The sequence below is a fragment of the Variovorax sp. GW821-FHT09D04 genome, assembly GCF_059416405.1.
This window is the reverse complement of record NZ_JBWKPA010000003.1, coordinates 515,572-570,166: the sequence shown is the minus strand read 5'-3', so window position 1 is coordinate 570,166 and position 54,595 is coordinate 515,572. Positions and strand designations below refer to the sequence as shown.

Annotated in this window: 56 protein-coding genes and 1 tRNA gene (2 of these 57 running past the window's edge); 21 read left to right on the top strand and 36 right to left on the bottom strand. The window is 68.7% G+C overall.

Features of this window, described 5'->3' with window-relative positions:
• The 9 genes from AC07O4_RS12955 to AC07O4_RS12915 all read right to left on the bottom strand — a co-directional run.
• Window positions 1-592, bottom strand: partial view of an alpha/beta fold hydrolase gene (locus AC07O4_RS12955; RefSeq protein WP_495304900.1) — the 5' portion only. 281 nt of this gene lie to the left of the window's left edge; the window shows 592 of its 873 coding nt (coding positions 1-592); the start codon lies at window positions 590-592; its stop codon lies beyond the left edge, outside the window.
• 23 nt (window positions 593-615) lie between these two features.
• Window positions 616-1,683, bottom strand: coding sequence for a branched-chain amino acid ABC transporter permease (locus AC07O4_RS12950; RefSeq protein ID WP_062475876.1), 1,068 nt, complete (start codon window positions 1,681-1,683; stop codon window positions 616-618).
• Window positions 1,684-1,696: 13 nt separating this feature from the next.
• The gene (locus AC07O4_RS12945; protein WP_070060451.1) at window positions 1,697-2,677 is read right to left on the bottom strand and encodes a branched-chain amino acid ABC transporter permease; all 981 of its coding nucleotides are present in this window, start codon (window positions 2,675-2,677) and stop codon (window positions 1,697-1,699) included.
• The gene (locus AC07O4_RS12940; RefSeq protein ID WP_159277159.1) at window positions 2,674-3,402 is read right to left on the bottom strand and encodes an ABC transporter ATP-binding protein; all 729 of its coding nucleotides are present in this window, start codon (window positions 3,400-3,402) and stop codon (window positions 2,674-2,676) included. The genes AC07O4_RS12945 and AC07O4_RS12940 overlap by 4 nt, the downstream gene beginning before the upstream one ends.
• Window positions 3,399-4,163, bottom strand: coding sequence for an ABC transporter ATP-binding protein (locus AC07O4_RS12935; protein ID WP_062475886.1), 765 nt, complete (start codon window positions 4,161-4,163; stop codon window positions 3,399-3,401). The genes AC07O4_RS12940 and AC07O4_RS12935 overlap by 4 nt, the downstream gene beginning before the upstream one ends.
• Window positions 4,164-4,211: 48 nt before the next feature.
• Window positions 4,212-5,669, bottom strand: a complete 1,458-nt coding sequence (locus AC07O4_RS12930; RefSeq protein WP_495304737.1) for an extracellular catalytic domain type 2 short-chain-length polyhydroxyalkanoate depolymerase — start codon at window positions 5,667-5,669, stop codon at window positions 4,212-4,214.
• Window positions 5,670-5,844: 175 nt separating this feature from the next.
• Window positions 5,845-7,032, bottom strand: a complete 1,188-nt coding sequence (locus AC07O4_RS12925) for a substrate-binding domain-containing protein (protein WP_070060448.1) — start codon at window positions 7,030-7,032, stop codon at window positions 5,845-5,847.
• Between the two features lie 156 nt (window positions 7,033-7,188).
• The gene (locus AC07O4_RS12920) at window positions 7,189-7,455 is read right to left on the bottom strand and encodes a hypothetical protein (RefSeq protein WP_095745066.1); all 267 of its coding nucleotides are present in this window, start codon (window positions 7,453-7,455) and stop codon (window positions 7,189-7,191) included.
• Window positions 7,452-8,993, bottom strand: coding sequence for a sigma-54 interaction domain-containing protein (locus AC07O4_RS12915; RefSeq protein ID WP_062475896.1), 1,542 nt, complete (start codon window positions 8,991-8,993; stop codon window positions 7,452-7,454). Before AC07O4_RS12915 ends, AC07O4_RS12920 begins: the two co-directional genes overlap by 4 nt.
• A 128-nt stretch (window positions 8,994-9,121) precedes the next feature.
• Between AC07O4_RS12915 and AC07O4_RS12910 the strand changes: the two genes are divergently transcribed.
• The 4 genes from AC07O4_RS12910 to AC07O4_RS12895 are packed head-to-tail and all read left to right on the top strand — an operon-like array spanning window position 9,122 to window position 15,658.
• Complete coding sequence (locus AC07O4_RS12910; protein WP_495304736.1) at window positions 9,122-9,856, top strand: TetR/AcrR family transcriptional regulator; 735 nt, start codon at window positions 9,122-9,124, stop codon at window positions 9,854-9,856.
• On the top strand, window positions 9,853-11,346 hold the full coding sequence (locus AC07O4_RS12905) for an efflux transporter outer membrane subunit (RefSeq protein ID WP_495304735.1): 1,494 nt from the start codon (window positions 9,853-9,855) through the stop codon (window positions 11,344-11,346). Before AC07O4_RS12910 ends, AC07O4_RS12905 begins: the two co-directional genes overlap by 4 nt.
• Window positions 11,343-12,527: an efflux RND transporter periplasmic adaptor subunit gene (locus AC07O4_RS12900; RefSeq protein ID WP_495304734.1), complete on the top strand. Its 1,185-nt coding sequence runs from the start codon at window positions 11,343-11,345 to the stop codon at window positions 12,525-12,527. Before AC07O4_RS12905 ends, AC07O4_RS12900 begins: the two co-directional genes overlap by 4 nt.
• 20 nt (window positions 12,528-12,547) lie before the next feature.
• Window positions 12,548-15,658, top strand: coding sequence for an efflux RND transporter permease subunit (locus AC07O4_RS12895; protein WP_495304733.1), 3,111 nt, complete (start codon window positions 12,548-12,550; stop codon window positions 15,656-15,658).
• 30 nt (window positions 15,659-15,688) lie between these two features.
• Here AC07O4_RS12895 and AC07O4_RS12890 read toward each other — a convergent pair whose 3' ends face one another.
• The 4 genes from AC07O4_RS12890 to AC07O4_RS12875 form a co-directional block, all read right to left on the bottom strand.
• Window positions 15,689-16,024, bottom strand: coding sequence for a DMT family transporter (locus AC07O4_RS12890; protein WP_095745062.1), 336 nt, complete (start codon window positions 16,022-16,024; stop codon window positions 15,689-15,691).
• Between the two features lie 208 nt (window positions 16,025-16,232).
• Window positions 16,233-17,756 (bottom strand): tripartite tricarboxylate transporter permease, encoded by a 1,524-nt coding sequence (locus tag AC07O4_RS12885; protein ID WP_354343496.1) that lies wholly within the window; start codon window positions 17,754-17,756, stop codon window positions 16,233-16,235.
• Window positions 17,757-17,771: 15 nt separating this feature from the next.
• Window positions 17,772-18,323 carry a tripartite tricarboxylate transporter TctB family protein gene (locus AC07O4_RS12880; protein WP_495304732.1) on the bottom strand — a complete coding sequence of 184 codons (552 nt, stop codon included), beginning with the start codon at window positions 18,321-18,323 and terminating at the stop codon, window positions 17,772-17,774.
• A gap of 142 nt (window positions 18,324-18,465) precedes the next feature.
• Window positions 18,466-19,425: a Bug family tripartite tricarboxylate transporter substrate binding protein gene (locus AC07O4_RS12875; RefSeq protein WP_070060440.1), complete on the bottom strand. Its 960-nt coding sequence runs from the start codon at window positions 19,423-19,425 to the stop codon at window positions 18,466-18,468.
• A gap of 132 nt (window positions 19,426-19,557) precedes the next feature.
• On the opposite strand from AC07O4_RS12875, the gene AC07O4_RS12870 reads away from it, so the two are divergent.
• Genes AC07O4_RS12870 through AC07O4_RS12855 form a run of 4 tightly spaced genes read left to right on the top strand, consistent with a single transcriptional unit; the run spans window position 19,558 to window position 23,019 of the window.
• Complete coding sequence (locus AC07O4_RS12870) at window positions 19,558-20,238, top strand: response regulator transcription factor (protein WP_487847105.1); 681 nt, start codon at window positions 19,558-19,560, stop codon at window positions 20,236-20,238.
• A 20-nt stretch (window positions 20,239-20,258) separates the two neighbouring features.
• Window positions 20,259-21,677 (top strand): sensor histidine kinase, encoded by a 1,419-nt coding sequence (locus AC07O4_RS12865; RefSeq protein ID WP_495304731.1) that lies wholly within the window; start codon window positions 20,259-20,261, stop codon window positions 21,675-21,677.
• A 19-nt stretch (window positions 21,678-21,696) separates the two neighbouring features.
• A complete protein-coding gene (locus AC07O4_RS12860; RefSeq protein WP_062481157.1) occupies window positions 21,697-22,164 on the top strand; it encodes an RNA-binding S4 domain-containing protein in 468 nt (155 codons plus the stop codon).
• Between the two features lie 48 nt (window positions 22,165-22,212).
• Window positions 22,213-23,019 (top strand): PPK2 family polyphosphate kinase, encoded by an 807-nt coding sequence (locus tag AC07O4_RS12855; protein WP_495304730.1) that lies wholly within the window; start codon window positions 22,213-22,215, stop codon window positions 23,017-23,019.
• A gap of 16 nt (window positions 23,020-23,035) precedes the next feature.
• Here the strand turns inward: AC07O4_RS12855 and AC07O4_RS12850 are convergent, their stop codons facing one another.
• Window positions 23,036-23,716: a hypothetical protein gene (locus tag AC07O4_RS12850; RefSeq protein WP_495304729.1), complete on the bottom strand. Its 681-nt coding sequence runs from the start codon at window positions 23,714-23,716 to the stop codon at window positions 23,036-23,038.
• A gap of 174 nt (window positions 23,717-23,890) precedes the next feature.
• Here AC07O4_RS12850 and AC07O4_RS12845 point away from each other — a divergent pair, with 174 nt between their 5' ends.
• Window positions 23,891-24,268: a c-type cytochrome gene (locus tag AC07O4_RS12845; RefSeq protein ID WP_495304728.1), complete on the top strand. Its 378-nt coding sequence runs from the start codon at window positions 23,891-23,893 to the stop codon at window positions 24,266-24,268.
• Window positions 24,269-24,276: 8 nt separating this feature from the next.
• On the opposite strand, the gene AC07O4_RS12840 is transcribed toward AC07O4_RS12845, so the two are convergent.
• Both AC07O4_RS12840 and AC07O4_RS12835 read right to left on the bottom strand, forming a co-directional pair.
• Window positions 24,277-24,984, bottom strand: a complete 708-nt coding sequence (locus tag AC07O4_RS12840) for a winged helix-turn-helix transcriptional regulator (RefSeq protein ID WP_185993578.1) — start codon at window positions 24,982-24,984, stop codon at window positions 24,277-24,279.
• A gap of 372 nt (window positions 24,985-25,356) precedes the next feature.
• Complete coding sequence (locus tag AC07O4_RS12835; RefSeq protein ID WP_062481146.1) at window positions 25,357-26,382, bottom strand: AraC family transcriptional regulator; 1,026 nt, start codon at window positions 26,380-26,382, stop codon at window positions 25,357-25,359.
• 384 nt (window positions 26,383-26,766) lie between these two features.
• Between AC07O4_RS12835 and AC07O4_RS12830 the strand changes: the two genes are divergently transcribed.
• The 3 genes from AC07O4_RS12830 to AC07O4_RS12820 all read left to right on the top strand — a co-directional run bounded on the left by AC07O4_RS12830 (window position 26,767) and on the right by AC07O4_RS12820 (window position 29,066).
• Window positions 26,767-27,420, top strand: a complete 654-nt coding sequence (locus AC07O4_RS12830) for a hypothetical protein (RefSeq protein WP_495304727.1) — start codon at window positions 26,767-26,769, stop codon at window positions 27,418-27,420.
• A 158-nt stretch (window positions 27,421-27,578) separates the two neighbouring features.
• On the top strand, window positions 27,579-28,289 hold the full coding sequence (locus AC07O4_RS12825; protein ID WP_095745057.1) for a Crp/Fnr family transcriptional regulator: 711 nt from the start codon (window positions 27,579-27,581) through the stop codon (window positions 28,287-28,289).
• Window positions 28,290-28,331: 42 nt separating this feature from the next.
• Window positions 28,332-29,066 carry an AP2 domain-containing protein gene (locus AC07O4_RS12820; protein WP_495304726.1) on the top strand — a complete coding sequence of 245 codons (735 nt, stop codon included), beginning with the start codon at window positions 28,332-28,334 and terminating at the stop codon, window positions 29,064-29,066.
• 11 nt (window positions 29,067-29,077) lie between these two features.
• Here the strand turns inward: AC07O4_RS12820 and AC07O4_RS12815 are convergent, their stop codons facing one another.
• Genes AC07O4_RS12815 through AC07O4_RS12805 form a run of 3 tightly spaced genes read right to left on the bottom strand, consistent with a single transcriptional unit; the run spans window position 29,078 to window position 33,768 of the window.
• Window positions 29,078-30,391: an OmpP1/FadL family transporter gene (locus AC07O4_RS12815; protein WP_495304725.1), complete on the bottom strand. Its 1,314-nt coding sequence runs from the start codon at window positions 30,389-30,391 to the stop codon at window positions 29,078-29,080.
• Window positions 30,392-30,423: 32 nt separating this feature from the next.
• Window positions 30,424-31,374: a fumarylacetoacetate hydrolase family protein gene (locus AC07O4_RS12810; protein WP_495304724.1), complete on the bottom strand. Its 951-nt coding sequence runs from the start codon at window positions 31,372-31,374 to the stop codon at window positions 30,424-30,426.
• 24 nt (window positions 31,375-31,398) lie between these two features.
• Window positions 31,399-33,768 (bottom strand): FAD-dependent monooxygenase, encoded by a 2,370-nt coding sequence (locus tag AC07O4_RS12805; protein WP_495304723.1) that lies wholly within the window; start codon window positions 33,766-33,768, stop codon window positions 31,399-31,401.
• A gap of 198 nt (window positions 33,769-33,966) precedes the next feature.
• On the opposite strand from AC07O4_RS12805, the gene AC07O4_RS12800 reads away from it, so the two are divergent.
• Window positions 33,967-34,665 (top strand): TetR/AcrR family transcriptional regulator, encoded by a 699-nt coding sequence (locus tag AC07O4_RS12800; protein WP_159272066.1) that lies wholly within the window; start codon window positions 33,967-33,969, stop codon window positions 34,663-34,665.
• Here AC07O4_RS12800 and AC07O4_RS12795 read toward each other — a convergent pair whose 3' ends face one another.
• The 9 genes from AC07O4_RS12795 to AC07O4_RS12755 all read right to left on the bottom strand — a co-directional run bounded on the left by AC07O4_RS12795 (window position 34,666) and on the right by AC07O4_RS12755 (window position 41,862).
• Window positions 34,666-34,920 carry a hypothetical protein gene (locus AC07O4_RS12795; protein WP_159272067.1) on the bottom strand — a complete coding sequence of 85 codons (255 nt, stop codon included), beginning with the start codon at window positions 34,918-34,920 and terminating at the stop codon, window positions 34,666-34,668. It lies immediately after the preceding gene.
• A 94-nt stretch (window positions 34,921-35,014) separates the two neighbouring features.
• Window positions 35,015-35,626 (bottom strand): alkylhydroperoxidase domain protein, encoded by a 612-nt coding sequence (locus tag AC07O4_RS12790; RefSeq protein WP_159272068.1) that lies wholly within the window; start codon window positions 35,624-35,626, stop codon window positions 35,015-35,017.
• 7 nt (window positions 35,627-35,633) lie between these two features.
• Window positions 35,634-36,257 (bottom strand): CMD domain protein, encoded by a 624-nt coding sequence (locus AC07O4_RS12785; RefSeq protein WP_159272069.1) that lies wholly within the window; start codon window positions 36,255-36,257, stop codon window positions 35,634-35,636.
• Window positions 36,258-36,269: 12 nt separating this feature from the next.
• Complete coding sequence (locus AC07O4_RS12780; RefSeq protein ID WP_159272070.1) at window positions 36,270-37,340, bottom strand: putative FMN-dependent luciferase-like monooxygenase; 1,071 nt, start codon at window positions 37,338-37,340, stop codon at window positions 36,270-36,272.
• Window positions 37,341-37,444: 104 nt separating this feature from the next.
• Window positions 37,445-38,014 (bottom strand): hypothetical protein, encoded by a 570-nt coding sequence (locus AC07O4_RS12775; protein ID WP_495304722.1) that lies wholly within the window; start codon window positions 38,012-38,014, stop codon window positions 37,445-37,447.
• A gap of 36 nt (window positions 38,015-38,050) precedes the next feature.
• Window positions 38,051-38,809 (bottom strand): DUF899 domain-containing protein, encoded by a 759-nt coding sequence (locus tag AC07O4_RS12770; protein WP_495304721.1) that lies wholly within the window; start codon window positions 38,807-38,809, stop codon window positions 38,051-38,053.
• A 28-nt stretch (window positions 38,810-38,837) separates the two neighbouring features.
• Complete coding sequence (locus AC07O4_RS12765; protein ID WP_070060429.1) at window positions 38,838-39,530, bottom strand: Vgb family protein; 693 nt, start codon at window positions 39,528-39,530, stop codon at window positions 38,838-38,840.
• Window positions 39,531-39,578: 48 nt separating this feature from the next.
• Complete coding sequence (locus AC07O4_RS12760) at window positions 39,579-40,799, bottom strand: helix-turn-helix domain-containing protein (protein WP_495304720.1); 1,221 nt, start codon at window positions 40,797-40,799, stop codon at window positions 39,579-39,581.
• 61 nt (window positions 40,800-40,860) lie between these two features.
• Entirely contained in the window at window positions 40,861-41,862 is a 1,002-nt protein-coding gene (locus AC07O4_RS12755; protein WP_495304719.1) for a Bug family tripartite tricarboxylate transporter substrate binding protein, read from the bottom strand.
• Window positions 41,863-41,966: 104 nt separating this feature from the next.
• Here AC07O4_RS12755 and AC07O4_RS12750 point away from each other — a divergent pair, with 104 nt between their 5' ends.
• Complete coding sequence (locus AC07O4_RS12750) at window positions 41,967-42,896, top strand: LysR family transcriptional regulator (RefSeq protein WP_492742149.1); 930 nt, start codon at window positions 41,967-41,969, stop codon at window positions 42,894-42,896.
• A gap of 18 nt (window positions 42,897-42,914) precedes the next feature.
• On the opposite strand, the gene AC07O4_RS12745 is transcribed toward AC07O4_RS12750, so the two are convergent.
• Together AC07O4_RS12745 and AC07O4_RS12740 are read right to left on the bottom strand one after the other, a co-directional pair.
• Entirely contained in the window at window positions 42,915-44,762 is a 1,848-nt protein-coding gene (locus AC07O4_RS12745) for a sensor histidine kinase (protein ID WP_495304718.1), read from the bottom strand.
• 11 nt (window positions 44,763-44,773) lie between these two features.
• A complete protein-coding gene (locus tag AC07O4_RS12740; protein WP_255221204.1) occupies window positions 44,774-45,502 on the bottom strand; it encodes a LuxR C-terminal-related transcriptional regulator in 729 nt (242 codons plus the stop codon).
• Between the two features lie 185 nt (window positions 45,503-45,687).
• Between AC07O4_RS12740 and AC07O4_RS12735 the strand changes: the two genes are divergently transcribed.
• From AC07O4_RS12735 to AC07O4_RS12715, 5 genes are all read left to right on the top strand, one after another.
• A complete protein-coding gene (locus AC07O4_RS12735; RefSeq protein ID WP_139705507.1) occupies window positions 45,688-45,897 on the top strand; it encodes a hypothetical protein in 210 nt (69 codons plus the stop codon).
• Window positions 45,898-46,035: 138 nt separating this feature from the next.
• Entirely contained in the window at window positions 46,036-46,473 is a 438-nt protein-coding gene (locus AC07O4_RS12730) for a hypothetical protein (protein WP_492695875.1), read from the top strand.
• A 59-nt stretch (window positions 46,474-46,532) separates the two neighbouring features.
• Window positions 46,533-47,066 (top strand): nucleoside 2-deoxyribosyltransferase, encoded by a 534-nt coding sequence (locus AC07O4_RS12725; protein ID WP_062480933.1) that lies wholly within the window; start codon window positions 46,533-46,535, stop codon window positions 47,064-47,066.
• A 130-nt stretch (window positions 47,067-47,196) separates the two neighbouring features.
• On the top strand, window positions 47,197-47,472 hold the full coding sequence (locus AC07O4_RS12720) for a hypothetical protein (protein ID WP_495304717.1): 276 nt from the start codon (window positions 47,197-47,199) through the stop codon (window positions 47,470-47,472).
• Window positions 47,473-47,502: 30 nt separating this feature from the next.
• Window positions 47,503-47,724, top strand: a complete 222-nt coding sequence (locus AC07O4_RS12715; RefSeq protein ID WP_492726341.1) for a hypothetical protein — start codon at window positions 47,503-47,505, stop codon at window positions 47,722-47,724.
• 125 nt (window positions 47,725-47,849) lie between these two features.
• Here AC07O4_RS12715 and AC07O4_RS12710 read toward each other — a convergent pair.
• The 6 genes from AC07O4_RS12710 to cysS form a co-directional block, all read right to left on the bottom strand.
• Window positions 47,850-47,942, bottom strand: a tRNA-Ser gene (locus AC07O4_RS12710).
• Window positions 47,943-47,969: 27 nt separating this feature from the next.
• Window positions 47,970-49,238: an aspartate kinase gene (locus tag AC07O4_RS12705; protein ID WP_062480939.1), complete on the bottom strand. Its 1,269-nt coding sequence runs from the start codon at window positions 49,236-49,238 to the stop codon at window positions 47,970-47,972.
• Window positions 49,239-49,293: 55 nt separating this feature from the next.
• Window positions 49,294-50,271 carry a tRNA lysidine(34) synthetase TilS gene (tilS, locus tag AC07O4_RS12700; protein ID WP_492742141.1) on the bottom strand — a complete coding sequence of 326 codons (978 nt, stop codon included), beginning with the start codon at window positions 50,269-50,271 and terminating at the stop codon, window positions 49,294-49,296.
• Between the two features lie 20 nt (window positions 50,272-50,291).
• A complete protein-coding gene (locus AC07O4_RS12695; RefSeq protein WP_056582036.1) occupies window positions 50,292-51,272 on the bottom strand; it encodes an acetyl-CoA carboxylase carboxyltransferase subunit alpha in 981 nt (326 codons plus the stop codon).
• A gap of 156 nt (window positions 51,273-51,428) precedes the next feature.
• On the bottom strand, window positions 51,429-52,100 hold the full coding sequence (locus AC07O4_RS12690) for a DNA-3-methyladenine glycosylase family protein (protein WP_095947831.1): 672 nt from the start codon (window positions 52,098-52,100) through the stop codon (window positions 51,429-51,431).
• Window positions 52,097-53,473, bottom strand: a complete 1,377-nt coding sequence (gene cysS / locus AC07O4_RS12685; RefSeq protein WP_495304716.1) for a cysteine--tRNA ligase — start codon at window positions 53,471-53,473, stop codon at window positions 52,097-52,099. The genes AC07O4_RS12690 and cysS overlap by 4 nt, the downstream gene beginning before the upstream one ends.
• 196 nt (window positions 53,474-53,669) lie before the next feature.
• On the opposite strand from cysS, the gene AC07O4_RS12680 reads away from it, so the two are divergent.
• Both AC07O4_RS12680 and AC07O4_RS12675 read left to right on the top strand, forming a co-directional pair.
• Complete coding sequence (locus AC07O4_RS12680; protein ID WP_495304715.1) at window positions 53,670-54,260, top strand: tetratricopeptide repeat protein; 591 nt, start codon at window positions 53,670-53,672, stop codon at window positions 54,258-54,260.
• A 97-nt stretch (window positions 54,261-54,357) separates the two neighbouring features.
• Window positions 54,358-54,595 carry the start of a peptidylprolyl isomerase gene (locus AC07O4_RS12675; protein WP_492726337.1) on the top strand. 359 nt of this gene lie beyond the right edge of the window, so 238 of the gene's 597 nt are visible here — the first part of the coding sequence; its start codon is at window positions 54,358-54,360; its stop codon lies beyond the right edge, outside the window.

Sequence of the window (54,595 nt, the reverse complement as noted above, 5' to 3'; positions counted from 1 at the left end):
GCGTGACGCGGCCGTCGGCCAGGCGGCGCGTGGAGCTTTCGGTCAGCCGGCGCCACTGCGCGTCGCTGAGCCAGCCGTAGGGCTTGTAGACGGTGCGGAAAAAGGCCTCGAGTTCGGCCACCGTGGCGAAGGCCGGCGGGTCGCCGGCATAGGCGCGGATGCGCTCGATGGCGGCCTGCGCGAGCTGCGGTGCGTTGTCGTTGAGCGTGAGGCTGGCGATCCGCGCCTTCATGCGCGGCTCGAACAGGCCCGATGCGCAGACCGTGCCGATCGCGCCGCCCATCGAGGTGCCCACCCAGTGCACGCGGCCCAGCCGCAGTTCGTCGCACAGCGCATTGGCCAGCCGCGCGTAGAACGCGAGCGTGTATTCCTCGTCGGGCGACGGGCTCCACTGGCTCAGGCCGCGCCCGAGGGTGTCGGGGCAGATCACGCGAAAGCCGCGTGCCGCGAAGTGCTGCGCCAGTTCGTCCATGTCGCGGCTGGTGCGCGCCAGGCCGTGCCAGGCGATGACGACGGGGGCGTTGGCGGCGCCCCAATCGAGCCAGTGGATTTCACGGCCTGCGAGTTGCGCGTAGTGCGATGTCGGCGTCATGGTGCTGTTGTTCTTGCCGTCGCTCATTTCGCCGCCCTCGCCCTCAGCTTGCCGACGATGCCCGTGGGGAAGTAATACACCGACAGCACGAACAGCACGCCCAGCCACAGCAGCCAGCGGTCGGGCGACAGCAGCGCCGCGAGCCACGGCAGGCCGCTGGCGGCCTCGTTGCCCAGGCGCAGCAGGTCCTGCAGATAGCTCTGCGCCACCACGAACAGCACCGCGCCGATGGCCGCGCCGTAGATCGTGCCCATGCCGCCGATCACCACGATGAGCAGCACGTCGATCATGATCTCGAAGCTCAGCGAGGTGTCGGGCCCGTTGTAGCGCAGCCAGATGGCCAGCATCGCGCCGGCCAGCGTGGCGAACAGCGCCGACAGCACGGCGGCCGTGGTGCGGTACACCACCACGCGGTAGCCGATGGCCTCGGCGCGGAACTCGTTCTCGCGGATGGCCTGCAGCACGCGGCCGAAGGGCGAGTTCACGATGCGCAGCATCGCCAGCACCAGCACCACCGCCGCCACGAACAGCAGGTAGTAGCACAGCAGGCGCCCGTCGAGCGAGACGCCGAGGAAGGGTTCTTCGGCGAACTCGAAGCTCGGCGAGATCAGCTCGGGCAGCTTGAAGGTCAGGCCGTCTTCGCCGCCGGTGAAGTCCGACAGCTGCGAGGCCAGCGTCTGGAACGCCGAAGCCACTGCCAGCGTGATCATCGCGAAGAAGATCGCGCGCACCCGCAGCGAGAACAAACCGATGGCCAGCGAAAGCACCAGCGAGATCGCGAGCGACGCGCCCAGCCCCACCAGCACCGCGCCCCAGTTGGGCCCGAGCCGCGAGGCCGAGATGGCGATGCCGTAGGCGCCGATGCCGAAGAACATCGTGTGCGCGAAGCTCACGATGCCGGTGTAGCCCAGCAGCAGGTCGAAGCTGGCGACCAGCACCACGAACACCAGGATCTTGGCCGCGACGCTGAGCGCCTTGACGCCCGGGAACAGGAACGGCGCGAACGCCAGCGCCAGGAACAGGGCCAGCAGCAGCAGTGCCAGCAGGCGGCTGCGCGGCATGTCATTGGAGAGAAGTCGTTTCAGGAACATGACGGCTTTCTCCTCAACGGTTCGCCACGGGGTACACGCCCTGCGGGCGCCACAGCAGCACGGCCACCATGAGGAAGATGCTCGCGAACTGCGTGAGCGTGGGCAGCAGGAAGCCGATGTAGTTCGTCATAAGCCCCACCAGCAGCGCGCCGAGCAGCGCCCCGCCGGTCGAGCCCAGCCCGCCGATGATGATCACGATGAAGATCAGCACGTTGACCTGCGCGCCCATCTGCGGCACCAGGTTCTGCTGGAACAGCCCCCACATCACGCCGCCCAGGCCGGCCAGCGCGCTGCCCACCACGAACACGCCGACAAACAGGCGCCCGATGCGGTAGCCCAGCGACTCGACCATCTCGCGGTCCTGCACGCCGGCGCGGATCAGGAGGCCGATCTTGGTGCGGCCCAGCGTCCAGGCCAGCACGCCGAACACCACCACGCCCACGGCCACCGCGAGCAGGCGGTACTTGCTGATGGCCGCGTCGCCCACCAGCAGCGAGCCGCGCAGCGCCTCGGGCAGCGGCAGCGGAATCTGCGCCGGGCCCCAGATCACCTTGATGAGCTCCTCGCCGATGATCATGCCGCCCATCGTGATGAGGATCTGCTTCAGGTGCTGGCCGTACACCGGCCGCACGATGAAGCGCTCGAAAGCCAGGCCGATGGCGCCAGCCACCGCCATCGCGGCGAGCATGGCCGGGAACACGGCCACGAGGTTGCGCCACAGCTCGCCCGAGCCGGTCCAGTCGCCCATGAGGCCCAGCACGCTGCTGGCCACGAAGGCGCCCAGCGCAATGAACACGCCGTGGCCGAAGTTCAGCACGTCCATCAGGCCGAACACCAGCGTGAGGCCTGAGGCGATGATGAAGATGATCATGCCCATCGCCAGCCCCGCCACCGTGAGCGTGAGCCAGGTCGAGACCGAGCCGGTGAGCGGCAGCGCGACGAGCGCGAGGATGGGGGCAAGAAGCAGAGGCTTCCAGTCGAAGTCGAGTTTCATAGGGCGAGTCCGAGCAGCGATTGCTGCAGTTGCGCATCGGCGGAGAACGCGGCCATCGAGCCGCTGTGCACCACGCGGCCGTTGTCCATCACCGCGACGGTGTCGCCCAGGCGCTGGGCGAAGTGGATGTTCTGTTCGACCAGCAGGATCGTCACGCCGCTGCGTTTGAGCTCGCCGAAGGCCTCGATCATGTTGTTGATCATCACGGGCGCCAGGCCCTTGCTGGGCTCGTCGATGATGAGCAGCTGGCGCGGCTCGACGATCGCGCGCGACACGGCCAGCATCTGCTTCTGTCCGCCCGACAGCTTGCCGGCCGGGTGGTTCCAGAACTTCTCGACCGCGGGAAAGAGCTTGAAGATCCACTTCAGCCGCGTGTCGTCGATGGCGTCGGCGTTCTTGGCGCCGCGCGCGGCCAGCACCATGTTCTCCTTCACCGTGAGGTCGGAGAAGATGCCCATGTTCTCGGGCACGTAGGCCACGCCGAGTTCGGCGATCTGCGGCGTGTGCAGGGCCGTGATGTCCTTGCCGGCGAACTGCACCCTGCCCTGCGACGCATGCCACAGGCCCATGATGGTGCGCAGCGTGGTGGTCTTGCCCGCGCCGTTGCGGCCCAGCAGCATGGTGAGCTGGCCCTTGGGCACGGCCAGGTCGACGCCGTGCAGGATGTGGTACGCCCCGATGTGCGTCTGCACGCCTTCGAGGGTCAGCAAATTTTCGGTGCTCATGCGGCCTCCTTCGCGATGCCCAGGTAGGCCTCCTGCACCACCGGCGAGGCGATCACCTCGGCCGGTTCGCCGTCTGCCACCAGCGTGCCGTTGTGCAGCACGATGATGCGGTCCGCGAGCTCGCGCACCACGTCCATCTTGTGTTCGACCAGGAGGATGGTCTTGGTCTTGTCCTGCTTGAGCTTGCGGATCAGGTCGAGGATGACGGGCGCCTCGGCCGCATGCATGCCGGCTGTGGGCTCGTCGAACATGAAGACCTTGGGTTCGAGCGCCATCAGCAGCGCCACCTCGAGCTTGCGCTGGTCGCCGTGCGGCAGGCTGGCCACCGTGGCGTGGGCGCGCGGCTCGAGCGCCACGTCGGCCAGGATCTGCTCGGCGCGTTCGGTCAGCGCCTTGTGGTCGCTCCAGATGCTCCACAGGTTGAGCCCGTGGCGGTGCGCGCCGGCGCGCGTGGCCTGCACCGCGAGCCGCACGTTCTCCAGCACCGTGAGGTTCGGGAACAGGTTGGTGAGCTGGAACGCGCGCCCCAGCCCGGCGTGCGTGCGCGCCGACGGCGACAGGTGCGACAACGGTTGCCCGTCGAGCGACACCGTGCCGGCCGTGGCCTTGAGCTGCCCGGAGATCAGGTTGAAGTAAGTGGTCTTGCCCGCGCCGTTGGGGCCGACGATGGCCGTCAGCGTGCCTGGCGCGAATGCGCAGCTCACGCTGTTGACGGCCACGTGCCCTCCGAAGCGGATGGTCAGATCCCGGGTCTCAAGCATTGTGGAAAGGTCCTTGCGAATCGAAAAATCAGTGCAGGGTGAACGGCCTCAACAGGTGCCGATCACGTAGTAGTTGGTGCCCGTCTGCTTCAGCGTGGTCATGGCGTAGATGTTCCACAGGCCCATCGACTGGCCCGAGCCGTTGGCATAGGTCAGCCCCCACAGCGCATAGGCGCGCCCGGCGATGGTGTGCGTGTAGTTGCTCGCGGTGTAGCAGGTTCCGCCGCCACCCGAACCCGCCGTGGTCGCGCCCGTGGCGGCCGCCGACATCGCGCCTTCGACGTTGCTCGCGTTCAGCGCGGCCACGGTCCAGCTGTAGGTGGTCGACGCGGCCAGGCCGGTGTCGGTGTAGCTGGTGCCGGCCACCGGCGAGGCGTTGACCTTGCTGCCGCCGCGGTACACGTTGTAGCCCGAAGCGCCCGAGACGCCGGCCCAACCGATCACCATGCTGCTGCTGGTCGCGCCCGAGGTGCCCACGCCGGTGGGCGCCGGCAGCCCGCCGCCGCCGGCCGAACCGGTGACGCGGTCGATCATGGCCTTCATGGCGGCCATCTGCGGGCCCGACTTCTTGGCGTAGTTGGCGCTGTCGTAGCCCCACCAGTCCCAGCAGCTGTTGGTGGCCGCGGTGCTGGTCTGCGGGTAGATCAGGATGATGTTGTTGGTGTCGGCCCAGCGGTTGTAGCCGGTCTTCTTGACGTACTGGTCGCTCACGTCGGTGTAGTTCTGCTTGCAGCCGTGCAGCACCAGGTGCACGCGGCACGAGGTGGTGGTGCAGGCCTGCGGCACGTAGAGCCAGCCGGTGGCGGCCACGCCGTGGCCGGTGACGAACTCCGACTGGTTGAACTCGGTGAAGGTGCCGCCCAGCGTGCCGTTGTTGCGCGGGTTCAGCGGGCCGTACAGCTGCGTGAGGATCTCGCCCGCAAGGTCGAAGCCGCAGTTGTTGATGTACGGCGCGGCCGTGGTGCTGCAGGCGCCGCCGTAGTCGTCGGTGACCATCGCGTGGCCCGCGCCGAGGTTGTTCTTGTAGACCGTGTTGGCGGCCGGCACGAAGCTCTGGTAGTACGTCTTCAGGTCGTCCATCACCGGCTGCTTGACGGTGTTGTCCGAGGTGCCCGAGAACAGGTAGACCTTGGAGTTCGTGAGGTTCGACACCGGGTCGATCGCGCCGCTGGCGGCCCAGCTGTTGGTGGTGCTCACGAGCGTCGACACCGGAATGCTGGTGCTGTGCGTCATGCAGCGCCCGGTGGCATTGACCACCGAGCCTTCGGCGCAGTAGTACGGACCGCCGGCGACCACGCCCGCGCCGCGCTTGAAGGTGGCCGAGTAGGCCACGTGCAGCTGCACCGCCATGAAGCCGCCGGCCGACAGGCCGGACACGCTCACCTCTGCCGGGTTGGCGCCCAGTGCCGGCAGCGGCACGGCCGCTGTCGCGGCCTGCTGCGCCGCCGCCATGATCACCGCTGCTGCGGCAAACCCCTTCCAGTTGTTCCATCGCATCGCTGGCATCGCTGTCTCCTTCTGTTGTGTTTGATCGAACGTTTGCTTGCAGACTGACGAATTGACCGTGGCGCACGACAGCTGGCGCGGACGCAGGCTGGCGCTTCGCCCGGCGGCCATCCGGGGCGAAAGGGGGCGGCGCCTGCATGCGCGCCGCGGATTCAGGGAACGATCAGCGCCGTGTTCAGCGCTTGTTCTTGATGGGAATGTCCATCTCTTCGGGCTTGATCTCGTGCACCAGCTCCGGCACGCCCCATGCAAACGCGGGGTCGGCCTTGATCTTGAAGTGGTACATCGACTGCATCGCCTGGTGGTCTTCCTTGCGGAAGGTCATCTTGCCTTTGGGCGTGTCGAAGCTCATGCCTTCCATGGTGCTGATGAGCTTGTTGGTGCCGGTGTCGCCGTTGGTCTTCTTCAGCGCCGTCACCACCGCCATCGCGGCCGAGAAGCCGCCGGCCGTGAAGAAGTCCGGCGGCGTCTTGAATTCCTTGTAGTGGGCCGCGACCATGGCCTCGTTCACCGGGTTCTTCGGGATGCCGAAGTAGTAGTAGGCCGCGCCTTCCATGCCCGGCAGCGACTTGTAGGCCGCCATGGCCGGCAGGATGTTGCCGCCGGTGGCGATCTCGATGCCGTAGCGCTTCAGGTCGAGGTCGACGATCTTGAACGGGTTGCCCGCGCCGGCCCAGACGATCCAGATGATCTTGCGGCCCGGCTGGTCCTTGAGCTTGTCGATCAGGCGCTGCGCACCGGCCGTGAAGTCGGTGGTGGCGGGCGGCAGGTATTCCTCGTGCGCGAGCTTGGCTTTCTTCAGCGCGGCGCCGAAGGCCTTCACGCCGTCGCGGCCGAAGGCGTTGTCCTGCGCCAGCGTGGCGACGGTGACGCCGGCCTTGTCGATGGCCACGGCGTTGGAGATGGCGTCCTGGCTCGAATTGCGGCCGGTGCGGAAGATGTACTTGTTCCACTTGTCGCCGGTGATCGAGTCGGCCACGGCGGGCTCGACGATCAGGATCTTCTTGTACTCCTCGGCCACCGGCAGCATGGCCAGCGCCACGCCCGAAGCGGTCGGGCCGACCGCGAGCGCGGCCTTGTCGTCGGAGTACGCGGCGGCCAGCAGCGACTTGCCCAGGTCGGGCTTGCCCTGGTCGTCCTTCTCGATGACCACCAGCTTCTTGCCGTTGACCATCATCGTGCCGCCGGTGGCGTAGTTCAGGCCCATCATCAGGCCGGTCTGCGTCTGCTTGCCGTAGGCCTCCAGCGCGCCGGTCTTGCTGTAGACGTGGGCGATGCGGATCTCGTTCGATTGGGCCCAGGCGGGCATGGTGGCAACGGTGGCGCCGAGGGCGGCCAGGGCGATGAGGTGGCGACGGTGCATGTCTTGTCTCCTGATAAAGGTGACTGAATATTGCACAGTTCGTGCCACCCGCCTAAGCCATTGATAACAAAGGCTTCCTCATTCGGGCGCAACCGGTTTCGCCTGATTTCAGTGCATTCGCGCTGTCTTGTTTTCAGACAACTGTCTGTTGATCAGTCAGGGTTTCCCAGCAGAGTCGCGGCGTGCCGCGAGCCAGCTTTCGAACTCGCGCTCGGCCCGCATCCGCAGCTCGTTGCGCGTGTGGTTGCACACCGCGTGCGCCAGGCGTCGGTGCTTCTGCTGGCGCACGCCGCCCATCGTGGCGTCGAGCAGGTGTTCGATGGTGGCCGACTCGGGCCGTCCGTGCGGCTCGTCGAAGTCCATCGGCAGCCCGCACCAGTGGCAGTTCGGGCCGAAGGTGGAACGCAGTGCCTTCACGCTCATGACAGGCCCATCCCCGTCATGCGCTCGTACAGCGTGGCGCGTGAGATGCCCAGCAGCCGCGAGGTCGCGAGCTTGTTGCCGCCGGTGCTTTCGAGCGCGGCAGCGATCGCCTTGCGTTCCAGCTCGGCCACCTGCTGCGACAGCGGGCGCAACAGTGCCGCCTCCTGGTCGACGTCGCGCAGGCTGTGCGAGGTGTCGGGCGCCTCGATCTGCTCCAGCCCCGCCTCGCGCAGGATGCGTTCGAGCTGCGCCGCGTCGATGCGCTGCGAGTCGCTGCGCATCGTTACCTGCTCCAGCACGTTGCGCAGCTCGCGGATGTTGCCGCGCCAGTGCTGGCCGGCCAGGAGCGCGAGCGCGTCGGGCGTGAGCTCGGGCGGCGCCTCGCCGCTGCGCAGCGCCATGTCCTCGCCCAGCGCCTCGACCAGCGCCGGGATGTCGCTGCGGCGCTCGCGCAGCGGCGGCACGCGCAGCGGCAGCACGTTCAGGCGGTAATACAGGTCTTCGCGGAACAGGCCGCGGCGCACCAGCTCCGGCAAGTCGCGCGAGGTGGCGGCGATCACGCGGGCGTCGAAGGGAATCAACTTGTTGGAGCCCAGCGGTTCGATCTCGCCCTCCTGCAGCGCGCGCAGCAGCTTGGCCTGCAGGCCCAGCGGCATGTCGCCGATTTCGTCGAGGAACAGGCTGCCGCCGTCGGCCAGCTTGAACTTGCCCTCTCGCCCGCGCTTGTCGGCGCCGGTGAAGGCGCCAGGGGCGAAGCCGAAGAACTCGGCCTCGAGCAGCGTGTCGGGCACGGCCGCGATGTTGACGCTGACGAACTGGCCCTTGGCGCGCGTGGACGACGCGTGGATCGCATGCGCCAGCAATTCCTTGCCGGTGCCGGTCTCGCCCAGCAGCAGCACCGGGCTGGTGGACTGCGCGGCGCGGCGCGCGTGGCGCTTCACCTCCACCGCCGCCGGGCTGCTGCCGATGAAGCTCGCGAAGGTGTACTTGGAACGGCGCTGACCGTCGGGCGCGTGCTGGTACAGCGGGTTGTTGCGCTGGCTGGCCAGCTCGCGGCGCGCGTCGTCGAGGTCGCGCTGCAGCAGCGCGAACTTGCTGATGAGCGGCTGCAGCGTGGTCTCGGGCTGGTCGAACAGCACGATGCCGATGGCGCCGATGACCTTGCCCAGGCCCTCCCCGTCTTCGCGCTCCTCGCGCAGCGGAATGCGGCTCACGACGAAGGTGCCGGCCTTGTTAGTCAGCAGGTCGATGAGGATCGGCTCGCCGGTTTCGAGCACGCGGCGCATCATGGTGTTGGGAATCACGTCCTCGACCATGTGGCCCATGAACTCGTCGATGGACGAAAAGCCCAGCGCCGGCAGGAAGCGGCGGTAGCCCTCGTTCACCCAGACGATGCGCCCGCTGCGGTCGACCAGGAACATGCCCTGGCTGATGCTCGAAAACAGATGAAACATCGAGCGCGCGGCGAGCGCGAGGATGCCTTCGGCGTCCAGGGGCAAGGCGGGCGGCGGTGCGGCGGCAGAGGGAGCGACGGACATGCGCGGATCGTACTGTGTGCGGCCCCCGTCCCTGCCGTGCACGGGCCCACATGCAACCAAAAACAAAAGCCTTCAGCAAGCCTTAAGTAAATCAATCGTTTGATTTCAATCATGCTCTAATCGCGCCGATGAACGCCAGGGACCCCCTCCCCCCCACGCCAACGCCAACGCCAACGCCCGTTCCATCGCCGCGCCGCGCTCCCCGCAGCGACGGCGCCGAGGCGCGCCACCGCCTGCTGCACACCGCGCTGCGGCTGTTCGCCCAGAACGGTTTCGCCAAGACCTCGATCCGCGAGATCGCGCGCGAGGCCGGCGTGAACGTCTCGGCCATCAGCTACTACTTCGGCGACAAGGAGGGGTTGTACTCCGCCACCTTCAACGAACCGATGGGCAGCGATTCGAACGACCTGGTGGCCGCCTGCAACGTGCCCGGCCAGTCGCTCGAGGACACGCTGCGCATCTGCATGGCGGCCATGATCGATCCGCTCAAGCAGGGCGAGATCGTGCGCCAGTGCATCCAGCTGCACATGCGCGAGATGCTGGAGCCCACCAGCCAGTGGGCCAAGGAACTGGAGCGCGACATCAAGGGCCCGCACCGCGCCATCGTCGAGCTGCTGTGCCGCCACCTGCAGGTGGCGCGCGCCGACGACGACATCCACCGCCTGACCTTCGCGATCACCGGGCTGTCGATGCAGCTGTACGTGAGCCAGGATTTCATCGAGGCCCTGCGCCCGTCGCTGCTGCGCACGCCGCGCGCCATCGACACCTGGGCCGACCGGCTCACGGGCTACGCGATGGCGCTGGTCCAGGCCGAAACCGCACGCCGCCGCCAGGTGGCCGCCGAGCAGAGAAAGAAGCCATGAGACGACTCCGACGGATTGCCCTTGTTCTGAGCCTGCCGCTGGGCCTCGGCCTTGCCGGCTGCGGCCTGACGCGCCCGCCCGCTTCGGTGCAGGCGCCCTTCCCCGCGCAATGGCACGCGCCCCTGCCCCACGGCGGCTCGCTCGCCGCGCTGGCCGAGTGGTGGCGCCAGCTCGACGACCCGCTGCTGGTCGAGCTGATCGCCGCCGCCGAAGCCGCCAGCCCCAACCTTGCCAGCACCGCGGCGCGCGTGGCCGAGGCGCGCTCCACGCGCGTGCAGGCCGGCGCGGCGCTGCTGCCCAGCTTGGACGGCACGGCATCGGCCAGCCGCGGAGTTTCGGGCTCGTCGTTCGGATCGAGTGGTTCTTCGAGTAGCAGCAGCAGCGCCGCGACCGCGCCGGTCACCACGCTGCAGGCCGGCCTGCAATCGAAGTGGGAGATCGACCTGTTCGGCCGCCTGCGCGCCGACCGCGACGCAGCCCAGCAGAAACTGGACAGCGCCACCGCCAAGTGGCACGACGCCCGCGTCGCTGTGGCGGCCGAAACGGCCAACGCCTATTTCGCCGAACGCGCCTGCCAGCAGCAGCTGAACGTGTCCGAGTCGGATGCCAAGTCGCGCGGCGAAACGGCGCGGCTCACCGACCTGTCGGCACGCGCCGGCTTCACCGCGCCGGCCGATGCCGCGCTGGCGCGTGCCAGTGCCTCCGACGCCTCCGGCCGACTCACGCAACAGCGCGCCCTGTGCGCGGTGCAGCGCAAGGCGCTGGTGGCGCTCAGCGGGCTCGACGAACCCACGCTCGCGCAGAAGCTCGCGGCCTCGCCCACGCAGCGTGCGCTGCCGGTGGTCGGTGCCATCGCCAGCGTGCCGGCGCAGGCGCTCTCGCAGCGGCCCGACGTGTACGCAGCCGAACTCGGCGTGGCCGCGGCCAGCGCCGAGGTGGGCTCGGCCGAGGCCGAGCGCTATCCCAAGCTCACGCTCTCGGGCTCGATCGGCCGCATGCAGATCCGCACCAGCGGCTTTCGCGAATCGCTCGACACCTGGACGGTCGGGCCGCTGTCGCTCACCGTGCCGCTGCTCGACGGCGGCGCGCGCGCAGCCAACGCCGAAGCCGCCAAGGCGCGCTACACCGAGGCCGTGTCGCTGTACCGCGCCAACGTGCGCCAGGCGGTGCGCGAGGTCGAGGAAGCCCTGGTGAACCTCGACGCCACCACCGCGCGCAGCACCGACGCCGACAGCGCGGTGAAGAACTACCAGGCCTCGTTCGACGCCACCCAGGCCCGCTACAGCAGCGGCCTGGCCAGCCTGTTCGAGCTCGAGGATTCGCGGCGCACGCTGTTCGCCGCGCAGACCGCGCGCGTCTCGCTGCAGCGCGAGAGCACCGAAGCCTGGGTCTCCCTGTACCGCTCGATGGGCGGCGGCTGGAGCCGCCCCGCCGAAGCATCGTCCTCTATGACCACCACCCCGGCCGCCAAGGTCGCGACGTCGCCATGAAAACAATGAAGCGTTCCACCCTTGTCCTCGCGCTGCTGGCGCTGATCGTCGTCGTTGGCGCGGGCCTGTGGCTCACCCGCAAGCCGGCCGACGACAAGGCCGCACCCGCCGCGAAAGGCCCCGCGCAGCGCCCGGCGCTGACCGTCTCGGTCGCCAAACCCGAAGCCACCGAACTGACCGTCACGCTGGCCGCCAACGGCAACGTGGCGGCCTGGCAGGAGGCCGTGATCGGCTCCGAGTCGAACGGCCTGAAGCTGGCCGAGGTGCGCGTCAACGTGGGCGACACCGTCAAGAAGGGCCAGGTGCTCGCGGTGTTCTCGCCCGAGACGGTGCAGGCCGACATCGCGCAGGCGCGGGCCTCGCTGGCCGAAGCCCGCGCCTCGGCCGCCGACGCCGCCGGCAACGCCGCGCGCGCCCGCACGCTGCAGGCCACGGGCGCGCTGAGCCAGCAGCAGATCAATCAGTACCAGACCACCGAGCAGACCGCCAAGGCGCGCGCCGAAGCGGCCGAGGCCGTGCTGGCCGCGCAGCAGGTGCGCGGGCGCAACACGCAGGTGCTGGCACCCGACGACGGCGTGATCTCCGCGCGCACTGCCACGGTGGGCAGCGTGGTGGGCGCCGGCACCGAGCTGTTCCGCCTGATCCGCCAGGGCCGGCTCGAATGGCGCGCCGAAGTCACCTCGGCCGAGCTGGGCCGCGTCGCCGTGGGCACGCCGGCCTTCGTGGTCAGCGCCAGCGGCGCGCAGGTGAAGGGCACGGTGCGCAGCATCGCGCCCACGGTCGATCCGCAGACGCGTGCGGCGCTGGTCTACGTCGACCTGCCGAACGTGCAGCAGAACACCGGCGTGAAGGCCGGCATGTTCGCGCGCGGCGACTTCGAACTCGGCCGCAGTTCCGCGCCGACCGTGCCGCAAAGCGCGATCGTGCCGCGCGACGGCTTCAACAACGTCTTCGCGCTGCTGCCCGACGGCCGCGTGGCGCAGCTCAAGGTGCAGACGGGCCGTCGCCTGAAAGACCGCGTGGAGATCACCAGCGCCCTGCCCGAGGGCGTGCAGATCGTGGTGCAGGGCGCGGGCTTCCTCAACGACGGCGACCTGGTGCGCGTGGTGGACGCCACGCCCGCGGCCGCCTCGTCCGCCACCCCGGCGAAGGCAGCGGCCTCCGCGCCTTCGCCCAAGTAAGCCAACACAAGGAACACGCCATGAACGTTTCCGCCTGGTCCATACGCAACCCCATTCCGGCGGTGATGCTGTTCGTGCTGCTCACCTTCGGGGGGCTGCTGTCGTTCAACGCCATGAAGGTGCAGAACTTCCCGGACATCGACCTGCCGACCGTCACCGTCTCGGCCTCGCTGCCGGGCGCCGCGCCCTCGCAGCTGGAGACCGATGTCGCGCGCAAGCTCGAGAACTCCATCGCCACCATCCAGGGCCTGAAGCACATCACGACCAAGGTGCAGGACGGCGCCGCCACGCTGATCGTCGAGTTCCGCCTCGAGAAGCCCGTGCAGGAGGCCGTGGACGACGTGCGCTCGGCCGTGCAGAAGGTGCGCGCCGACCTGCCCGCCGACGTGCGCGACCCGGTCGTCACCAAGCTCGACTTCGCGGCCCAGCCGGTGCTGGCCTTCACCATCGCCTCGTCGCGCATGGACAACGAGGCGCTGAGCTGGTTCGTCGACAACGACATCACCAAGAAGCTGCTCGCGCTGCCCGGCGTGGGCGCCGTGAACCGCGTGGGCGGCGTCACGCGCCAGGTGCACATCGACCTCGACCCGGCCAAGCTGCAGGCGCTGGGCGCCTCGGCGGCCGACATCTCGCGCCAGCTGCGCCAGGTGCAGACCGAAAGCGCGGGCGGGCGCATCGACCTGGGCGGCAGCGAACAGCCGGTGCGCACCATGGCCACCGTGCAGTCGGCCGACCAGCTCGCCGACATGCAGATCGCGCTGAGCGACGGCCGCCGCATCCGCCTGGACCAGGTGGCGCGCATCAGCGACACCATCGCCGAGCCGCGCGCCGCCGCGCTGCTCAACGGCAAGCCGGTGGTGGGCTTCGAAGTGGCCCGCAGCCGCGGTGCCAGCGAGGTCGAAGTGGGCCGCGCCATTCAAAAGGCGCTGGCCGACCTGCGCGTGCAGCGCCCCGACATCGAGCTGACCGAGGCCTTCAACTTCGTCGACCCGGTGGAAGAAGAGTACGACGGCTCGCTGCACCTGCTGTACGAGGGCGCCATCCTCGCGGTGATCGTGGTGTGGCTCTTTCTGCGCGACTGGCGCGCCACCTTCGTCTCGGCCGTGGCGCTGCCGATGTCGGTGATTCCGGCCTTCGTCGGCATGTACCTGCTGGGCTTCTCGGTCAACGTGATCTCGCTGCTCGCGCTCTCATTGGTGGTCGGCATATTGGTGGACGACGCCATCGTGGAGGTCGAGAACATCGTGCGCCACCTGCGCATGGGCAAGTCGCCCTACCAGGCGGCCATGGAGGCGGCGGACGAAATCGGCCTGGCCGTGATCGCCACCACCTTCACGCTGATCGCGGTGTTCCTGCCCACCGCCTTCATGAGCGGTGTGGCCGGCAAGTTCTTCAAGCAGTTCGGCTGGACCGCCTCGCTCGCGGTGTTCGCCTCGCTGGTGGTGGCACGGGTTCTCACGCCGATGATGGCGGCCTACATCCTCAAGCCCATCGTCGGTGCCGAGAAGGAGCCGGGCTGGCTGCGCTGGTACATGCGCGCCGTGACGTGGAGCACGCACCACCGCTTCAAGACGATGGTGATGGCCACCCTTTTCTTCTTCGGCTCGCTGGCGATGATCCCGCTGCTCAAGACCGGCTTCATCCCGGCCGACGACAACTCGCAGACGCAGGTCTACCTGTCGCTGCCGCCGGGCTCCACGCTGGCGCAGACCACGGCCGCGGCCGAGGAAACGCGCCGCCGGGTGATGCAGATCAACCACGTGAAGAGCGTCTACACCACGGTGGCGGGCGGCAGCGCCGGCGGCGACCCGTTCGCGAACTTCGGCACGCCCGAGACGCGCAAGGCCACGCTGACGATCCAGCTCGACCCGCGCGGCGACCGGCCGCGCAAGCAGCTGATCGAGAAAGAGATCCGCACCGCGCTCGAAACCCTGCCCGGCGTGCGCAGCACCGTGGGCCTGGGCGGCTCGGGCGAGAAGTACATCCTGGTGCTCACGGGCGAAGACCCGGTGGCGCTGTCGGCCGCCGCCGGCGCGGTCGAGAAAGACCTGCGCACCATTCCCGGCCTGGGCAACATCACCTCGACCGCGAGCCTGATCCGTCCCGAGATCGCCGTGCGCCCTGACTTCGCGCGCGCCGCCGACCTGGGCGTGACCAGCTCGGCCATCGCCGAAACGCTGCGCGTGGCCACGCTGGGCGACTACGACCAGGCGCTGGCCAAGCTCAACCTCGCGCAGCGACAGGTGCCGATCGTGGTGAAGCTCGAAGACTCGGCAAGGCAAGACCTCGACCTCATCGGGCGCCTGTCGGTGCCGGGCGCGCGCGGGCCCGTCATGCTGAGCCAGGTGGCCTCGCTCACGATGGAAGGCGGCCCGGCCGTCATCGACCGCTACGACCGTTCGCGCAACGTCAACTTCGAGATCGAGCTGTCGGGCGTGGGCCTGGGCGATGCCAAGACCGCGGTCGAGGCCCTGCCCTCGATCCAGAAGCTGCCGCCGGGTGTGCGCATCGCCGAGGTGGGCGACGCCGAAGTGATGACCGAGCTGTTCGCGAGCTTCGGCCTGGCCATGCTCACGGGCGTGCTGTGCATCTACATCGTGCTGGTGCTGCTGTTCAAGGACTTCCTGCACCCGGTGACCATTTTGTGCGCGCTGCCGCTCGCACTGGGCGGGGCCTTCGTGGGCTTGCTGATCGGGCAGAAGGCGCTGTCGATGCCCTCGCTGATCGGCCTGATCATGCTGATGGGCATCGCCACGAAGAACTCCATTCTTCTGGTGGAGTACGCCATCGTGGCGCGCCGCGACCACGGCATGAGCCGCTGGGACGCGCTGCGCGACGCCTGCCACAAGCGTGCGCGGCCGATCATCATGACCACGCTCGCCATGGGCGCCGGCATGCTGCCCATTGCCGTGGGCTTCGGCACCGCCGACTCGAGCTTCCGCTCGCCGATGGCGATGGCGGTGATCGGCGGGCTGATCACCTCCACGGTGCTGAGCCTGCTGGTGGTGCCGGCGGTGTTCACCTACGTGGACGACATCGAGCACTGGATTCGCCGCACCGTGCGCAAGGTGCGCGGGCAGCCGGCCGATCCGCACATCGACGACGACCTGGTCGAGGCACCGCAGCGCTGAAACCTCTGGGCGCGCGCAGCGGTGCCCCCGCTACCGCGCCTCGATGTTCAGCACCACCACGCCCGCCACGATGGCGAGCAGGCCGACCACGCGCGTCAGCGTGACTGCCTCACCGAACCAGACCATGCCGGCGACCGCGATCAGCGCGGTGCCGGCACCGGCCCAGACCGCGTAGCCCAGCCCCACGTCCAGCTCGCGCACCGCGAGCGACATGAGCCAGATCGCGCCGGCATAGCAGGCGGCGGTGAGCAGCGATGGCAACAGCCGGGTGAAACCTTCGGCATGGCGAAGGGCGATGGTGCCGGCGACTTCCGCCGCCACGCTGGCCGCAAGCAGCAGCCAGGCCAGAGTCTGTGGACTCTTCATGGGAATACCTCGTCACACCCCTGCCGTACCGGGCATGGAATGCGGGCGATGCAAGCGGTACCCCGAACGAAGCCGCCATTCTGGGGACATGCTGCGACGCGGTGATGACTGCGCGGTCAAGCCCCTTGGCGTCGCAGGCGCATTCAAAAAAAATGCCGCGGGCGCCAATCGCCCGCGGCATGTGAACCGAAAAAGAGGGTCGGTTGCGTCAGGCGTCCAGCTGCGCCAATCGCTTCAGCTTGCGTTCGCTCATGCGCTTGGCCAGGCGCGGCAGCACCAGCACGGCGACGATGGCGATGATCACCACGATCGACTCGGGGCGCTGGAAGAACACGATCGGGCTGCCCTGTCCCATGGCAATCGCGTTGCGCAGGTTGGCTTCGGCGAGCGGCCCGAGGATCATGCCGACGACCACGGGGGCGGTCGGGAAATCGAAGCGCCGCATCACCACGCCCAAGAGGCCAATGCCGAACAGCAGGAACAGGTCGAAGGTGTTCTGGCGCATGCCGTACGCACCCACGGTCGCGAAGATCAGGATGCCGGCGTACAGCTGCGGCTTCGGGATCTTGAGCAGCTTGACCCACAGGCCGACCATCGGCAGGTTCAGCACCAGCAGCATCAGGTTGCCGATGTACAGCGAAGCGATCAGCGCCCAGACCAGCGCGGCCGAGGTGGTAAAGAGCTGCGGGCCCGGCTGGATGCCGTAGTTCTGGAACGCGCCCAGCATGATGGCCGTGGTGTTCGAGGTGGGAATGCCCAGCGTGAGCAGCGGGATCAGCGCGGCAGTCACCGTGGCGTTGTTGGCGGCCTCGGGACCGGCCACGCCTTCGATGGCGCCGGTGGTGCCGAACTCGGCCTTGGCATCGGCGTCCTTCGCGAGCTTCTTCTCGGTCGCGTAGCTCAGGAAGGTCGGGATTTCGGTGCCGCCGGCCGGAATGCAGCCGAAGGGCGTGCCGATGGCCGCGCCGCGCAGCCAGGCGGGAATGGAACGCTTCCAGTCGCGCGAGGTCATGTGCACGCGGGTCAGCTTGTTCTGGCCCTCGACCACGCGGCCTTCGTACAGCACGGCGTACAGCACCTCGGCCACCGCAAACAGGCCCACCGCCACCAGCACGATTTCGATGCCGTCGAGCAGCTCGGGCATGTTGCCGGTGTAGCGGCCCTGGCCGGTGATCTGGTCCAGGCCGACGCAGCCGATGGCCAGGCCGACGAACAGCGCCGTCATGCCGCGCAGCGTGCTCTTGCCGAGCACCGCGCTCACCGTGGTGAAGGCCAGCAGCATCAAGAGGAAGTACTCGGGTGCCGCCAGGCGCACGGCGTAGTCGGCCACGAAGGGCGCGAACAGCGTGACGACCACGGTGGCGATGGTGCCGGCCACGAAGGAGCCGATGGCGGCGGTGGCGAGCGCGGCGCCCGCGCGGCCGCTCTTGGCCATCTTGTTGCCCTCCATCGCCGTGACCATGCTGGCGGTTTCGCCGGGCGTGTTCAGCAGGATCGAGGTGGTCGAGCCGCCGTACATGGCGCCGTAGTAGATGCCCGAGAAGAAGATCATCGAGGCCGTGATGTCGACCTTGCCGGTGATCGGCAGCAGCATCGCCACCGCCACGGCGGGGCCGATGCCGGGCAGCACGCCCACGGCCGTGCCCAGGGCACAGCCGATGAGGCACCACAGCAGGTTGATGGGGGTGATCGCGGCCGCGAAGCCGGTCATCAGTGCGTTGAAGATATCCATTTGGCGTGGCTCCGCTCAGATCCAGCCGGTGCTGGTGAGACCCGGCAGGCTGATGGCCAGGAACTTGGTGAACATCCAGAAGACCGGGGCCGAGATCGCCAGGCCCGTCACCAAGTCGGTGACCCAGGTGGCCGGTGCGTTGACCTTGGCCTGCCCGGCAGCGCGGCGCAGGCCCTGCACGGCCAGCAGGTAGCACAGCGCGCAGCTCAGGATGAAGCCGATGCTGGTGATGAGCGCCGCATTGAGCAGCAGGCCCGCCGCCACCCAGATGAAGCCGGGCCAGTAGGCGGCGTCGGCGCCGGAGGGCGCGTCGAGCTCGCGAAAGCCCCCGCTGAACGCTTCCCAGGTGATCCACGCGCCGCAGACCATCAGGACGATCGAGACCATCCAGGGCAGGAAGTTGGGGCCGACGCCGCCGTAGCCGGCTTCGGAAGAAATGCCGATGGCGCCGAAGGCCAGCGCAGCGCCGGTCAGCAGCACGCCGAGGCCGACGATGTATTGCGGCCAGCGGGCCGCGCCGGAGGTGGCCTCAGCGGAGGGTGAGACCGAGGATTCTGGAGTTGTCATTTTTTGCTCCCGCAGTCGTGGGGAAAAAGAAGGCCCCTTCCAGAAACACCGCAAGCCGGCTTTGCCGGGCCGCGGGTGTTGCCCCCGGAAGGGGGTTGGCGTGCACGACACGAAGTGCGCGCAGCCTGGGGGCGACTCAAACTCAGACCATGCCGGACTTGGCCATGATGGCGCGCAGGCTGGCGAAGTCGTCGTCGACGAACTTGGCGAAGGCATCGCCCGACAGCACGGCCGGCGTCCAGTCGTTCTTCTTGAGCGACTCGGCCCACGACGGGCTCTTGAGCGCGGCCAGCACCATGTCGGTCAGGGCCTTGCGCTGCTCGGCCGAGATGCCGGGCGCGCCGTACACGCCGCGCCAGTTGCCGATCTCGACGTCGATGCCCTGTTCCTTCAGGGTCGGCACATTGATGCCCGGCAGGCGCTGGGCGGAGGTGACAGCAATGGGTTTCATCTTGCCGGCGGCGATGTACTCGGCGAACTCGCTGTAGCCGCTGCCGCCGATGGTGACGTTGCCGCCCAGGATGGCGGCGGTGGCCTCACCGCCTCCGCGGAAGGCCACGTAGTTGATCTTGGACGGATCGGCGCCGACCTTCTGCGCGATCATGGCCGCGGCGATGTGCTCGGTGGAGCCGCGCGAACCGCCGCCCCACTTGACGCTGCCCGGGTCCTTCTTGAGCTGCTCGACCACGTCCTTCATGGTCTTGAAGGGCGAGTTCGACGGCAGCACGAACACGTTGTATTCGGTGGTCAGGCGCGCGATGGGCGTGGCCTGCGACAGGTTGACCGGTGGCTTGCCGGTGATGATGCCGCCCAGCATGACCGAGCCCATGACCATCAGCGCGTTGGCGTCGCCCTTGGAGCCGTTGACGAACTGGGCCAGGCCCAGCGCACCGGCGGCACCGCCCTTGTTGTCGTAGGCGACGGTGTCGGCCACCTTGGCGTCGGTCAGGGCCTTGCCCAGCGCGCGGCCGGTGGTGTCCCAGCCGCCACCCGGGTTGGCCGGGATCATCATCTTGACGTTGGCGGCAGCGCGCGCCGACAGCGGCAAGGCGCCGGCAGCGGCCAGTGCGGCCAGGGACTTCAAAAAGGTATCGCGACGCATCGTTGGTGTCTCCTGAGAACTTGGGAACGGATGGAACCTGACTTGGACCTGAGCCGCTATCATGCGCCGCCCCGCTGTCAGTTGGCTGTCCACCAGACTGGGGAAAACACCGAAGTACCGACCCCTGCCCGTATGAAGCTGCTGCTCGTCGAAGACGACCCCTCGATGCAAATCACCCTGCAGCGCACCCTCGGGCGGCGCCGCATCGACGTGCGCATCTGCGGCGACGGCGCGCAGGCGATCGCGCAGTGGCGCGCCGTCGAGCCCGACGTGGTCGCGCTCGACCTGAGCCTGCCGCACGTCGACGGCCTGCAGGTGCTTGCCCAGGCGCGCGCCGAGGGCCTGCGCACGCCGGTGCTGCTGCTGACCGCGCGCGGCACGGTGGGCGATCGCATCATGGGCCTGAACGCCGGCGCGGACGACTACCTGCCCAAGCCCTTCGACCTGGACGAACTCGAGGCCCGCATCCGCGCGCTGCGCCGGCGCAGCCTGAGCGCGGGGCCCGACCCGACGCTGAACCCGCTGGAGGTCGGCAGCCTGCGCTTCGAGCCCGACAACGGCGCGGTCTACCACCGCTCGGAACTGCTCGAGCTCACGCCGCGCGAGCTCGCGCTGCTCAAGGCGCTGATGATGAAACCCGGCCACGCGGTCACCAAGGAGCGCCTGTTCGAGCTGGTGTTCCCGGGCGAATCCGAGGTGCAGTACGAGGCCATCGAGGTGGTCGTGTACCGCCTGCGCAAGAAGCTGGTGGGCACCGGCACCGTGCTGATGACGATGCGCGGCCTGGGCTATCTCTTGCGGGCCGAGGCTTGAGGGCGGCCCTGCGGCGCACGATGTCGTCCCTGCGCGCGCGGCTCCTGCTCGGCATCCTGGTGCCGGTGGCGGTGTTCGTCGTGATCAACAGCGTGAGCCTGTACCGCCAGAGCCTGGCGGCCGCCACCACCGCCTACGACCGCACGCTGCTGGCCTCGGCCAAGACCATCGGCGAGCAGCTCGACGTGGAAGGCTACGACGACATGGCGCGGCTGCGCGCGATCGTGCCCTACTCCGCGCTCGAGGCCTTCGAGGCCGACAACCGCAGCCGGCTGTTCTACCGCGTGTCGGCGCTCGACGGCGAGATGGTCTCGGGCTTCGCCGAACTGCCCTTCTGGCGCGGGCGCATCCCCGACCGCGGGGCGTATGCGGCGCTGGTCGATTTCTACGACGCCGAGTTTCGCGGCCAGCCGGTGCGCGTCGCCGTGATGCTGCAGCCGGTGGCCAGCGCGCGCGGCCGCGGCATGGCCGTGGTGCAGGTCGCCGAAACATTGGAGCTGCGCGAGACACTCGTGCGCAAGCTGCTGCTCGACATGCTCTGGCGCCAGCTGCTGCTGATGGGCGTGATCGCGCTGGTCACCGTGGTCGTGGTGCAGCGCGCCACGCGGCCGGTGCGCGAGCTCGGCGAAGCCATCGAGCGGCGCCCTGAAGACGACCTCTCGCCCATCGACGCGCCCGGCGCCCCGGCCGAGCTGCGCCCGCTGATCGACGCCACCACCGAGGTCATGGGCCGGCTGCAGCGCCTCCTCGACCACCAGAAGCGCTTCGTGCGCGACAGCGCCCACCAGCTGCGCACGCCGCTGGCGGTGCTGAAGGCGCAGGTGCAGTCGGCGCGCCGCGGCGACGTGGCGCCCGAGCAGGCGCTGATCGAGATCAGCCAGACCGTCGAGCGCGCCACCACGCTGGCCAACCAGATGCTGTCGCTGGCGAAGGTGGAGCAGCTGCGCCAGCAGCCCGAGTCGGCGCTGCTCGACCTGGGCGACGTGGTGCGCCACATCGCGCTCGACCTGTCGCCGCTGGTGGCCGACAAGGCGCTCGACTTCGAACTGGCCGCCGACGACGCCGTGACCGTGCGCGCGCACCAGTGGATGCTGCAGGAGCTCACGCGCAACCTGCTGCACAACGCCATCAAGCACAGCCCCGCGGGCGCGCCGCTCTCGGTGCGCGTGCACGCGGAGGGCGACGAGGCCGTGCTCACCGTGCGCGACGACGGTCCGGGCATTTCCGCCGAGCTGCGCCAGCGCCTGTTCGCGCCGTTCTCGGCCGGCAACACCGCGAGCGGCTCGGGCCTGGGCCTGGCGATCTGCCGCGAGATCGTTCTGGCCCTGGGTGGACGCATCAGCCTCGACAACCGCACGGTACCCAACCCCGGCGGCACCGACCGCGTGACCGGGCTCGACGCCGTGGTGCGGCTGCCGCTGTCGCGCCACAATGGCTGACCTTTCTTTTCCGACCTTCATGGACCGTCTGCGCATCGACAAGTGGCTCTGGGCCGCCCGCTTCTTCAAGACCCGCTCGCTGGCCGCGGACGAAATCGGCAAGAACCGCATCCAGGTGAACGGCGAGGTCGCCAAGGCCTCGCGCGAGGTCAAGGCCGGCGACACCGTCGCCATGCGCCTGGGCCCGCTCACGCGGACCGTGACCGTGCGCGGCCTCAGCGGCCAGCGCGGCCCTGCGCCCGTGGCCCAGCAGCTGTACGAGGAAACGCCCGAGAGCCTGGCGGCGCAGGCCGCCTTCCGCGAGCAGCGCCGCATGGGCAGCGAGCCGGCCCTGGCCATCGAGCAGGGCCGCCCGACCAAGCGCGACCGGCGCGAGATCGACGGCGTGCGCCACCAGGCCGAGTGGGACAACCGCTGGAGCGCATCGATCGACGAAAGCAACGGCGACGACGACCACCCGCCTCCGCGCGGTCGCCCGCAACGCTGATTCGCGTACCCTGCGGGCTTCGTTTCTTTTTTGACGGAGCGTCCGCAGATGTCCAAGTTCAAGAAGTACCGCGTCGGCAGCAAGTTCAAGCTCTCGCGCATCGACCCCGACGATTCGCCCTTTCTCACGGGTGACGAGTCGGCCCAGCGTGCCGAGCTCGACACCCTGGCCGTCGAGCTCGACGAACTGCAGGACGTGCTGCACGCCGAAGGCCGGCGCAAGGTGCTGCTGGTGCTGCAGGGCATGGACACCAGCGGCAAGGACGGCACGGTGCGCTGGGTGTTCTCGCGCACCTCGCCGCTGGGCGTGCGGGTGACGGCCTTCAAGGCACCGAGCGAGGACGAACGCGCGCACGACTACCTCTGGCGCTGCCACGCCGCCGTACCGCGCACCGGCGAGATCATGGTGTGGAACCGCAGCCACTACGAGGACGTGCTGGTGCCCGTGGTCGAAGGCTGGATCGACGGCGACGAGGCCCGCCGCCGCTATGCGCAGATCAACGACTTCGAGCGGCTGCTCACCGAGACCGGCACGGTCGTCGTCAAGTGCATGCTGCACATCGACAAGGACGAGCAGCGCGAACGGCTGCAGGCCCGCATCGACACGCCCGGCAAGCAATGGAAGTTCAGCATGGGCGACCTCGAGGTGCGCACCAAGTGGGCCGACTACCAGAAGGCCTATCAGAACGCGCTGGCCGCCACCTCGAGCGACCACGCGCCGTGGCACGTGATTCCGGCCAACGGCAAGCGGCACCGCAACATGATGATCGCGCAGCTGCTCGTGAAGACGCTGCGCGACATGAAGCTGAAGGCCCCGCCGCCCGACCCGGCGCTCAAGGGCATGGTCGTGAAGTGAGCCCGGAAGGTCCGGCTCAGGAGCGGCGCACGGGCGCCGTGGGGCGCATCGGCGTCTGCGCCAGCACGCGGCAGTTGCCGAACTCGCAGCGCACGGCCCAGGCCACGCCGGTGGTGCACGGCACGCTGTAGCTCTCGTAGCCCGGGCCCTTGGCCGTCAGTTCGGCGCGCGGCTGCACGTTGCAGCGGCCGGCCTTGGCCAGGCGCTCCACGTTGTAGGTGTCGATGCCCGTGCGGCGCGGCTTGAGCGCGAGCACGGGGTTGAAGGTGTTGCCGTAGAACGTGTCCTGCACGTTCGGGTCGAGGTTGCGGTAGCCGCGCTTGGCCATGCAATGGACGATGGCGATCTGCTGGTGCTCGGCGATCAGCGCGCTGCTGGGGCGGGTGTTCCAGTCGATGACGGCGGCGCTGATGCCGGTGTACGAGGCCGCGGCGACGATGCCCTGGCCGTGCACCGTGATCAGGCCCAGGCCCAGCGCGGCCCACATGGCGTCACCCGATTCGCTGCGCGCGGTGATGCGGGTGGCGGCGGTGCGGCAGTCGGCCACGTCGCTGTCGTAACGCACCTTGTCCACGCCTTCCATGGCGACCATCGGCATGTACGACATGCCGGTGCCCTGACCGGGCCCGGTCGGCGGTGCGCTGGCGCATCCGGCCAGAACCACGGTGGCCAATGCAATGCTGAGCGGCAGCTTCATGGGAATCCCTCGTCCTCTTCGCGGTAGTTGCGAGGGATTTAACCATACATATAGTTACTCTTGAATCGACTTGTCGCGAATGAACGACGACCCCGGGCGGGGGCATCGGGGCCGCGACCCGGGGGTTGCGACAGGGCAAGGTACAGTTTTCGCCTGCTCCGAGTTCCCCCGTCCATGCACCGCACTTCCCGGCTTTTCGCTCTCCCCCTTTTCCCGATCGCGCTGGCTGGCCTGCTGGCCGCGGCTTCGTTCGGTGCCGCAGCCCAGCAGCCGCAGCCCTCCCCCGTGGACCTGGCCCGCAAGAACGCCTGCATGGCCTGCCACGGCCTGGTGCACAAGCAGGTCGGGCCGGGCTTCGCGCAGATCGCCGAGCGCTATCGCGGCGACGCCGCCGCGCCGGCACGGCTGGCCGAGAAGATCCGCAACGGCAGCGTCGGCACCTGGGGCCGCGTGATCATGCCGCGCCAGTCGCTGGTGTCGGAGGCCGACGCGCAGGTGCTCGCGCGCTGGGTGCTGGCGCAGCCGCAACAGCAGCCGTCGCCCGCGCGCTGAATCGCCGCTCAGGTCGACAGCTGCGACGGCGCGGCCGACGCCACCCGGAAATCCGCCGGGAACGTCCAGGTGCCGGGCGCCTCGCGCTTGCCCAGCTGGCTCAATTGATAGCCCATGCCCCACACCGCGTGCAGCGACAGGCCGTGCGGCTGGTCGACATACAACCCGAGCTTGCGGCGCAGCTTCGACACGTTGGCGTCCAGCGTGCGCGAACCGGCGGCCACGCCGCTTTGCCAGCCGATCATTTCCAGGTGCTCCCGGTCCAGCGGCCGGTTCATGTGGCGGAAGAATTCGGCCGCGAGGTCGAATTCGATCGGCGTCAGGCGAATCTCGGTGCCGGCCACGTCGACCATGTCGAACGGCGACAACAGGCTGAATTCCTGCCAGTCGAGGCTGCGCGGCACCACCGGCCGGTTGCGCTGGCGCAGGAAGAATTCGAGCATGAAGTACATCTCCTCGAAGGTCGACGGCTCCGGCAGCACGGCGTCGTCGGGGCCGGCATGCAACAGCGACAACCCGCGGATCTGCCGCTTGCGCGCGCTCATGATCAATGGCGTGTGGTAGCGCAGCGTTTCACGCACCTGGCCCACGAGTTTTTGCACATCGTCGGGCGCCGACGGAATTGAAAGCAGCAGCGCCTCGAAATTGCCGCCGGGCGCCACCTGCGAAATCAATTCGTCGACATGCGCAAATGCGACGGGCGTATAACCCAGCATCTTGACGGCACGACTGGCGTGCCACCGCGTTCGGGGAGATGGGTCCAACACTGCAATGTGCGGGGAGTTTTGCTCAAACATTGAAAATTACCTTGCACACCGTGGCGTCACAAACTTCTATTTTTGCCCCGTTGGCGGGGAAATCGACTTTCATCATTCAACCCTTCAGGAATAAATTGCTCTGAATTGTTGAAGGCAGACGCATTTTTTTACGAATGCATTTACTGCCGGCGCAATTCCTTGGGAAGTGAATCTATTCCCAAATAAATTTCACAGGTATGAATGAAGTGAACAGAAATATGAGGATCGGGCACGGCGGCCACGCCATGCCCCCATCCACCGACCAGGGCGGCCGGGCCGGCGGCGCGCCGGTCAGCTGACGAGCAACGTGCCGTCTGCCGCGGCCTGCCCCTGCTGCAGGGCAAAGGTGCGCGGCGTGCAGCCGTACTTCTTGCGGAAGACGAGGCCGAAATAGGCCGGGTCCGCAAAGCCGCAGTCGTAGGCGACCTGGGCGACGAACCTGCGCGCGCCTTCGGGGCTGCGCAGCATGCGGGCCGCGGCCTCGAGCCGGTCGTTCTGCAGGGTTTCGAGAAAGGTCATGCCGCGCGCGGCCTTGGCGAACACCTTGTGCACGTAGCGCACCGACACGTTGAAGCTGGCGGCCAGCTTCTGCGCGTCGATCTCGGTGTCGGCGTGGTGCTCGCGAATCCAGGCCCGCATGCGGGCGTGCAGGTCGCCGTCGCGCGGCGACACGCGCTCGCCCAGCGCACCCGGCTGCGCCCTCAGCCCGTTCTGTTCCAGCGAGAACGACAGCATCGACATCAGGTGCTCACCGAGCAGCTGCCGCTGCGCGGGGCTCTGGATGCTGCACAGGTGCTCCACGTCCAGCGCCCGCAGGTAGCCCGACAGCATCCCGGCCCAGCCCTTGGCGCCGGCCAGCCGCAGGTCGGTGGACTGGTCCGCATGCGGCAGCCAGCGGTTCACCACCGCTTCCGACAGGCCCAGCGTCCATGAGTTGGTGGCCTCGGTCGAGCGCAGGCGCAGCGGCTGCCAGGAGTCGATCAGGACCATGTCGCCCGCGGCCAGTTCGATGCGCTGGCGCTGCTCGCTGATGGCCAGGCCGCCGTCAAGCTTGATCAGCAGGTGATAGGGATAGACCTCGGCGCCCATGAGCTGGCTCGGGCCCGTGCGCTCGATGGTCGCGCCGCTGCCGTGCACGCGCATGAAGGCCATCCCGGCCGTGTCGACGATGGTGAGTTCCTGCTGGAAGTGGCTGCGCTCGGGGCTGTCCAGCCGCCCCACGTGCGGGCCGATCTCGTCGGCCCAGAAGGCGAACCCGTCTTTGCGCGACACCATGCCGGTGTGAAAGCGCTGGATGCGACTGTCGGTGTCGGACATGCGGCACGCCCCTCTTCCTCCATGCAGCCGGCGCCACGCCAGAAGCCGCGGGTCACGAACGGGAACTCCCGATTTTTTTCCTGACAGGTCCGCGTGGACCTCGGATAATTTTTACAAACGATAACAGAGATAACAGCCCGGGTGTTCGGGGGGATGACGCACCGCGCCCACCGGCGCAAGCCACGGTTCCAGGCCCTGCCGACCACCGGTCGGCGGGCCGGTCCGGGCCCGCTTCGCCCTTCCGCCGGCGCACGCGGCGGGCAATTGCATCCGGATGTGACTCGCGACACATCCGCGCCGCGAAAGCGAATGTCAAAGAAGGGCGCGATTCGTAGCATTCCTTCGGATCGAACGTCAACCGGAACTCTCTCTACTGGGGATGAAATGGCTGCCTTGTTTTTCACGGAACTCGAACCTTTCGGCACGCGATGGCGCGCAGCGCTGGCGTCCTGCCTGCCAGCGCTGCGCCGCGATGCCGAAGTGGTGCGGCCTGCTTCTCCCCCGCCGCCGGCGGACCGGGTGTGTGCGCTGGTCTTCATCGCCAACCTGGCGCAACTGGCCGACACCGACGGCCCGGAGGTGGCGGCGGGCGTGAGCCGCGAGATCCGGCGCCGGCTCTTCGCGGCCTTCCCGCCGTCGGGCGACACCGACCTGAGCTGCCTGCGCGACGATTGTTTTTTGCTGCGAACCCGCCATGCGCGGCTGGACGACCTGCTGGCCGCGCTCGGGCGCGAGCCGATCCTCGTGAAGGGCATCGCCGCGCAGCCGCAGCTGCATGCCGACTGGATCGCCCTGCGCGACAGCGGGCCGATGAGCCCGGCCGAGATCGAACTGGCACTGTGGGCCGCACAACCGCATCCCGCACCCACGGCCAGGGGGCGGCCTGCGGGCGACGTCGTGGTGGACGACATCGAGCACGTGTACGACCTGCGCATCGCGCGACAGGGAGATGCCCTGTGGCTGCGCGAGCGCTGTCTGCGAGGCGCCGAGGAACGGGCCCGGATCGACACGCTGTTCGCGCAGCTCCAGCCCGGCTGAGATGGCCTTGCCGCCTTCAGCCCATCGCAGCCCGGCCCGGCGAAGGGGCGCCCGATGGCGAGTCGCCCCGGGGGCGCCGCACCGCCCTGTTCCTTGACCGCCGCCCGTGGATTCGCCCATGAGAACGAACCGCCGATGGTCTCGCAACCCCCTTGGCCATGTATCTCCATCCCCTGATCGCCAGCGTGCCGCCCGACGAGCGCGCCGCCTTGATTCGCAGCAGCGCGCTGCATTCCTACCGGCGCAACGAGATCGTGCTGCAGGCGGACACGCACACCGACCGCATCTACTGCGTGGCCACGGGCCTGCTGCGCGCGGTCGACCGGGACGTGACGACCGACTTCATCCGCCGCGGCGATTTCTTCCTCGGCCCCTCGCTGGGCGAGAACAGCTACCAGGCCACCTCGACGCTGGTGGCCGCCCTGCCCTCGTCGGTCTACCACCTGCCGGTGGCCGCGGTGCGCCGGCTGTGCGCGCTGTACCCCGAGGTGACCATGGGCCTGCTGGAGATCGCGATGAAGCGCGTCGCCATGGTGCGCGGCCAGCTGCGCCGCATCTCGTCGCTGTCGTCCGAAAGCCTCGTGAGCCGCGTGCTGCACGAGCTGACGCAGCTGGCGCCGGCCGCCACGGGCGGCTACGACAAGCGCATCACGCAGGCGGTGATCGCGTCGTACTCGGGGCTCTCGCGCGAGGTCGTCAACAAGACCATGCGCGACATGGAAAGCCGCGGGCTGGTGCGCCGCGACGACCAGGGCGTGCACGTGCCGCCGACCTTCGCCTCGACCGATTTCGGCAGCCTGCCGCCGGACGCCCACGAGCTCTCGGACGAGCTCTGTGCCTGGAACGGCGACAGCCCCGAAGCGCCATGACACGCCGCCTTCATCGGCCCTGACACAAGGACAGAACCGACGATGCCCAAAGGAATTCCGAACCCCGTCGACATGTATGGCATTTCGCCCCGCCCCTGGGGCTTCGAGGTGTCGCTCGTGCGAAACGGCGTGCGCTACGCGCGCCTCTTCGGCCACGCCAGCTACGGCGGCCCGCAACAGGCGCTGCGACGCGCCCAGGCCTGGCGCGACACCATCGTGAAGGAGCATCCGCCGGTCGCGCGCAAGGACCGCGCGCAGACCCTGCGCAGCAACAACAAGACGGGCGAGCCCGGCGTCTTCAGCCGCTTGTCCGCGCAAGGCAAGCCGGTGGCCTGGCTGGCCAAGACCTACCTCGGGAACGAGGAAATCCTGCGCGCCGAGTTCGACCTCGCCGACTGGGGCCCCGCGGCCCGCGCGCATGCCATCGGCGAGCGGCAACGCCAGCTCGGCCGCATGGTCGGCCTCGCGCGGCTGCACCCCGCCGAAGAAGCCATCCGCCGGCGCCCGCCGCCCGACGACGAAGCGACACTGCCGCCCAAGCGCTCGAAGTCGGAGATCGTGCGACGCAACAACACGAGCGGCGTCAGCGGCGTGCAGTTCAAGACGCCGCGCGCGGGCCATCCCGGGTACTGGGTGGCGATCACCTACACGGCGGGAAAGGGCAGCGTGAGCCGCTCGTTCTCGGTGCGCACGCTCGGCTACGAGGTGGCGCGCGACATGGCCATCGTCGAACGCCAGCAGCAGTTGCAGGCGAAGACGTCGGACGACGACGCCTGAGCGCCGACTTTCTAGAAGCGCACCGCGTACTGCACGCCGAGGCTCTGCTGGCGCGTGGCCAGGCTCTCCCGGCCCCAGGGGTTCGACACGCCGCTCAGCTGCGCGCCCACCGCAGCGGCGAGTGCCGAAGGTCCGCTCGTTCGGTGCGCCGGCGCGAGCGAATAGAAGACCGACCACTCGGTGCGCGCCGAAGTCGCATAGCCCAGCCCCAGCGTGAAGTGCCGGCGGAACGTCGAAGGCGAATTGAGGTTGTCGCTGGTGGCCGCGTCCGCATAGGCGGCGCTGTTCGCCGACACGCCCGCGGACAGGCGCAAGGCCGGCGTGGCCTGGTAGCGCACGCCGAGCTTGACGACGTTCATGTCCTTCCAGCCATTGCCCGGGCCGCCCGCCGCACCGCGCAACACGGAGCCGTCGAAGGGCCGGTTGCCCAGCCCTGCCACGCCCGCGTAGTTGATGCGCTGGTAGTCCAGCAGCACCGACAGCGCCTCGGTCGGCGACCACTGCAGGCCGACGAGCAGGTTCATCGGCACATCGAGCCGGCCGCGGTCGGCCAGCAGGCCCTCGTAGGCCTTGATGCGCCCCATGCGCGTGCGCGGCGACCAGGCGGCGCCCAGGCTCAGCGTGTCGCTCGCGCGCCAGTACGCCCCGATGCGAAAGCCCACGCCGAACGACGAGGCCACGCCCTGGTTGCTCAGGTGCTGCGGCGCCGCCGACTGCGGCGCCAGCGGCTGCACGCCCTCGGCCTTGAACTGCTGCGCCGTGAGCAGCAGCGAGGCGCCGACCGACCAGCGCTCGCCCAGCTGCTTCGACAGCGTGGGCGCCACCGTCAGCTGCTTGATCGTCGTGATGCTGCGCCCCGTGCCGCAGGCCGCGTTCGCCCACTGCACCGCGCCGCCGGGTGACGGGCACGGCGTGCTGTCGGCGGTAAAGTAGGTGCCGGCGCCGTTGCTGTAGGCCACGAGGCCGGCCGACAGCCCCGGCGCGATCACGCGGCTGATCGCCAGTTCGGCCAGCGGCTCCCAGCGGCCGAGGCTGTCGGTGCGCGTATCAAGCAGGCCGGCGGTGGGCGGCGGCATGTTCGCCGTGCGCACCATCTGCGTGTCGCCGCGCGTGGCGATGAAGTTGCCCTCCATCCGGTCGCCGACCCACACCGTGGTGGCGGGGTTGCTCGCGCCGCCGAAGGCATCGCGGGTCGATGCGGCCGCGGCGCCGGCAAGGCCCCGTGCCTCGGCGCCGTAGCCGATCTGGAAATAGCCGTTGTCAGCAGCGGCAAGCGCCGGGCACAGCGCAGCTGCAGACACCAAGGTCCGCCATGTCGTTGTCATCGTTGTCTCCGTTTTTTTGTTTTCTTGGGGGATCAGGCGGCGATGACGGTGTTCTCCAGCACCCCGAGCCCCACGATCTCGACCGCCACGCGGTCGCCGTCGTCCAGGAAGCGCCAGTGCTCGACGCCCGCGCACTCGGGCACGCAGCCCGTGGCCAGCAGCTCGCCCGCATGCAGCGTCTCGTTCTGCGACGCGAAGCTCAGGATGCGATCGATGCGGTGCGTCATGCCCGATGTGCGACCCTGCCCACGCAGCTGGCCGTTCACGCGCACCGTCACGTCGAGCGCATGCGGATCGGGGATCTCGTCGGCCGTGACGATCCACGGCCCCAGGCTGTTGCTGCCGTCGAAGTCCTTGCCCTTCGCCGGCCCGGTGCCCACGCCGCTGCGCAGCTCTTTCATGAGCTGCGCGCGCTCGGAGAAATCGTTGAAGACGACGTAGCCGAAGACATGCGCCATGGCCGCGGGCGCCGCGATGTTCTTGCCGCCGCGCCCGACCACCACGGCCAGCTCGGCCTCGTAGTCGAGCATCGCGCCCGGCGCGGGCCGCCGCACCGGGGCGCCTGGGCCGGACAGGTTGAGCCGCACGCCCTTGTAGTAGACGGGTGTCTCGTAGAAGGCCGCCGGAATCTGCATCGCCCACGCCGGTGCGCCGGCCGCCGGCGAGACGTTCGCGGCGACCTGCCGGAAGGCATTCTTCAGGTGCTGCTCATACACGCTGAAGCAGCGGATCTGCGGCGGCTGGTAGGGCAGCTCGATCCGCACGTCCTTCAGGTCATGCAGGCAACCGGCCTGCATCTGCGTCGACGCGGGCAGCGCCCGCAGCATCGGCAGTGTGTCGTCTTCATGCTGGATCACGCTCAGCAACGTGGCAAAGCGCGGATCGCCGGGCAACGCAGCGCTGACATCGAGCAGCCGTTGGTCCGGCAAGGCGAGGCCGACGTGCCGCGAGAACGCATCGGTCGAGAAAGTGCACAGGCGCATGGGGTGGTTCTCCTGGCGTGCGCGTCAGGCCGCGCGATGCTGTGCGAGCAGCACCTCGGGGTCGAACTCCACGCCGATGGGATTCGTCGCGAAATCGCCGGCGCGGAACCACGCGTCCAGTTCGGCCGCGCTCTCGAAGTTGTCGACCTGCAGCTCGACCTTCACGCCCTCGGGATCGAGGTAGTACAGCGAGGTGGTCGGCCCGTGGTTGATGCTCCACACCGGCTGCATGCCGTGGTCCTTGAGCCGCGCGTAGGTGTGCAGCAGGTCGTCGAGCGTGCCGTAGGTGAAGGCGACGTGGTCCACGCCGGCGGTCTGGGCTTGTCCGGCGCTGTGCGTGGGCGCGTTGATCAGCGCCACGCGGTGGTGCTCGTCGTCGTAGCTCAGGAAGCACAGCATCTCGTTGCGGAACATCGTGCGCGCACCGAGCACCACGCTCCACCACTGGATCGATTCGTCGAAGCGGCGAGTCGCCAGCACGACGTGCGCGAGCTTGCGCGGCGACCTCGCCTGCGGGTCGGGCGAAGGGAGGGGAAAGCGGTCCATGGGGTTCGTCATTGCATGTCCTTGGGGTCGAGGGGTGGGTGGGGAAAGGTTGATCTGCAGGATGGCGCGCAACACCGCGGCCACGTCGCTCGGGCTCGGCGGTTGCGGCGTGGTGCTGCGCCAGGCGATGTGGCCGTCGGGCCGCACCAGGAAGGTGGCGTCGGCATGGCCGTCGTTCCAGGCGATCAGTTGCGCGAGCGCCTTGTGCGAGGCGGCGAGATCCAGGTTCACGCCCACGACGGCCATGCCCAGCGACGCCGCCAGGCGTTCGCAGGCCGCGCCGTGGCGGCCCATGCCCGCCAGGAGAAAGTGCCCGGGCTTCAGCAGCTCGTGCGAACTGGTGCGGTATGCAACGCCCGTGTCGGGTGCGAGGTGGAAGTGCGGCCAGCGCGCGCCGGGCGTGAGCGACTGGCACACGTCGCGCACGGGGTCTGGCGCGACCGGCGCGGTCGTGCCGTCGCCGCACACGGCCGCACCCCGATAGGCATGGCCCAGGTCCAGGCCCACGGTGCTGAAGTGCGCCATCTGGTTCTCGGCGGCGCGCTGCACGCGCTGGCGGATGGCCGCGCAGCGCACGGACGCGGCCTTCGCGATGCGCCGCGTGCGCCACTCGATCGGTGCCACGAACAACCCACCGAGCGCCGAACGCACCGCGCCCGGCAGCGCGCGCGCCGGCGCACTCGAACGCACACGCCCCAGCAGCGGCAGCCGGCGGTCGTCGATGCCCATGGCCGCGGCGACCTCGCGCATCTTGTGAAAGTTCTTCACGCTGGCCTCGCAGTTCGCCACGGCCACCGGGCGACGCTCCGCGCCGTAGGTGTCGATCAGGCCCTCGTCCGCACGGCCCTGCATGACCAGCGCCAGCTTCCACGCCAGGTTGTGCGCGTCCGCGATGCCCGTGTTGAGCCCGAGCCCACCCGTGGGCGGAAAGCGGTGTGCCGCATCACCGACCAGCAAGGTGCGCCCCTGGCGGTAGCAGTCGGCCACGTGCGCCTGCATGGTCCAGTGCGAGAGCGAGGTGATGCGAAACGGCACGTCCGCAGTGCCCAGCGCCGCGCGCAGCATGCGCTCGCAGCGGGCGACCGGAAAGTCGGCGGGCTGCTCGTGCGGCGGGAAGTACGGCGTCATGAACACCGCGTAGCGCGCGGCGTCGTGGACGATGAAGGTGCCGGGCGCCTTCGCGGACAGGGTCCAGAACAGGATCGACGGGCTGTCCTTCACGAGCGGGCGCAGGTCGGCCTCGAAGTTGACCGTGACCATGTGGGCCAGGTTCGTGTCGCCGGCCATCGCGATGCCCGCGCCCCGCCGCACGGAGCTGCTCGCGCCGTCGGCCGCGAGCAGCCACTGGCTGCGCACGGCATAGACCTCGCCGCTGGCGGCGTCCTCGATGCGCGAGACGACGCGGTCGCCCTCTTCTTCCGCTGCCCGCCAGGTCTGGCCGAAGCGCGTCTCGCAGTGGGTGCGGCCGGCGAGCGCGTCGAACAGCACGCGCTCGAGGTGGTGCTGCGGCACGTTCGCGCTGCGCTTGCCGCTCACCGAATCGAGCTGCACGAAGCGCGCCTCGCCGCCGATCTCGATGCGTGCGATGTCTTCCTCGGCGAGGTTGCGCCGCCACGTGACGTAGCGCGCGTCGGCCGGCGGCGTGGTCACGCGCGCCAACGCCTCGTCGGCGATGCCCAGGCTGGCCAGGATTTCGCGCGTCCTCGCGCTGATGACATGCGCCTGCGGCGCCTGGTGCAGACCGTCGCGCTGCTCGACGAGCAGCGACGCAATGCCCTGGTCGGCAAGCAACGCCGCCATGGTGAGCCCGACGGGCCCGGCACCGACGATCAAAACGGGAACTTCCAACTCGTGCATCTGTGGTTCTCTCGACCTTCGGCAGCACCAGCGGCTGCCATGCACGGGAATTTATACAAATATAAATTAATGCATGATGCGTATTTATACTTATATAAGCTGCAGACATCAACCGGCCGACCGGTACGCGCGACTGTTGGACAATGCGGCCATCGTCAACCAGCCACGGCCCGCCGGCGCACGCCATCCATGAACACTCCCACGGGCAAGACCGCCCCGAAGCGCACCCCCGCCCCTGCCCGCACCGAGGCCGCGGAACCTGCGGCCGACACCTCGGGCCGGCAGCGCCTCATGGACGCGGCCATCGTCGAGTTCTCCGAGAAAGGTTTCGAGGGCACGTCGGTGCTGGCCATCGCGCGGCGCGCGGACGTGAAGCAGCCACTGCTCAACTACCACTTCGGCGGCAAGGAGGGCCTGTGGCGCGCCGTGGTCGAGAGCACCTACACCGAGGCGATGGCGTCCATCGACGCGATGCAGGTCGACGAGGACACGGCCGATGCGCTCACCAAGCTGCGCAGCGCGCTGCGGGTGTTCGCCATCATCAACGTGCTGCACCCTGCCGCGCATTCCCTGGTGCTGCGCGAGGTGGCGCAGGCCGGGCCGCGGCTGGACTGGATCATCGAGCACTACATGCGGCCGTTCCATGAGCTGCTCGACGCGCTGCTCGCCGAATGCCAGGCGGAAGGCCTGATCAAGCCTTATCCGCGCGCCTATGCGAGCGTCATGATGACGAGCCTGCTGACCTCGGTGCAGTCGTCCATGCACCTGATCAAGCGGCTCTACGACGTCGACCCGATGAGCCCCGAGCAGGCCGCGCAGCACACCGAGCAGACCATCGACCTGCTGCTGAACGGGATGCTGACTGACTCCGGAAAAAGAAACCGCTAGCTAGCGCTGGTTCTGTTGCTCGCTCCTGTGCGCGATGACCGCGTCGCGCACCGCATGCTTCGGCGCCAGTTGCGGCTTGCCGCAACTGCTGCAGCGATAGAAGCGCAGGCCGGGCAGGAACTTCATCCACGACCGTCGGTGGATGCGCTCCAGCCCGGCCAGTCCGCATCGGCAGCGGACGAAAGGATTGCCGAAGGCCGGGCCGGGCGCGCGGCCATGGCGTGTCGTTGCGTACCCAGGAGCGTCGGTGTGCATGCGGGTCATCGTGCCGACCCACGGGCACGCCGCGCGCCCGACTGTGATCCCGCTCACTTGCCGCCGCAACAAATCTGCGCGCGGCCGCGCGGGCCTACGTCGCAGCAGGCGCCTGCGGTTCGCCCAGCGAGAGCATCAGGCGGTTGGCCCAGTTGAAGAAGGCCGCGCCATGCACGACGTCGGCAATCGCCAGGTCGTCCAGCCCCTGCGCGCGCAAGGCGTCGACGTGCGCAGACCCGAAGGTCGATGGCGTGGCCGACAGCGCGACCGAGGCTTGCACGATCGCATTCCAGCGCGCGCCCAGGTCGGCCTGCACGCCCTCGTCGAGCAGGCGCTGCACGTCGTCCGTGCGCTGCGAGAAATGCGAGGCGAAGCGCGCGTGCACCGAGGCGCAGTAGATGCAGCCGTTGAAGCGCGAGGCCGCGGCGGCCGAGAGCTCGCGCTCGGCACGCGGCAGGCCGGCCTCGGGGTTGTAGAAGATGTCCTTGTCGGTGCGGGTGCGCGCGCCGAGGATGTCGGGGTCGCGCGCCAGCAGGCGGAAATACGGCGACTTGGCGCGCGACGCGTCGACGAGGCCTGCGTAGTGGCGCTCGGTCAGTTCGTCCTCCGGCAGCGGTTCGAGCCAGGGCAGCCATTCGAGCTGCGCCTGCGTGAAGCTGCGCGGGTGCGTGTTGCCGGGATGGGTCAGGGTCGATTCGGTGCTCATGGGGCGCTCATGCAGAAGGGGTGGCCAGCGCGCGCAGGCCGATGACGACGCGGATCTGGAACGCAAGGAACGCCACCAGCTGCGACAAGGTAACGATCTCCGTGGTACGCCATCCCGCGTCGAGCAGCGCCTGCAGTGCCACCGGGCTGGCGTCGCGCGGGTGGAAGACGAGCAGGTGCGCATGCGCGAGGCCGGCCGACAGCCGTTCGCCGAGCACCGCGCGCTGTGCCGCCTCGACGGCGTAGACCGGGCCGGCTTCGTCTTCCACGCTGAGCGGACCTTCCGGATAGCGGCCATACGGCCCTTGCGTGGCACCGCGTGCAACCTCGGCCTCGATGGCCCTCGCCACGCCCTGCCCCGCCAAGGCCTCGGCATAGAAGCGCGCCACGTCGGGTTGCCCGTGCAATCCGGCGACGAAGGCCGCGACGGCGAAACGGTCTGCGATCTCGAAGTGCCCGGCGACGGGCTCGGTCGGCGCGAACAGCGCCAGGTAGCTCTGCTGCGCCTGCGTGCGCGCCTGCTCGCGCTGCGCGCGCAGGCGGTCGAGCGCGCTGCCGGGCGCGATGCTCACCAGCCGGTCGATCACGTCGAAGGTCTGAGGATCAGGAGAAGAAGAAACAACGGCATTCATGGAAACAACAGCCTAGAGAAGCGCAAGCGATTGAAGGTCCGGCACGCCCGTGTCGCGCGCCCAGCCCAGGGCGGGTGCGACGACCGTGGCGGTCAGTTCGATGGAACGCAGGATGGCCGCGTGCGGCGGATCGACCGAATGCACCTGGCACACGAGGTCGGTCACGCGCGCGAGCGTGCGGTCGGCGCGCAGCGAGGCGATCACGTCGTCGGGCGCGCCGACATGCACGTCGTACGCGGCGATCAGCTGGTCGAGCGGCGCATCGGCGCGGACACGGTCGGCCAGGCCGATCTGCCCGGTGGCGGCGGCTTGCACCACCGCGCGGCGCAGCCCGGTCTCGGCCAGGCGCAGCGCTTCCTTGCGGGTGTCCGCCACGAACACGCTGCGCGAACCCACGATGCGCGGCGTGCGCCCCGGCGGCAGCGCGGCCAGGTAGGCGTCGATGATCGGGTCCTGCAGATCGGCCAGCGATGCGTCGGGCGCCTGCGCGGTGCGCGGCTGCGTGCGCGAAAGCATCAGGCCGTCGCCGGCCGTGCCCGCGCGTGTGCCGCCGCTCACCGAGAACGTGGCCTGCCAGAGCCGGCCGAGCAGTTGCGCGCCCGCCGGGTACAGCGTGTCGCCGCCGGGCAGCGGCCGTCCGGCCCAGGCGTCGCGCACCGTGGCGAGCTGCCGTTCGAACAGCGCCGCGCGGTCGTCGCTGTCCAGCCCGAAGGCCGCGAAGGACGCGGGCGTGCCGCCCGTGCCGACGCCCACTTCGAGCCGGCCTCCCGAGAGCAGGTCCAGCACGATCGCGTCTTCGGCCGTGCGCACCGCGTTCTCCAGCGGCAGCGTGACGATGCCCGTGCCCAGGCGGATGCGCCGTGTGCGCGAGGCGACGTGGGCGAGGAAGACGAAGGGCGACGGCAGGCCGCCCTCGTGCTCATGGAAATGGTGCTGCGCCACCCAGGCGGAATCGAAGCCGAAAGCCTCGGCATGGGCGATCTGTGCGGTGACGAGGCGGTAGCGCTCGGCGGCGGGGACATCGTCGAGCAGCCGGCTGAAAAAGCCGAGCCGCTTGCGCGGGGAAGTGAAGGTACCGGGCATCCGAAGGCCTGTGGGGTCGAGAGCCTTCGAGTGTTGCGCCGCAGGCCGCTCGAATGGAACGCCGGTTTTCGCGTTTGCTTATGCGCTTTGCGCGCATCGCGCGTTCAGTGCGGCATCGCAGGTGATCGCCGTGTGAAGCGCCGCAACCAGCCCACGCCCGCCCCGACGCTGACGGCCATCAGCCCGGTGGTGGCCAGCATCGCCGCCGTGTGGAGCGCGACGGCGGCGAGCGCCGGCACTAGCGAACCACTCATCGCGCCCTTCGCTGCATCGCCCATGCACAGCGGGATCAGCGCCGGCACCAGCATCAGCCCGGCACCGTGCGCGGTGGACATCATGAAAGACCACAGCGCCAGCCCCGCATGCCCCGCCGGCGCACGCGCCATGGCGGGCAGGCGCCCCGACAGGTGAACGAGCGCGACCACCGCGATCAGCCCGCCGGCCAGCCACTGCAACAGGCCCCGGTCCATCGACAGGCCGAAGGCCACCGCAACGACCACGAGCGCCACCGAGGCCACATGCCCGACACCGATCGGCCACAGCGCCCGCAGCGCCTGCGCCCGGTCTTGCGAACGCAGGCCCCATGCGGCGGCGAACATCCAGCCGGTGGTGGGGTTCAGGCCGTGCAGGACGCCCATTCCCGCCACCGCCAGCCAGGGCCAGAGGCTTGCCATGGTGCGGACCGATCGACACGCCAGGTCGCGCGCTTTTTAGGACTGCGCGTGGCAGCAACCGCCCACCGCCGCAACGGGCGCGGGCTCGTAGCGGTCGTGGTGACGAATCCAGTCCATCGCGTAGGACGGGTTGTGCTCGTCGCGGCCCTTGGGCACGAGGTCGAGCATGTTGTAGGTGCCCATCATCACTTCCACGCCGCGACCGTAGGTCGAGTAGGTGTGGAACACGTCGCCGGCGTCGTCCTTGAAGAACACGCTGACGCCGGGCGCCTCCTCGCTCGGGAACGGCTGCTTCACGTAGTTGTAGGCAACGGCGCCGCTGGCCATTTCGTCGGGCGTGAAGCTCACGCCGAAGTCGTGGTTGAAGTCGTTGTCGTGCGACGAGACCCAGGCGAACTGCCAGCCCATGCGCCGGCGGAAGGCTTCGATGCGGGCCAGCGGCGCGCGCGAGACAGCCACCAGCATGACGTCGCGGTGCGCGAGGTGCACGCGCATGCCGTCGGAATGGTCGGCCATGAACGAGCAGCTCTGGCAGCCCTGCTCCCAGTCGGGGCCGAACATGAAGTGCTGCACCAGCAGCTGGCGGCGGCCTTCGAACAGGTCGGCGAGCGGGCGACGGCCCTGAGGGGTGTCGAAGACGTAGGCCTTCTCGACGCGGGTCCACGGCAGCGCGCGGCGCTCTTCGGCGATGCGGTCGCGCAGCTGGGTCAGCTCCTTCTCGCGCGCCAGCAACGACTTGCGCGCGTCGATCCAGCGCTCGGGGGTCACGACGGGGTGATTCACTGGGGTGTTCATGGTGTGTGCTCCTTGGCTTGTGTGTCGTTCAGGCCGTGGCCGTCTTCGGGCGCCGCACCGCGCGGACCTTGCTGGCCCGGCCGTCGCCGGCGTAGAAGAGCCCCGCGCCGTCGGACTCCAGGCCGCTCACGCCGACGCCGCTGGGCATTTCCAGCCGCGCGATCACGTCGCCGCTGGCGGGGTCGATGCGGCGGATGTCGCTCTGGTCGCCTTCCCAGGTGCCGTGCCAGAGTTCGCCGTCGACCCAGGTCACGCCGGTGACGAAGCGGTTCGATTCGATGGTGCGGCGGATCGCACCGGTTGCCGGGTCGATCTGGTGGATCTTGCGGTCGCGGTACTCGCCCACCCAGAGGCTGCCTTCGGCCCAGGTGAGGCCCGAGTCGGAGCCGTTGCCGGGCGCGGGAATCGAGGCCAGCACCTTGCCGGTGGCGGCGTCGATCTTGTCGATGCGCGCCTCGACGATCTGATAGAAGCAGGTGCCGTCGAAGGCGGTGCCGGCGTCGCAGGCGACGTCGATGCGGCGCGTGGCTTCGCCGCTCGCGGGGTCGAAGGCGACCAGTTGCCCGCCGGTGGCGGCCCACACCTGGTGGCCGTCGTGCGTCACGCCGTGGATGCGCTCCACGCCTTCGAACGGTCCGTACTCGCGCACGATCTGCGCGGCCTGCACCGCGCCTTCGAAACGGTCCTTGCCTGCCTTCTTGCTCTGACTGCTGCTGCTCATGGTGGGCTCCTGTAGGTGCGCCACAGGGGGTAGCGCATGAGCCCGACTCTATTCAATCGGCAGCGCGGCGGGGAGTAACAAGATCGTCGTGAATCCCGCCAGCGGCGGGGCCAGCCAGCGGCGTGCCCTGGCCTGCCCGATGGCGCGCACGCGCCGCTGCGCCTCGAGCTCGGCCAGCGCGCGCTGCACCGTGCGCTGGCTCGCGCCCAGGGCCAGCGCGAGCGCCGAGGTCGACCAGGCCGCGCCGTCGGACAGCAATGCCACCAGCGAAGCCTGCTCGCCGTCGATGGGCGGTGCCAGCACCACGACCGGACGCGCATCCAGAGGTTGGAGGATGAAGCCCTGCGGCGTGGCCTCGATGCGCGCCATCGGCTTGACGAGCGCGCGCAGCCGGCCGATCTCGACGCGCAGCCGCGCGCGGTGCGTCTCGTCGGGGTCGCGGGTGCGGAAGGCGTCGGCGATCAGCGTGTCGCGGTCGACATCGCCGGGCCAGGCCGCGGCCAGCGCGCGCGCCAGCGAGAACAGCACCGGCCGGCGTGCGAGCGAACGCCAGGTGTCGCCACCTCCGACACCGCGGCGGCAGGCATCGACGACCAGCGCATCGGACGCGAGCAGCGCCTCGACCTCCTCGAGGCGCAGGGCCTGCTCACCGCCGGCGGCGATGCGTCGTGCGGCGGGACGCTCGAGCGCGGCGCGCGCTTCCGCCACCTCGGCCAGCAGCGCCGGCACGCGCGCACGCCAGGCCGCGTCGTGCGCGCGGTCGAGTGCCGCGCGTGCCGCGGCGGTGCGCAACGAACGCAAGGCCAACTCCGCCGATGCCAGCTCGGCCACCGCCGACAGCAACGGCGGCAGGCTGTGCCCGTCGAGCAGCGACAGCGCGGCGGCAGCCTCGTCGAGCCGGCCGAGCAGCAACAACCGGCGCGCCGCGATGAGCCGCGCCTGCAGCGCATTGGCCAGGTCGTCGCGCGCCTCGAGCGTGGCCGCCGCCGCGGTCAGCGCGCGCGGCGAACCGCCGAGGTCGCGCATCGCGAGCGCCACCTCGGCCTCGGCGACGACGCAACGTGCGCGCGCCAGTTCTTCGTGCGCCCCGAAGCCGCTCGCGGCACGCCGCAGCAGCTCGCGCGCACGCGGGTGCTCGCCGAGCTGGGCCATCGCGATGCCGCGCAGCGCGAGCGCCGGCGGATCGTCGCGCAGGGCCACGCGCTTGAGGGCACCCAGCGCGTCGCCGGCAGCGAGCGCGCGCGCGGAGGCGGCGATGAGGGAATCCATGGGGCGACAGGCTACAACACCGCCGGTGCGCCGCGGCCCGCCCCCTCACGAGGCGGCGTCTTCAGTCCAGCGAGATGCCGCGCTCACGGATCAGCGCGTGCCACTTCTTGGTCTCGGCGAAGGCGTAGGTCTTCATCAGCACACTGTCGCTCGGCACGGGCTCCCAGCCGCCTTCCTGCAGCTTCTTGCGCACGCCCTCATTGCCCACCGCCGCCTGCATCTCCTTGGAAAGGCGCTCCTGGATGGCGGCCGGCGTGCTGGCCGGCACCACCAGCCCTTGCCACGCGTAGGCTTCCGAATCCTTGAAGCCCTGTTCGCCCACCGTGGGCACGGCGGGAAGGATCGGCAGGCGCTTGGCGCTGAACGCCATCAGCGGAATGACCTTGCCCGACTGGATGGCGCTGAGCCCCGACGAGGTGTCCACCACCATCAGCGGCACCTGCCCGCCCATCACGTCCTGCAGCGCGGGCGCCGCCCCGCGATACGGCACGTGCATGGTCGACAGGCCGCTGCGGCTCAGGAACAGCTCCATCGCCAGGTGGTGCGGGCTGCCGTTGCCCGGCGAGGCGTACGACAGCGTGCCCGGCTTGCTCTTGAGCTGCTCCATCAGGGCACCGATGGTCTTGAGGTTCGTCGAGGGCGCCGCCACCAGGACCAGCGGCGTGCGCGCCATCAGGCCGAGCATCGCGAAGTCGCGGTCGACGGCGTAGGGCAGCTTCTTGTAGAGCGCGGGGTTGTACACGAGCACGCCGTTGTCGGCCGTAAACACGGTGTAGCCGTCGCCCGGCGACCGGGCCGTGACTTCGGCGCCGATGATGGCGCCGGCACCGGCCCGGTTGTCGACGATCACCGGCTGGCCGGCCTGGACCGACATCTGCGCGCCGATGGTGCGGGCCAGGAAGTCGCTGCCGCCGCCGGCGGGGTAGCCGACGATCCACTTGATCGGCTTGGACGGAAAGGCCTGCGCCTGCGCCTGCGCTTGCGCGGGAGCCCCCGCGAAAGCAAGGGCAGCGGCCGCGAGCGAAAGAAAACCGCGGCGCGCAAGGCGATGAGAAACGGGCATGAACGATGTCTCCTGGCAGTGGTTGTTGTGATGGCGCTGCGATTGGATGCGAGCTTCATTCATGGTTCAATCAGATATTTCTTTCCCACTTATCGGATAAACCGATGAATGTCACGTTGCGCCAATTGCGCGCCTTCATCGCGGTGGCCCGCGCCGGCAGCGTGACCGAGGCGGCTTTGCGGCTGCACATCACGCAGTCGGCGCTGAGCGGCCTCATCAAGGACCTGGAGTCGAACCTGGGCGTGCAGATGCTTCACCGCACGACGCGCAAGCTGCAGCTGTCCAGCGCAGGCGAGGTCTTTCTGCCGATGGCCGAACGCATCCTCCAGGACCTGGGCATGGCGCTCGATGCGGTGTCCGACCTGCGCGAGCTGCGCACTGGCACCGTGCGCATCGCGGTGCCGCAGGTGATGGCGTGCACGGTCATGCCGGAAATCATGGCCGCCTTCGCCCGGAAGTACCCCGGCATCCGCGTGCGCCTGCAGGACTCGATGGTCGAAAGCGTGCTGGGCCGGCTCATCAACGGCGACGTCGACCTGGCCATCGGCCCCGAGCGCGACGCACCCGCCAACGTGGTGGCGCGCACGCTCTTCACCCTGCCCTTTCTGGCGGTGCTGCCCCCGGGGCATCCGCTCACCAAGAAGCAGCGGGTCGCCTGGAGCGACCTGGTCCGCTACCCCGTGATCTCGCTGCAGGGCGAATACACGCAGCTGCTCAGCGCCGAGTTGTATGCATCGCCCGGCCGGCTGGAGTTCAGCCCGACGCATGAAGTCGCCTTCCTGACGACGGCCTTGAGCATGGTCGAGCACGGCCTGGGCGTGACCACCTGCCTGCCGTATGCGGGCGAGCTGCTGCAGCGCCAGCAGCTCGAATTCCGCCCGCTCGTCACGCCCGTGCTCAGCCGCAAGTTCCAAGTGTGGCTCAACAAGGACCGGGGGCTCTCGCCGTCGGCGCAGGAGTTTCTGGACTTCCTGCTGCAGCACATCGAAGACCACCCGGCACCCGAGGTGCGCGCGTTCCGCAAGGCGCGCTGATCCAGCGCGCAGCGGACCTCAGCTGCTGCCAGCGCCCATCGCGGGTGCCCGCACCCTCGCCGCCAGCCGCGTGCCCCCATCGTCCGCATCGATCTGCAGCGTGCCGCCGATGCGCGCCATGCGCGCCTGCATGCTGCGCAGGCCCAGCCCGCCGATCGATGAGGCGACCGTCACCGCATCGAAGCCCACGCCGTCGTCCTCGACGCTCAGCAGCACGCCCGCCTCGCCGTCGGCCCGCAGTTGCACGCGCAGGGTGCGCGCACGGCTGTGCTTCACCACATTGGCCAGCGCCTCCTCGAGCAGGCGCGTGAGACCCAGCACCTGGCGCGCGGACAGCGCGCAGGGCCAGGCCGCGGGCGTCTGCCAGTGGCTGCGCACGCCCATCTCCTCGAACAGGCGGCCGAAGCGGTGGCGCATCGGCGCCAGCCATTGCGTGGGCGTAGCGGCCACCGGGGCCGCGCCGCCGCTGTGGGTGTCGATGATCTGGCGCAGGTCGTCGCGCAGCGACTTGAACATCGACAGGTACTGCGGCCGCTGCAGCGCCTCGCCCGACTGCTCCACCAGCGCGATCGAGCGCACGAGCGAACTGCCCAGGCCGTCGTGCAGGTCGTGCGCCACGCTCAGGCGCTCATGCAGCCGCACGTTGTCGAGCTCCAGGCGGTGCTCGCGGCTGAGCGTGTCGGCCAGCTCGGTGCGCGCCCCGCGCACTTCGCGCGCCAGCTCGTCGTTGAAGCTCTCGACGCGGCGCAGGCTGCGCGTGAAGCCACCCGCCAGGATCAGCGACATGCCGATCATGATCAGCGGCGCCGTGACCACGGTGTAGCCGAAGCGGTCGTCGATGACGCGCAGGATCATCAGCGCGTCGTGCACCGCGGCCACCAGGAAGCCGAAGGCGCACAGGGCCAGCAGCAGGTGTTCGGTTTTCTTGGTATCGAGCGCGCGCAGGATGAACTGCACGCACACGGCCATGAAGAGCAGCGAATACGCGATGAACACCGCCAACGTTGCGACCGACAACGCAGGCTGCGGCAGCAGCGCGATCGCCGCCACGGCCAGCGCGGCCACGGCCCACAGTGCGCGGCTCAGGCGCGGAAAGCGCTGGCCGCCGAAGTGCCACATGAACATGCAGAAGCAGCTCACGTACAGGACCATCCAGGCCGTGATCCAGCGCGACCAGGCGTCGGTAGAGGCGAACGGCCACGGCAAGGTGCTGACCACGGTGTTGCTCGCGAACACCAGCCAGGCAATGGCGCTGAGCGCGTACCAGCCGTAGGCAACCTCCTGCCGGCGCATGAGCCACAGCACGAGGAAGAAGCAGCCCAGCGTGATCGAGATGACGAGGTTGACCGCGGGCAGCACGCGCGCGAACAGGCGGCGCTCGTCGTGGTACGCCACCGCCGCGTCCGCCGTGCCGAGCACCACGCGGCCCAGCCCCGAGCCGTACATGCTGCCGCCCACCACCTGCACCCACAGCGTGTTGGTGCCGGGGTTCAGCGCCACGGCCGGCAGGAAGAAGACGCGCGGCGTGTTCCAGCTGCGGCTCAGCGGCTCGACCAGGCTGGCGTCGCGCCAGAGCAGGTTGTCGTTCAGCGAGATCGCGCCGGCCATGCTCAGGTAGTCGAAGGCCACGCCCAGCTGCGGCGCGTCGTCGCGGCCCGCGCAGGGGCGTTGCCAGTCGATGCGGTACCACACGATGCCTTCGAAGCCGGGCCAGCGCGTGGCCCAGTGGTCGGGCAGCGTCACCGGCTGCCAGCCGTCGATGGGCGGCGGTGCTTCAGGCCCCGCGCCGGCGGCGGCGCGCACGGCCCGCACGCTGTCGATGTGCGGTGCGCACCCTTCGGCAGCCCATGCCGTGTGCGCGAACAACCACCACAGGCTCAGGCCAGCAAGCCACGCGAACGCGCTGCGAAAACGGCGCGCGTGCGCGAGGAAACGGTGAGCTTGCGGTAGATGTTCTTGATGTGGCATTCGACGGTGTGCCGCGACAGGAAGATCTGCTCGGCTATCTCGCGGTTGGTCAGGCCTTCGGCAACCAGCTGGAGGATCTGCAGTTCGCGCGCGGTCAGCACATCTTCGCCGACGCGACCCGGCGTGGCCGGCGGCGCCTGCGTGAGGTCGAGGATGCGCCGCGCGATGAACGGATCGATCGGCGCCCCGCCGCGCAGCACGCTGCGGATCGACAGCAGCAGCTCCAGGTCGTCGCGCTCCTTGAGCACGTAGCCGGTGGCGCCGGCGCGCAGCGCGTTGAGGATGAGGTCGTCGGTGCTCCAGGCGGAGATCACGAGGATGCCGGGGCCGTCGTCGGCGCTCATTGCCGCACCGGTCGGCGCGCTCATCTGCGCGATCAGCTCCACGCCGTTGCCGTCGGGCAGGCCCAGGTCGACCAGCGCGAGCGCGAACGACTGGCGCGCGAGTTCGATGCGCGCATCGGCCAGCGTGGCGGCGAGCACCAGCACGTCGTTGCCGTAGCCCAGCTGGTTCAGGATGCCGACGATGCGCCGCTGCATCAGCGCGTCGTCCTCGACGATGAGCACAGGCGCCGGCAGGTCGGGGCTGGGCGGCGGCGTCATCGCCGGACCTTCGGGCTGGGGAGAGAAAGCGGACATCAGGACGGTTCGGACAAGGTGGGAAGCATGCCCGAATCATCACCCAGGCTTCGCGCGCGAGGCTGCAGTGTCCCCTCGCAGCGACTGTGCGGCCATCACCAGATCTGGGGGTTCTGACGACGCGGCGCGGCATCGGTCGGCCTTCGCCTACAGACAGGCGCCATGCGAGCGGACATGGTGGGGCCATGACACATCCGATCGAACTCATCATCGACGAGCCGGCGCCCGGATCCTTTGTCTGGCGGCTGCTCGAAACCGACACCGACGGTGCGCATCCCACCGTCCTTCGCTGCGCCTTCGACCCGGTCGAGAGCTACGAGCTCGCCCTGGCCTCGGGACAGCGCGCCCTGCGCAGCGAGATGCGCGCGCACGGCACTACAACAGAAGGCCACTGAGCGTCAGCATGCGCTGACGGCGGCTTCGCGAGGCGTCCTACCGCTGTCGCGCCGTCGGTTCCTAGGATCGTTTTCGGGCGCCGGTTCTCTTGCGCTGGTCGCAATGAAGCAACCGCCGGCGTCTTCAAGGAGATGACCATGCAAAGAAAGCTCATGTGGATGTGCGCCGCTGCCGTGTCCTGTCTCACGGCCGTGTCGGCGCAAGCGCAGGTGAACCCGCCGCCCGCGGCCACGGTCGACCCGGCGGTCGCCGAATACAAGGCAGCCCGCGACAAGATCTCGGCCGACTACAAGACCGACCGCGCCGCGTGCGATGCCATGAAGGACAACGCCAAGGACGTCTGCGTCGAGGAAGCCAAGGGCAAGGAAAAGATCGCCAAGGCCGAGCTCGACCAGAAGATGAAGCCCAGCGACGGCAACGCCCGCAAGGTGGCCGAAGCCAAGGTGGAAGTGGCCTACAGCATCGCCAAGGAAAAATGCGACGACCAGAAGGGCGAGGCCAAGTCGACCTGCGTGAAGCAGGCCAAGGCCGACGAAAGCAAGGGCATGGCCGAAGTCAAGGCGATGAAGAAGTAGCCGACCTGGTCGCAGCGCTTCCCGTTGGCGCTGGCCGGGGGCGGTCGCATACTCGACAGATGCCTTCCTCTTCCACGCGTCCACGGGTCTACCTCGCCGGCCCCGACGTGTTCCGGCCCGACGCCGCGCAGTACTTTGCCGCGCTGGCATTGGCCTGCGACGCGCTCGGCATGACGGCCGTGCCACCGTTCGACGGCAAGGCGGCCGGCCCCGACCCCGCGCGCCGGATCTACGAGGAAAACATGAAGCTGCTGCGGTCGGCGGACGGCGTCATTGCCAATCTCGCGCCGTTTCGCGGGCTGGAGCCCGACTCGGGCACGGTGTTCGAGGTCGGCGTGGCCATCGCCCTGGGCCTTCCGGTGGCCGCCTACGGCGTTCCGCCAGGCACCTATGCGCAGCGCGCCGCCACGGCAGGCGTCGTCGGCCGCGACCCGGACGGCAGCCTGCGCGACCCCGAGGGCACGCTGATCGAGGATTTCGGGCTGCCGCTGAACCTCATGCTGGCCTGCTCGGTGCGCTTTTCGGACTTGGCGACCGACGCCTTGCGGGTGCTGGCCGAGGTGTTGGGGTCCGCGCCAGCCCAGCGGCAGTGAGTCGAAATTCGTGAAATAAGTCACAAATCAAAGGTGGGGCATCACCAATTCTGGGGAGAAAGCCTCTCGAAGTAAGCCTTTCAGCCTCTTTTTGCGTTGGACATGCCAACGCCCCAAAAAGGAGGCCCGGATGCCCCTCTCAGATCAACAAGCAGTTTTCGAAGCGGCGGGCCGCCTGGGTTCCATGGAGGTCCTGACCACGCAGACCAGCGCCGTCGTCTCGATGCTGCGCGCGCTGTACGCCGCGCACCCCGAGCCGGCCAAGGTCCGGTTCCACTTCGACCGGCTGATCGGCCAGTTGCTGACCAGCCCCTACCTCAGCCACGACCCGGATCACGCGCTGATCCTCCAGGACACGGCCGCGACCCTCGTGCGGCCACCGCTCGAACCCGACCCGGTGCGCTGAGCATCGGATGCACACCCAGGAGACACTGAAATGAGTTTTGAAAAAATCAAACTCCGGTTCGGCCGGTCGTTCCGTCGCGGCGATCGCGTCGTCTGCGAAGGCCGGCTCGGCACCATCACCGGAGCGACCTATCCGCATGTGCGGGTGCGCTTCGACGGCCGGCAGATTGCGGTGCCTTGCGATCCTTGCGAACTGCATCTGGGCATAGCCCCGATCGCGACGTTGTCCACGCTCGAACCGCAGCCGTCCTGAAGACATCGCCTCGCCTTTTCGGCGGGCAGCCACGCGCACGCGTCGCGCGCAGACGCAAAAAAGCCCCGACTGGCGGGGCTCTTTTGGGCTGTTTGATCACTGCAAGGTGATCAGGAAGCCAATCCTGGCGGAACCGGAGGGATTCGAACCCTCGATGAGGCTCTACACCCCATACTCCCTTAGCAGGGGAGCACCTTCGGCCACTCGGTCACAGTTCCTGAAAGCAACCGCAATTATGCCATTACTTAAGCGCTCGGTTGGTCCAGATCGAACGCTTTATGCAGTGCGCGCACGGCCAATTCCATATATTTTTCGTCGATCACGACCGAGGTCTTGATTTCGCTGGTCGAGATCATCTGGATGTTGATGCCCTCTTCGCTCAACACACGGAACATCTTGCTCGCGACACCCACGTGGCTGCGCATGCCGATGCCCACGATGCTGACCTTGCAGATCTTGGTGTCGCCCACGATTTCGGTGGCGCCCAGCGAAGGCATCACCTTCGACTCGAGCAGTTCGACCGTGCGCGCGAACTCGTTGCGATGCACGGTGAAGCTGAAGTCGGTCTTGCCGTCCTTGCTGAGGTTCTGGATGATCACGTCGACTTCGATGTTGGCGTCTGCCACGGCACCGAGGATGTGATACGCGATGCCCGGCTTGTCGGGCACGCCGAGCACCGAGATCTTGGCTTCGTCGCGATTGAATGCGATGCCGGATACGACGGCTTGTTCCATGTTTTCGTCTTCCTCGAAAGTGATCAGCGTGCCGGACTTGGCCTCTTCATTGATGTCGATGTCCCATGCGGTGAAGCTCGAAAGCACACGCAGCGGCACCTTGTACTTGCCGGCGAATTCCACCGAGCGGATTTGCAGCACCTTGGAGCCGAGGCTGGCCATCTCGAGCATCTCTTCGAAGCTCACGGTGGTCAGGCGGCGCGCATCGGGCTCGACACGCGGGTCGGTGGTGTAGACGCCGTCGACGTCGGTGTAGATCAGGCACTCGCTGGCCTTCATGGCCGCTGCAATGGCCACGGCCGAGGTGTCGCTGCCGCCACGGCCCAGCGTGGTGATGTTGCCTTCGTCGTCCACGCCCTGGAAGCCGGTGATGACCACCACGCGACCGGCTGCGAGGTCGGCGCGCACCTTGGCGTCGTCGATGCTCTCGATGCGGGCCTTGGTGTACGAGTTGTCGGTGCGCACCGACACCTGCCAGCCCGCGTAGCTCACCGACTCCACGCCCTCGGCCTGCAGCGCCATGGCCAGCAGTGCCGACGATGCCTGTTCGCCGGTGGAGGCGAGCATGTCGAGTTCGCGGTGATAGGCCACGCCGGGTTTGCCCGGGGAGAGCTCCTTGGCAAGACCGAGCAGGCGGTTGGTTTCGCCGCTCATGGCGCTGGGCACCACGATCATCTGGTGACCCGCACGCGCCCATTTGGCGACGCGCTTGGCGACATTGCGGATGCGCTCGGTCGAGCCCATCGACGTGCCGCCGTATTTGTGAACGATCAATGCCATGGATGAAATCAGAGAAAGATAAAGGGCCGCCTGGAAAGCGGCGCCCTGCAAGCCGTCAGAGCGAAGTCTTCAGCGAGGGCGGGGCATTGTACCAATGCAGCCGCTCTCCCCTGCGCTCGGCGAAGCCCGCGCCCACCTTGAGGTGGATGCGGTGGCCGCGGGTGGTGCAGGCGCGGACCTGGTCCAGCAGCTGGTCGAGCTGCGCCGCGCTCGGTGCGCAGCCGTGCGACTGCATGAGCCAGTGGCGCAGCACGTTGGCCTGCCGCGCGCGCGACAGCGCCTGCAGCGGCCGGATCTGCGGCGGTTCACCGACCACGGCCAGGTCCTGTGCCGCCAGTTCGCCCAGCAGCTGCTGGGCCTGCGCCGCGTGGCCGATGCTGCGGGCGAAGGTCGCACGAAACTGCGGGAAGGTGTCCGCCAGCGCCGGCAGCAGCACGGCGCGGATGCGGTTGCGCGTGTAGCGCGCGTCGGCGTTGCTCGGGTCTTCGATCCACGGCAACTGCTGCTGCGCCAGCCAGCTGCGGATGTCGGCCGCCGGCACCGCGAGCAGCGGCCGATGAATGTTCAATCCGTCGCGCACCGCATGCGCCGGCATCGCGGCCAGGCCCGGCAGGCCGGCACCGCGGGACAGCGCCAGCAGCAGCGTCTCGACCTGGTCATCGGCATGGTGCCCCAGCGCGATGGACGACACCGCAGGCCGCGCCCCCTCGGCACGCGCCATGGCCCCATACGCGTCATAACGTGCGCGCCGCGCGGCATCCTCGGGGCTGTCGCCCGGCGCATGCCGCGCATCGACCCGGTGCGTCACCAACGGCACACCGAGCCGCTCGCAAGCCTGCGCGCACTGCCGCTCGAAGTCGTCGGCCGCCGCCTGCAGCCCGTGATGCACATGGAAGGCGATCACCTGCCCCGGCCATCGCGCCGCGCAGGCCGCGAGCAAGGCGGTCGAATCCGCACCGCCGCTGAAGCCGACGGCCAGCGGCAGGCTCGCCGGTTCGAACGCGGCCATGGCGCGTTCGAAGGCTTCGCTCATGATGGAAAAGGGAAAGCCGCTCAGCGGCTGTTGTCGGCCTTGGTGTCGTTGAACCGGCCGTAGCTCTGCAGGCGCTCGTAGCGGCGGTCCAGCAGTTCCTTCGTCTTCAGGTCGCTGACCTGGCGGAAGGCGTCGTTGAGCGCGCGCTTGAGGAACGCGGCCATCTGGCGATGGTCGCGGTGCGCGCCGCCGACGGGTTCGTTGACGATCTTGTCGACCAGGCCCAGTGCCTTCAGGCGATGCGCCGTGATGCCCAGGGCATCTGCGGCTTCCTGCGCCTTGTCGCTGGTCTTCCAGAGAATGGACGCGCAGCCTTCGGGGCTGATCACCGAGTAGATCGAGTACTGCAGCATCACGAGCTGGTCGCCGACCGAAATGGCCAGCGCGCCGCCCGAACCGCCTTCACCGATGATGGTGACGATGATGGGTACCTCGAGCTGCGCCATCTCGAAGATGTTGCGGCCGATGGCTTCCGACTGGCCGCGCTCTTCGGCGTCGATGCCGGGGTAGGCGCCGGGCGTATCGACGAAGGTGAACACCGGCAGCTTGAATTTCTCGGCCGTCTTCATGAGACGCAGCGCCTTGCGGTAACCCTCGGGCTTGCTCATGCCGAAGTTGCGCGCGGTGCGCTCCTTCGTGTCGCGGCCCTTCTGGTGACCGAGCACCATGCAGGGCACGCCGTTGAAGCGCGCCAGCCCGCCGACGATCGACAGGTCGTCCGAGAAATGGCGGTCGCCATGCAGCTCGACGAAGTCCGTGAAGATTTCGTTGACGTAGTCGAGCGTGTACGGGCGCTCCGGATGCCGCGCGATCTTGGTGATCTGCCAGGGCGTCAGGTCGCTGTAGATGTCTTTGGTGAGTTGCTGGCTTTTCTTGCCGAGCTGATCGATTTCTTCCGAGATGTCGACCGCCGATTCGGTCTGTACATAACGCAGTTCTTCGATCTTTGTTTCGAGTTCAGCAATGGGCTGCTCGAAGTCGAGGAAGGTTCGTTTCGCCAACGTCTTCTCCTGTTTATTTCATCAATTGACCGGCCATCCGGCTCTTTTGCATTTATTCCAGAAACACCGAGAAACCGGCTTTGCCGGGCCTGCGGTGTTGCCCCTCGAAGGGGGTTGGCGAAGCGACACGAAGTGCGCGAAGCCTGGGGGTGATCCTTAGTAAACGACCGGCACGGGGTCCAGCGATCGCCAAATATACCAAGTCGCCACGCTGCAATACGGCGCCCAGGCCACGGCGACATCGCGGGCATCGCTGCGGCTGACCGGGTCGCCCGAAAAATAGTTCACGCTGATGCCGTTGAGCAGGCCCTGGTCGTCGACCGGCAGCACGTTCGGGCGCATCAGGTGGAAGATGAGGAACATCTCGGCAGTCCAGCGGCTGATGCCGCGGATGGCCACGAGCTCCTCGATGATGAGCTCGTCCGACATGTCTTTCCAGCGATCGACGTGCACGGTGCCCGAATCGAAATTCAGGGCCAGGTCGACCAGATATTCGATCTTGCGCGCCGACAGCCCGGCGCCGCGCATGTCGTCGACCTTGAGCTTGAGCACGTTGGCCGGCGTCAGCTTGCGCGGCAGCGCCGCGAACTTGTCCCAGGTCGACTGTGCGGCCTTCACCGAGATCTGCTGGCCCACGATGCTTCGCGCCAGCGTGGTGAAGGCATCGCCGCGCGACTCGAGGCAGGCCTCGCCGAACTTCGGAATGAGCCGCTTCATCACGCGGTCTTTCTTGGCCAGGTGCTTGCAGGCTTCCTCCCAATAGTCCGGCGTGTAGATGCGCACGCTGGTCTGCTGGGTAGCGGGTACGGGGTTCGTCGTTCCGTTCACTGTGCAGCCGCCCAGGTCGTTCCCGTGGGCGAATCCTTGAGCACGATGCCCTGCTCGAGGAGTTCCTGGCGAATGCGATCGGCCTCGGCGAAATTCTTCGCCGCCTTTGCCGCCGCGCGTGCATCGATCTTCGACTGGATGGTGGCTTCGTCGAGCGTGGTGCCCGCCTGCAGGAACGCCTTCGGATCGCCTTGCAGCAAGCCCAGCGTGCCGGCCAGCGCCTTGAGCAGGCCCGCGGTGTCTGCAGACTTGGTGCGGTTGACTTCGCCGGCCAGCTCGAACAGCACGGCGATGGCTTCGGGCGTGCCGAAGTCCTCGTCCATCGCCGCCTTGAAACGCGCCGCGTGGGGCTGCGTCCAGTCGATGGCCACGGGCGCGGGCGCCACCAGGTCGAGCGCGGTGTACAGGCGCTTGAGTGAGTTGCGCGCGTCGTCGAGGTGCGCGTCGCTGTAGTTCAGCGCGCTGCGGTAATGCGTGCGCACGAGGAAGAAACGCAGGCTCTCGGCGTCGTACTTCTGCAGCACTTCGCGGATGGTGAAGAAGTTGCCCAGGCTCTTGGACATCTTCTCGTTGTCCACGCGCACGAAGCCGTTGTGGACCCAGAAGCGCGACAGCGGCTTGTCGTTGGCGCCTTCGCTTTGCGCAATTTCGTTCTCGTGGTGCGGGAACTGCAGGTCGGCACCGCCGCCGTGAATGTCGAAGGTCTCTCCGAGCGTGGCGCAGCTCATGGCCGAGCACTCGATGTGCCAGCCCGGACGGCCGGTGCCGAAGGGGCTGTCCCACTTGGCGTCGTCGGGCTCGGTCGGCTTGGCGGATTTCCAGAGCACGAAGTCGAGCGGGTCCTGCTTGCCGTCGAGCACCGCGACGCGCTCGCCGGCGTGCAGTTCGTCGAGCGACTTGCCCGAGAGCTTGCCGTAGCCCGGGAACTTGCGCACCGCGTAGTTCACGTCGCCGTTGTCCGAGCGGTAGGCCAGGCCCTTGCGTTCCAGCGTCTCGATGATGCCGAGCATCTGCGGCACGTATTCGGTGGCGCGCGGCTCGATGGTCGGCGGCTCGATGCGCAGCGCACCGATGTCCTCGTGCATGGCCGCGATCACCTCGTCGGTCAGCGCGCGGATGGTGATGCCGCGCTGGACCGCGCGGGCGATGATCTTGTCGTCGATGTCGGTGATGTTGCGCACGTAGGTCACGGCATAGCCGCTGGCGCGCAGCCAGCGCTGCACCACGTCGAACGCCATCATCATGCGGGCGTGGCCGATGTGGCACAGGTCATAGACGGTCATGCCGCACACGTACATGCGAACCTGTCCAGGTTGCAGGGGGGAGAAATCCTCCAATTCACGCGACAGCGTGTTGTAGATGCGCAGACTCATGGGACTCGGAAAGCGTTGATTCGCGCACGTGCGGTACGGGCGAACAACGGTGTATTTCAGGGGTGACGGGGGGCGTGGCTACGAGGGGTTCGACGTGGCCCCTCGGCTACAATGCGACGCAGTATAAACGGCTGCCGCCGCGCAGCATCCGGGTGTTCTCCAGGCCCCCGCTCCCCCCCAATCCTGCCGAGGCTTCATGAAGCACGCCGCGTTCTCCAGACTCCCCATCGCCTTTGCACTGCTCTTCGGTCTGTGGGGCTTCGCCGCGCACGCCAACGACTACGACGACGTCAACCTCCTGCTGCGCCAGGGCAAGGCCGCCGAGGCGCTGGCCAAGGCCGACACCTACATCGCCGGCAAGCCGCGCGACCCGCAGATGCGCTTCCTGCGCGGCGTGATCCTCACCGAGCAGAACAAGACCGCCGACGCGATCACCGCGTTCACGCAGCTCAGCCAGGATTTCCCGGAACTGCCCGAGCCCTACAACAACCTCGCAGCGCTGTACGCGTCGCAGAGCAAGTTCGACCAGGCCCGCGCCGCGCTCGAAACCGCGCTCAAGCTCAGCCCCAACTACGCCACCGCGCATGAAAACCTCGGCGACGTGTACGCGCGCCTGGCGGCCCAGGAATACCAGCGCGCCCAGCAGTTCGCGACCACCAATGCGAGCGTCGCGCCCAAGCTCGCGCTGATCCGCCAGATCTTCACGCCCAAGGCCGCGGCCGATGCGGCCGTGCTGCCGGCCGCGCCGCCCGAAGTGCGCAAGCCTGTGGGCCGCACGACCAAGTAACAGCCTCTTGCAATCCGGCGGTGCGCACACAGTTGCCTCCCAACCTGCGCCATCGCAGGCCCACCGCCCTCCCCTCCACCCGCACACGGAGCCTCATTTGACGACCTCTGCACTTTCCCGTTTCAGCCGCCGCGGCGCCCTCGCACTGGCCGCGGCCCTGGCCTTCGGCGCCGCCGCCGGCGCGCACGCCCAGCAAGCCGCGCCGCGCGTCAAGCTCGCCACCTCGGCGGGCGACATCGTGGTCGAGCTCGATGCGGCCAAGGCCCCCAAGACGGTCGAAAACTTCCTGCAGTACGTCAAGGACAAGCACTACGACGGCACGGTGTTCCACCGCG

Coding starts and splice junctions, on each gene's coding strand:
- AC07O4_RS12950 (WP_062475876.1), bottom strand. CDS start 1,683: ATGTTCCTGAAACGACTTCTCTCCAATGACATGCCGCGCAGCCGCCTG.
- AC07O4_RS12945 (WP_070060451.1), bottom strand. CDS start 2,677: ATGAAACTCGACTTCGACTGGAAGCCTCTGCTTCTTGCCCCCATCCTC.
- AC07O4_RS12940 (WP_159277159.1), bottom strand. CDS start 3,402: ATGAGCACCGAAAATTTGCTGACCCTCGAAGGCGTGCAGACGCACATC.
- AC07O4_RS12935 (WP_062475886.1), bottom strand. CDS start 4,163: ATGCTTGAGACCCGGGATCTGACCATCCGCTTCGGAGGGCACGTGGCC.
- AC07O4_RS12930 (WP_495304737.1), bottom strand. CDS start 5,669: ATGCCAGCGATGCGATGGAACAACTGGAAGGGGTTTGCCGCAGCAGCG.
- AC07O4_RS12925 (WP_070060448.1), bottom strand. CDS start 7,032: ATGCACCGTCGCCACCTCATCGCCCTGGCCGCCCTCGGCGCCACCGTT.
- AC07O4_RS12920 (WP_095745066.1), bottom strand. CDS start 7,455: ATGAGCGTGAAGGCACTGCGTTCCACCTTCGGCCCGAACTGCCACTGG.
- AC07O4_RS12915 (WP_062475896.1), bottom strand. CDS start 8,993: ATGTCCGTCGCTCCCTCTGCCGCCGCACCGCCGCCCGCCTTGCCCCTG.
- AC07O4_RS12910 (WP_495304736.1), top strand. CDS start 9,122: ATGAACGCCAGGGACCCCCTCCCCCCCACGCCAACGCCAACGCCAACG.
- AC07O4_RS12905 (WP_495304735.1), top strand. CDS start 9,853: ATGAGACGACTCCGACGGATTGCCCTTGTTCTGAGCCTGCCGCTGGGC.
- AC07O4_RS12900 (WP_495304734.1), top strand. CDS start 11,343: ATGAAAACAATGAAGCGTTCCACCCTTGTCCTCGCGCTGCTGGCGCTG.
- AC07O4_RS12895 (WP_495304733.1), top strand. CDS start 12,548: ATGAACGTTTCCGCCTGGTCCATACGCAACCCCATTCCGGCGGTGATG.
- AC07O4_RS12890 (WP_095745062.1), bottom strand. CDS start 16,024: ATGAAGAGTCCACAGACTCTGGCCTGGCTGCTGCTTGCGGCCAGCGTG.
- AC07O4_RS12885 (WP_354343496.1), bottom strand. CDS start 17,756: ATGGATATCTTCAACGCACTGATGACCGGCTTCGCGGCCGCGATCACC.
- AC07O4_RS12880 (WP_495304732.1), bottom strand. CDS start 18,323: ATGACAACTCCAGAATCCTCGGTCTCACCCTCCGCTGAGGCCACCTCC.
- AC07O4_RS12875 (WP_070060440.1), bottom strand. CDS start 19,425: ATGCGTCGCGATACCTTTTTGAAGTCCCTGGCCGCACTGGCCGCTGCC.
- AC07O4_RS12870 (WP_487847105.1), top strand. CDS start 19,558: ATGAAGCTGCTGCTCGTCGAAGACGACCCCTCGATGCAAATCACCCTG.
- AC07O4_RS12865 (WP_495304731.1), top strand. CDS start 20,259: ATGTCGTCCCTGCGCGCGCGGCTCCTGCTCGGCATCCTGGTGCCGGTG.
- AC07O4_RS12860 (WP_062481157.1), top strand. CDS start 21,697: ATGGACCGTCTGCGCATCGACAAGTGGCTCTGGGCCGCCCGCTTCTTC.
- AC07O4_RS12855 (WP_495304730.1), top strand. CDS start 22,213: ATGTCCAAGTTCAAGAAGTACCGCGTCGGCAGCAAGTTCAAGCTCTCG.
- AC07O4_RS12850 (WP_495304729.1), bottom strand. CDS start 23,716: ATGAAGCTGCCGCTCAGCATTGCATTGGCCACCGTGGTTCTGGCCGGA.
- AC07O4_RS12845 (WP_495304728.1), top strand. CDS start 23,891: ATGCACCGCACTTCCCGGCTTTTCGCTCTCCCCCTTTTCCCGATCGCG.
- AC07O4_RS12840 (WP_185993578.1), bottom strand. CDS start 24,984: ATGCTGGGTTATACGCCCGTCGCATTTGCGCATGTCGACGAATTGATT.
- AC07O4_RS12835 (WP_062481146.1), bottom strand. CDS start 26,382: ATGTCCGACACCGACAGTCGCATCCAGCGCTTTCACACCGGCATGGTG.
- AC07O4_RS12830 (WP_495304727.1), top strand. CDS start 26,767: ATGGCTGCCTTGTTTTTCACGGAACTCGAACCTTTCGGCACGCGATGG.
- AC07O4_RS12825 (WP_095745057.1), top strand. CDS start 27,579: ATGTATCTCCATCCCCTGATCGCCAGCGTGCCGCCCGACGAGCGCGCC.
- AC07O4_RS12820 (WP_495304726.1), top strand. CDS start 28,332: ATGCCCAAAGGAATTCCGAACCCCGTCGACATGTATGGCATTTCGCCC.
- AC07O4_RS12815 (WP_495304725.1), bottom strand. CDS start 30,391: ATGACAACGACATGGCGGACCTTGGTGTCTGCAGCTGCGCTGTGCCCG.
- AC07O4_RS12810 (WP_495304724.1), bottom strand. CDS start 31,374: ATGCGCCTGTGCACTTTCTCGACCGATGCGTTCTCGCGGCACGTCGGC.
- AC07O4_RS12800 (WP_159272066.1), top strand. CDS start 33,967: ATGAACACTCCCACGGGCAAGACCGCCCCGAAGCGCACCCCCGCCCCT.
- AC07O4_RS12795 (WP_159272067.1), bottom strand. CDS start 34,920: ATGCACACCGACGCTCCTGGGTACGCAACGACACGCCATGGCCGCGCG.
- AC07O4_RS12790 (WP_159272068.1), bottom strand. CDS start 35,626: ATGAGCACCGAATCGACCCTGACCCATCCCGGCAACACGCACCCGCGC.
- AC07O4_RS12785 (WP_159272069.1), bottom strand. CDS start 36,257: ATGAATGCCGTTGTTTCTTCTTCTCCTGATCCTCAGACCTTCGACGTG.
- AC07O4_RS12780 (WP_159272070.1), bottom strand. CDS start 37,340: ATGCCCGGTACCTTCACTTCCCCGCGCAAGCGGCTCGGCTTTTTCAGC.
- AC07O4_RS12775 (WP_495304722.1), bottom strand. CDS start 38,014: ATGGCAAGCCTCTGGCCCTGGCTGGCGGTGGCGGGAATGGGCGTCCTG.
- AC07O4_RS12770 (WP_495304721.1), bottom strand. CDS start 38,809: ATGAACACCCCAGTGAATCACCCCGTCGTGACCCCCGAGCGCTGGATC.
- AC07O4_RS12765 (WP_070060429.1), bottom strand. CDS start 39,530: ATGAGCAGCAGCAGTCAGAGCAAGAAGGCAGGCAAGGACCGTTTCGAA.
- AC07O4_RS12760 (WP_495304720.1), bottom strand. CDS start 40,799: ATGGATTCCCTCATCGCCGCCTCCGCGCGCGCGCTCGCTGCCGGCGAC.
- AC07O4_RS12755 (WP_495304719.1), bottom strand. CDS start 41,862: ATGCCCGTTTCTCATCGCCTTGCGCGCCGCGGTTTTCTTTCGCTCGCG.
- AC07O4_RS12750 (WP_492742149.1), top strand. CDS start 41,967: ATGAATGTCACGTTGCGCCAATTGCGCGCCTTCATCGCGGTGGCCCGC.
- AC07O4_RS12740 (WP_255221204.1), bottom strand. CDS start 45,502: ATGTCCGCTTTCTCTCCCCAGCCCGAAGGTCCGGCGATGACGCCGCCG.
- AC07O4_RS12735 (WP_139705507.1), top strand. CDS start 45,688: ATGACACATCCGATCGAACTCATCATCGACGAGCCGGCGCCCGGATCC.
- AC07O4_RS12730 (WP_492695875.1), top strand. CDS start 46,036: ATGCAAAGAAAGCTCATGTGGATGTGCGCCGCTGCCGTGTCCTGTCTC.
- AC07O4_RS12725 (WP_062480933.1), top strand. CDS start 46,533: ATGCCTTCCTCTTCCACGCGTCCACGGGTCTACCTCGCCGGCCCCGAC.
- AC07O4_RS12720 (WP_495304717.1), top strand. CDS start 47,197: ATGCCCCTCTCAGATCAACAAGCAGTTTTCGAAGCGGCGGGCCGCCTG.
- AC07O4_RS12715 (WP_492726341.1), top strand. CDS start 47,503: ATGAGTTTTGAAAAAATCAAACTCCGGTTCGGCCGGTCGTTCCGTCGC.
- AC07O4_RS12705 (WP_062480939.1), bottom strand. CDS start 49,238: ATGGCATTGATCGTTCACAAATACGGCGGCACGTCGATGGGCTCGACC.
- tilS (WP_492742141.1), bottom strand. CDS start 50,271: ATGAGCGAAGCCTTCGAACGCGCCATGGCCGCGTTCGAACCGGCGAGC.
- cysS (WP_495304716.1), bottom strand. CDS start 53,473: ATGAGTCTGCGCATCTACAACACGCTGTCGCGTGAATTGGAGGATTTC.
- AC07O4_RS12680 (WP_495304715.1), top strand. CDS start 53,670: ATGAAGCACGCCGCGTTCTCCAGACTCCCCATCGCCTTTGCACTGCTC.